The 57671-nt window shown below is 60.9% G+C and carries 52 protein-coding genes and 1 pseudogene (1 of these 53 running past the window's edge); 17 read left to right on the top strand and 36 right to left on the bottom strand.

Going from position 1 to position 57671, the window contains the following annotated elements; genetic code table 11:
- The first annotated feature begins 177 nt into the window (after positions 1-177).
- Positions 178-1080, top strand: a complete 903-nt coding sequence (locus IAG25_RS37410) for a YsnF/AvaK domain-containing protein (protein ID WP_187609333.1) — start codon at positions 178-180, stop codon at positions 1078-1080.
- Positions 1081-1562: 482 nt separating this feature from the next.
- Complete coding sequence (locus tag IAG25_RS37415) at positions 1563-2438, top strand: manganese catalase family protein (protein ID WP_187609334.1); 876 nt, start codon at positions 1563-1565, stop codon at positions 2436-2438.
- 197 nt (positions 2439-2635) lie between these two features.
- On the opposite strand, the gene IAG25_RS37420 is transcribed toward IAG25_RS37415, so the two are convergent.
- The 4 genes from IAG25_RS37420 to otsA form a co-directional block, all read right to left on the bottom strand.
- Positions 2636-3052, bottom strand: a complete 417-nt coding sequence (locus tag IAG25_RS37420; RefSeq protein ID WP_187609335.1) for a response regulator — start codon at positions 3050-3052, stop codon at positions 2636-2638.
- Between the two features lie 252 nt (positions 3053-3304).
- On the bottom strand, positions 3305-3553 hold the full coding sequence (locus IAG25_RS37425; RefSeq protein ID WP_187609336.1) for a hypothetical protein: 249 nt from the start codon (positions 3551-3553) through the stop codon (positions 3305-3307).
- A gap of 31 nt (positions 3554-3584) precedes the next feature.
- The gene (locus IAG25_RS37430; RefSeq protein WP_187609337.1) at positions 3585-3788 is read right to left on the bottom strand and encodes a DUF2934 domain-containing protein; all 204 of its coding nucleotides are present in this window, start codon (positions 3786-3788) and stop codon (positions 3585-3587) included.
- Positions 3789-3959: 171 nt separating this feature from the next.
- Positions 3960-5363: an alpha,alpha-trehalose-phosphate synthase (UDP-forming) gene (gene otsA, locus IAG25_RS37435; RefSeq protein WP_187609338.1), complete on the bottom strand. Its 1404-nt coding sequence runs from the start codon at positions 5361-5363 to the stop codon at positions 3960-3962.
- Positions 5364-5737: 374 nt separating this feature from the next.
- Between otsA and IAG25_RS37440 the strand changes: the two genes are divergently transcribed.
- Positions 5738-6874 (top strand): ATP-binding protein, encoded by a 1137-nt coding sequence (locus tag IAG25_RS37440; RefSeq protein ID WP_187609339.1) that lies wholly within the window; start codon positions 5738-5740, stop codon positions 6872-6874.
- Positions 6875-7792: 918 nt separating this feature from the next.
- On the opposite strand, the gene IAG25_RS37445 is transcribed toward IAG25_RS37440, so the two are convergent.
- The 3 genes from IAG25_RS37445 to IAG25_RS37455 all read right to left on the bottom strand — a co-directional run bounded on the left by IAG25_RS37445 (position 7793) and on the right by IAG25_RS37455 (position 11323).
- Positions 7793-9175 (bottom strand): MmgE/PrpD family protein, encoded by a 1383-nt coding sequence (locus IAG25_RS37445; RefSeq protein WP_187609340.1) that lies wholly within the window; start codon positions 9173-9175, stop codon positions 7793-7795.
- A 111-nt stretch (positions 9176-9286) separates the two neighbouring features.
- Positions 9287-10633, bottom strand: a complete 1347-nt coding sequence (locus IAG25_RS37450) for an MFS transporter (protein ID WP_187609341.1) — start codon at positions 10631-10633, stop codon at positions 9287-9289.
- A gap of 72 nt (positions 10634-10705) precedes the next feature.
- Positions 10706-11323 carry a CoA transferase gene (locus tag IAG25_RS37455; RefSeq protein WP_255504254.1) on the bottom strand — a complete coding sequence of 206 codons (618 nt, stop codon included), beginning with the start codon at positions 11321-11323 and terminating at the stop codon, positions 10706-10708.
- Here IAG25_RS37455 and istA point away from each other — a divergent pair.
- The 5 genes from istA to IAG25_RS37480 all read left to right on the top strand — a co-directional run bounded on the left by istA (position 11316) and on the right by IAG25_RS37480 (position 15971).
- Complete coding sequence (gene istA, locus IAG25_RS37460; protein WP_187609343.1) at positions 11316-12830, top strand: IS21 family transposase; 1515 nt, start codon at positions 11316-11318, stop codon at positions 12828-12830. The genes IAG25_RS37455 and istA overlap by 8 nt on opposite strands.
- Positions 12820-13629, top strand: a complete 810-nt coding sequence (gene istB / locus IAG25_RS37465) for an IS21-like element helper ATPase IstB (RefSeq protein WP_187609344.1) — start codon at positions 12820-12822, stop codon at positions 13627-13629. The genes istA and istB overlap by 11 nt, the downstream gene beginning before the upstream one ends.
- Before the next feature lie 109 nt (positions 13630-13738).
- Entirely contained in the window at positions 13739-14260 is a 522-nt protein-coding gene (locus tag IAG25_RS37470; RefSeq protein ID WP_187609345.1) for a hypothetical protein, read from the top strand.
- 20 nt (positions 14261-14280) lie between these two features.
- Entirely contained in the window at positions 14281-14829 is a 549-nt protein-coding gene (locus tag IAG25_RS37475; RefSeq protein WP_187609346.1) for a hypothetical protein, read from the top strand.
- Positions 14830-15272: 443 nt separating this feature from the next.
- A complete protein-coding gene (locus tag IAG25_RS37480; RefSeq protein ID WP_187609347.1) occupies positions 15273-15971 on the top strand; it encodes a transposase in 699 nt (232 codons plus the stop codon).
- A 97-nt stretch (positions 15972-16068) separates the two neighbouring features.
- On the opposite strand, the pseudogene IAG25_RS37485 reads toward IAG25_RS37480, so the two are convergent.
- Positions 16069-16290, bottom strand: a pseudogene (locus IAG25_RS37485) (divalent metal cation transporter); the annotation flags it as partial.
- Between the two features lie 8 nt (positions 16291-16298).
- Here IAG25_RS37485 and IAG25_RS42340 point away from each other — a divergent pair.
- The gene (locus IAG25_RS42340; RefSeq protein WP_187609348.1) at positions 16299-16556 is read left to right on the top strand and encodes a KUP/HAK/KT family potassium transporter; all 258 of its coding nucleotides are present in this window, start codon (positions 16299-16301) and stop codon (positions 16554-16556) included.
- 261 nt (positions 16557-16817) lie between these two features.
- On the opposite strand, the gene IAG25_RS37495 is transcribed toward IAG25_RS42340, so the two are convergent.
- The 4 genes from IAG25_RS37495 to IAG25_RS37510 all read right to left on the bottom strand — a co-directional run bounded on the left by IAG25_RS37495 (position 16818) and on the right by IAG25_RS37510 (position 21332).
- Complete coding sequence (locus IAG25_RS37495; protein ID WP_187609391.1) at positions 16818-17687, bottom strand: LysR family transcriptional regulator; 870 nt, start codon at positions 17685-17687, stop codon at positions 16818-16820.
- Positions 17688-18132: 445 nt separating this feature from the next.
- Complete coding sequence (locus tag IAG25_RS37500; protein WP_187609349.1) at positions 18133-18900, bottom strand: SDR family NAD(P)-dependent oxidoreductase; 768 nt, start codon at positions 18898-18900, stop codon at positions 18133-18135.
- A 185-nt stretch (positions 18901-19085) separates the two neighbouring features.
- Positions 19086-20000, bottom strand: a complete 915-nt coding sequence (locus IAG25_RS37505) for a LysR family transcriptional regulator (RefSeq protein ID WP_187609350.1) — start codon at positions 19998-20000, stop codon at positions 19086-19088.
- A 450-nt stretch (positions 20001-20450) separates the two neighbouring features.
- Positions 20451-21332 carry a hypothetical protein gene (locus IAG25_RS37510; RefSeq protein ID WP_309244010.1) on the bottom strand — a complete coding sequence of 294 codons (882 nt, stop codon included), beginning with the start codon at positions 21330-21332 and terminating at the stop codon, positions 20451-20453.
- A gap of 193 nt (positions 21333-21525) precedes the next feature.
- On the opposite strand from IAG25_RS37510, the gene IAG25_RS37515 reads away from it, so the two are divergent.
- Entirely contained in the window at positions 21526-22251 is a 726-nt protein-coding gene (locus tag IAG25_RS37515; RefSeq protein ID WP_187609352.1) for a Crp/Fnr family transcriptional regulator, read from the top strand.
- 739 nt (positions 22252-22990) lie between these two features.
- Positions 22991-23443, top strand: a complete 453-nt coding sequence (locus tag IAG25_RS37520; RefSeq protein ID WP_162068499.1) for a winged helix-turn-helix transcriptional regulator — start codon at positions 22991-22993, stop codon at positions 23441-23443.
- A gap of 76 nt (positions 23444-23519) precedes the next feature.
- On the opposite strand, the gene IAG25_RS37525 is transcribed toward IAG25_RS37520, so the two are convergent.
- Positions 23520-24251 (bottom strand): SDR family NAD(P)-dependent oxidoreductase, encoded by a 732-nt coding sequence (locus tag IAG25_RS37525; protein WP_187609353.1) that lies wholly within the window; start codon positions 24249-24251, stop codon positions 23520-23522.
- Positions 24252-24331: 80 nt separating this feature from the next.
- Entirely contained in the window at positions 24332-25528 is a 1197-nt protein-coding gene (locus IAG25_RS37530; protein WP_187609354.1) for an MFS transporter, read from the bottom strand.
- A 339-nt stretch (positions 25529-25867) separates the two neighbouring features.
- Here IAG25_RS37530 and IAG25_RS37535 point away from each other — a divergent pair, with 339 nt between their 5' ends.
- Positions 25868-26698: an enoyl-CoA hydratase/isomerase family protein gene (locus IAG25_RS37535; protein ID WP_162068501.1), complete on the top strand. Its 831-nt coding sequence runs from the start codon at positions 25868-25870 to the stop codon at positions 26696-26698.
- Positions 26699-26881: 183 nt separating this feature from the next.
- Here the strand turns inward: IAG25_RS37535 and IAG25_RS37540 are convergent, their stop codons facing one another.
- Both IAG25_RS37540 and IAG25_RS37545 read right to left on the bottom strand, forming a co-directional pair.
- Positions 26882-27655 carry an SDR family NAD(P)-dependent oxidoreductase gene (locus IAG25_RS37540; RefSeq protein ID WP_187609355.1) on the bottom strand — a complete coding sequence of 258 codons (774 nt, stop codon included), beginning with the start codon at positions 27653-27655 and terminating at the stop codon, positions 26882-26884.
- 183 nt (positions 27656-27838) lie between these two features.
- The gene (locus IAG25_RS37545) at positions 27839-28639 is read right to left on the bottom strand and encodes an SDR family NAD(P)-dependent oxidoreductase (protein ID WP_187609356.1); all 801 of its coding nucleotides are present in this window, start codon (positions 28637-28639) and stop codon (positions 27839-27841) included.
- A gap of 111 nt (positions 28640-28750) precedes the next feature.
- Here IAG25_RS37545 and IAG25_RS37550 point away from each other — a divergent pair, with 111 nt between their 5' ends.
- A complete protein-coding gene (locus tag IAG25_RS37550; RefSeq protein WP_187609357.1) occupies positions 28751-29308 on the top strand; it encodes a MarR family winged helix-turn-helix transcriptional regulator in 558 nt (185 codons plus the stop codon).
- A gap of 201 nt (positions 29309-29509) precedes the next feature.
- Here IAG25_RS37550 and IAG25_RS37555 read toward each other — a convergent pair whose 3' ends face one another.
- The 11 genes from IAG25_RS37555 to IAG25_RS37605 all read right to left on the bottom strand — a co-directional run bounded on the left by IAG25_RS37555 (position 29510) and on the right by IAG25_RS37605 (position 41732).
- Positions 29510-30277, bottom strand: a complete 768-nt coding sequence (locus IAG25_RS37555) for an MBL fold metallo-hydrolase (RefSeq protein WP_187609358.1) — start codon at positions 30275-30277, stop codon at positions 29510-29512.
- A gap of 359 nt (positions 30278-30636) precedes the next feature.
- Entirely contained in the window at positions 30637-31569 is a 933-nt protein-coding gene (locus IAG25_RS37560; RefSeq protein ID WP_187609359.1) for an amidohydrolase family protein, read from the bottom strand.
- A 2-nt stretch (positions 31570-31571) separates the two neighbouring features.
- Entirely contained in the window at positions 31572-32897 is a 1326-nt protein-coding gene (locus IAG25_RS37565) for an MFS transporter (protein ID WP_187609392.1), read from the bottom strand.
- A gap of 25 nt (positions 32898-32922) precedes the next feature.
- Complete coding sequence (locus IAG25_RS37570; RefSeq protein WP_187609360.1) at positions 32923-34152, bottom strand: MFS transporter; 1230 nt, start codon at positions 34150-34152, stop codon at positions 32923-32925.
- Positions 34149-35429 carry an MFS transporter gene (locus IAG25_RS37575; protein ID WP_187609393.1) on the bottom strand — a complete coding sequence of 427 codons (1281 nt, stop codon included), beginning with the start codon at positions 35427-35429 and terminating at the stop codon, positions 34149-34151. Before IAG25_RS37575 ends, IAG25_RS37570 begins: the two co-directional genes overlap by 4 nt.
- Entirely contained in the window at positions 35429-36472 is a 1044-nt protein-coding gene (locus IAG25_RS37580) for an amidohydrolase family protein (RefSeq protein WP_187609361.1), read from the bottom strand. Before IAG25_RS37580 ends, IAG25_RS37575 begins: the two co-directional genes overlap by 1 nt.
- Before the next feature lie 26 nt (positions 36473-36498).
- The gene (locus tag IAG25_RS37585) at positions 36499-37650 is read right to left on the bottom strand and encodes a porin (RefSeq protein WP_187609362.1); all 1152 of its coding nucleotides are present in this window, start codon (positions 37648-37650) and stop codon (positions 36499-36501) included.
- A gap of 52 nt (positions 37651-37702) precedes the next feature.
- Positions 37703-39034: an MFS transporter gene (locus IAG25_RS37590; RefSeq protein WP_255504255.1), complete on the bottom strand. Its 1332-nt coding sequence runs from the start codon at positions 39032-39034 to the stop codon at positions 37703-37705.
- A gap of 114 nt (positions 39035-39148) precedes the next feature.
- Positions 39149-40075 (bottom strand): SMP-30/gluconolactonase/LRE family protein, encoded by a 927-nt coding sequence (locus IAG25_RS37595; protein WP_187609364.1) that lies wholly within the window; start codon positions 40073-40075, stop codon positions 39149-39151.
- 20 nt (positions 40076-40095) lie between these two features.
- Positions 40096-41040, bottom strand: a complete 945-nt coding sequence (locus IAG25_RS37600) for an NAD(P)-dependent oxidoreductase (protein ID WP_187609365.1) — start codon at positions 41038-41040, stop codon at positions 40096-40098.
- Positions 41040-41732: an RraA family protein gene (locus IAG25_RS37605; protein ID WP_187609366.1), complete on the bottom strand. Its 693-nt coding sequence runs from the start codon at positions 41730-41732 to the stop codon at positions 41040-41042. Before IAG25_RS37605 ends, IAG25_RS37600 begins: the two co-directional genes overlap by 1 nt.
- Positions 41733-41933: 201 nt before the next feature.
- On the opposite strand from IAG25_RS37605, the gene IAG25_RS37610 reads away from it, so the two are divergent.
- Positions 41934-42647, top strand: a complete 714-nt coding sequence (locus IAG25_RS37610; RefSeq protein ID WP_187609367.1) for an IclR family transcriptional regulator — start codon at positions 41934-41936, stop codon at positions 42645-42647.
- A 1015-nt stretch (positions 42648-43662) separates the two neighbouring features.
- On the opposite strand, the gene IAG25_RS37615 is transcribed toward IAG25_RS37610, so the two are convergent.
- The 7 genes from IAG25_RS37615 to IAG25_RS37645 form a co-directional block, all read right to left on the bottom strand.
- On the bottom strand, positions 43663-43863 hold the full coding sequence (locus tag IAG25_RS37615) for a copper chaperone (RefSeq protein WP_187609368.1): 201 nt from the start codon (positions 43861-43863) through the stop codon (positions 43663-43665).
- 145 nt (positions 43864-44008) lie between these two features.
- Positions 44009-45562: a DHA2 family efflux MFS transporter permease subunit gene (locus tag IAG25_RS37620; RefSeq protein WP_187609369.1), complete on the bottom strand. Its 1554-nt coding sequence runs from the start codon at positions 45560-45562 to the stop codon at positions 44009-44011.
- A 58-nt stretch (positions 45563-45620) separates the two neighbouring features.
- Complete coding sequence (locus tag IAG25_RS37625; RefSeq protein ID WP_187609370.1) at positions 45621-46814, bottom strand: HlyD family secretion protein; 1194 nt, start codon at positions 46812-46814, stop codon at positions 45621-45623.
- Between the two features lie 27 nt (positions 46815-46841).
- A complete protein-coding gene (locus IAG25_RS37630) occupies positions 46842-48311 on the bottom strand; it encodes an efflux transporter outer membrane subunit (RefSeq protein ID WP_187609371.1) in 1470 nt (489 codons plus the stop codon).
- 58 nt (positions 48312-48369) lie between these two features.
- A complete protein-coding gene (locus IAG25_RS37635) occupies positions 48370-48807 on the bottom strand; it encodes a MarR family winged helix-turn-helix transcriptional regulator (protein ID WP_187609372.1) in 438 nt (145 codons plus the stop codon).
- Between the two features lie 80 nt (positions 48808-48887).
- Positions 48888-49583: a CBS domain-containing protein gene (locus tag IAG25_RS37640; RefSeq protein WP_187609394.1), complete on the bottom strand. Its 696-nt coding sequence runs from the start codon at positions 49581-49583 to the stop codon at positions 48888-48890.
- A gap of 156 nt (positions 49584-49739) precedes the next feature.
- On the bottom strand, positions 49740-50552 hold the full coding sequence (locus tag IAG25_RS37645) for an alpha/beta hydrolase (protein ID WP_255504256.1): 813 nt from the start codon (positions 50550-50552) through the stop codon (positions 49740-49742).
- Between the two features lie 403 nt (positions 50553-50955).
- On the opposite strand from IAG25_RS37645, the gene IAG25_RS37650 reads away from it, so the two are divergent.
- Positions 50956-54090, top strand: coding sequence for an acetoacetate--CoA ligase (locus IAG25_RS37650; protein ID WP_187609374.1), 3135 nt, complete (start codon positions 50956-50958; stop codon positions 54088-54090).
- A 57-nt stretch (positions 54091-54147) separates the two neighbouring features.
- Here IAG25_RS37650 and murJ read toward each other — a convergent pair whose 3' ends face one another.
- Positions 54148-55521: a murein biosynthesis integral membrane protein MurJ gene (murJ, locus tag IAG25_RS37655; protein ID WP_187609375.1), complete on the bottom strand. Its 1374-nt coding sequence runs from the start codon at positions 55519-55521 to the stop codon at positions 54148-54150.
- Positions 55522-55780: 259 nt separating this feature from the next.
- On the opposite strand from murJ, the gene IAG25_RS37660 reads away from it, so the two are divergent.
- A complete protein-coding gene (locus IAG25_RS37660; RefSeq protein WP_187609376.1) occupies positions 55781-56830 on the top strand; it encodes a glycosyl hydrolase family 28-related protein in 1050 nt (349 codons plus the stop codon).
- 87 nt (positions 56831-56917) lie between these two features.
- Positions 56918-57235: a hypothetical protein gene (locus tag IAG25_RS37665; RefSeq protein WP_187609377.1), complete on the top strand. Its 318-nt coding sequence runs from the start codon at positions 56918-56920 to the stop codon at positions 57233-57235.
- Positions 57236-57291: 56 nt separating this feature from the next.
- On the opposite strand, the gene IAG25_RS37670 is transcribed toward IAG25_RS37665, so the two are convergent.
- Positions 57292-57671, bottom strand: partial view of an OmpA family protein gene (locus tag IAG25_RS37670; RefSeq protein WP_187609378.1) — the 3' portion only. It continues 139 nt past the right edge of the window; only the last 380 of its 519 coding nucleotides appear in the window; its start codon lies off the right edge, out of view; the stop codon is at positions 57292-57294.

Consider the following 57671-nt stretch of genomic DNA (forward strand, 5'->3'; position numbering starts at 1 on the left):
TGGCTACACGCGCTTCGCAACCATGCGAACGGTGCTGTTTCTTATCGCTGGCAAACTCGACTTCTCCGCATTCAACTCGCATGCCCGCTGAGAGCCATTACCCACTTCGTTTTCAAAAGAGCCAGATTTTATTTCATGGCCGCACGTCAGGCTGCTCAATCTCATTCGGAGTTTCACATGACTCAAGTAATCGTAGGTGTATTCGACTCGTTTCAGGACGCCGAGACCGCTGTCTCCCGTCTGGTCGCGAGTGGCCTGAATCGTACCGACATGGAAGTGCATGCCGCTGATCAAGCCGGCGCGCCCGGTGACGTTGCTCTAGCCGACGCTCGACCGTCGACCGTAACGACCGAAGAAGTCGGCGTATTCGGCAAGATCGAGCACTTCTTCAGCAATATGTTCGGCGCCGACGATCGGCCAGAAGAAGTGGGCCATTATCAGGAAGCCGTCCGGCGCGGTGGCGCCTTGCTGACCGTTACGGTGGCCGATGAAGCGCACGTCGGGATGGTTCGTTCGACAATGCATGAGGCAGGGGCCGTAGATGTCGATGAGCGAGCCGCGCAGTGGAAAAGCAATGGTTACACAGGCTTCGACGCGACAGCCAAGGCTTACACCCCCGATGAAGTCATCGCAGATCGCAAAGCGTTTGCAGTGACGCGTGAATCGCTCGACGTAGGCAAGCGCGAAGTGGAAACCGGCGGCGTGCGGGTCTATTCCCGTTCCACGGAAACGCCTGTTTCCGAGAGCGTGAATCTGCGCGAAGCACACGCGACGATCGAGCGGCGGCCGGTCGATCGCATTGCGACGGCAGCGGATCTGAAGGAAGGCTCGGTAGAAATTCGTGAAACGGCTGAGCACGCCGTGGTGGCAAAAACCGCACACGTGATTGAAGAGGTCGTCGTGGGCCGCGAGGCAACGGAGCACACGGAAACCATCAACGAGACCCTGCGTGGCACGGATGTCGAGGTCGAGCGTGTTGGCGCGAGCGCAGCCGGTCTTGAGCCCGCGGAGTCGGAACTTCCGCGTGGCGTGCCAAGCGCGAATGAATCGATGATCAAGACGCCGACGAAATCTGCCTGAATCAAAGACAAGGCGATTGCCCGACAGCCTGGACGGCGCTCGCCTGCTCACAGGAGCATCCATGAAGAATCCCGGACGAAAAAGAATCCGTTTATGAGCATGTGGTTAAGCGGCGCGAACACGGTGATTGGCTCGGCGCGAGGTCGCGCGAACGCCGCAGCAAAGCGCGGTGTGGTCGATTTCTGGACCGCAGCGCTTACGCCCGCCAAACCCAAAAAGCGCAGGGTAAATCCATAACTGACCTCCGGTGCTCACATTTCATCGCGAGATGAAGTCACCTCTTCCCCACAAACCCCGTCAGCAACCTGAAGTAACCACGCCAAAGCGATATTCGCTTTGAGAACTGAGCGCCTTCATGAGGAGGCGTGCCGCGTCAATTCTGGCGCGGGACCGCTCGGCGAAAGTTCGTCACTCGCGAGAAACGTTCACCAAATGCGCAACGTCGCGCGTATGGCGAAAGCTCTTCTCCAAAGGAAAAAGTCATGTTCATTCATAACAAGCGCCTTCAATATACGGTGCGCGTCGCGGCGCCCAATCCCGGTCTTGCAAACCTTCTGCTGGAACAGTTCGGAGGACCGCAAGGCGAACTCGGCGCTGCGTGCCGTTACTTTACGCAGGCAGTGGGTGAGGACGATCCCGGCCGTAAGGATCTCCTGTTCGACATTGCAACCGAAGAATTGAGCCACCTGGAAATCATTGGTTCGATTATCGCAATGCTGAACAAGGGTGCAAAAGGCCAGTTGGCCGAAGCGGTCGAAAGCGAGGCAGAACTTTATCGCTCGATGACTGGCGGCGGCAACGATTCGCACACCACGTCCCTTCTTTATGGTGGAGGACCAGCGCTGATCAACTCGGCCGGCACGCCGTGGACGGCTGCGTACGTCGATACGATCGGCGAACCGACCGCCGATCTTCGTTCCAACATAGCGGCCGAAGCACGCGCCAAGATTGTTTATGAGCGGCTCATCAACGTAACCGACGATCCGGGCATTCGCGAAACGCTGGGCTTTCTAATGACGCGAGAGATCGCGCATCAAAAGTCATTCGAAAAAGCCCTTCATTCGATACAGCCGAACTTTCCGCAAGGCAAACTTCCCGGCTTCCCGGAATTCACCGGCGTCTACTACAAGATGTCGCAAGGCGAGGAGTCCGTAACGCGTGGCCCGTGGAATGAGGGACCGGATTGGACGTTCGTCGACGATCCCCGACCCGCTGTGGATGGCGGCGATGGATTGGCGACGGTAACGGTGACTTCGGCGGATGTGGAAACACTGCAAGCCATGGCGGCACGCACGGCTTCCGACGCTAGCAGCGACCCGGTCACGGGTGCTGAACTCGGGGCGGGTCAAGCTGCCTGACTCGTGGCATTGCGCATGGAAAGCTGGATAGGCGGCCCGCAAGGGCCGCGTCGGGTTGGCCGTCATACACATGCTGCATTCCATCCTTACCGAACCGTCCGACGACTCTGCTCAGTGGCGATCGGACGGCGCCACAGAGCCCTTTCTTGCCACGAGTGCTAATCTGCTACATCACTCGAATATATGCCCAGCAAGTATCACGTTGTACCGTCGGTCGGCCGAAAGTGCTTGAGCGACGGGTCAAGATGAAAGTCCAGCGTGCGCAGGAGCGCCTCGAACTGAACAGGCTTAGTGAAGTGATAATTGAAACCTGCCTGAATCGACGCTAACCGATCCGCGAGAGACGTCAAGGCCGTCAACGCGATCAGCAAGGGTTGCGTTTCCAAAACCATGGCTCGAACGTTTCGAGCTACGGTGCGCCCATCCATCAGTGGCATTTCGATATCGAGTAAGGCAATGTCTGGATGCCAGTGCTGAATAGCGGTCAAGGCAGATAATCCGTCAATGGCCGTGTGAACTTCGAAACCGTGCAGAATCAGCGCAGCCGCGCTCGCGTTAAGCACTACAGTGTTGTCATCAGCCAGGAGAAGCCGCGGTGCTGTCGGTTTGCGCATTGTCTTCTCGATGGTGTGCCCTACATCAAGCGCACGCGGCATTCCCGACGGACAGATTATTATTCCCTCCCAGATCGAACCGCTGTCGTACGTCGACAAGTTCAGACATTGGGATGAGCTTTCAGGGAAGTCAGGCGAAGTGCGGCCATGAGTTTTGCCCGTTCGACGTTGTCCCCGTGCAGGTCGAACTCAATGCCGACTGCATGCGTAGGCGATGATTGCTCGCTCGCGGAAAAGAGTGATTCGAAGAATTCAGGTGCTAATTTCCGAACCATCCCTCTTCCCATCGATGACGTCTTCGGCCAGCCGTGTGAGCCGGGTGAGCGCTTCCGCTTCCGAGAATACGGCGGTCCGCCAGGCAGGCGTGAACTGTCTGTCGTCGTCAGCGTCACCCACCTCATGCGTGATAACGAACGTTCCCGAGTAAGCGCCGCGAGCGTCAGGACCGATCACATCGACGCTGATGTTGCAATCCCTGTATGTTGAGTTTTGAACTGTCATCAGCCCTCCCTCCAGTGAGCCACCGCGACAATCACGGTGACGACGGCGCTGCTGGCGCGGCAGCGAATTCGTCCGAATCCTCGACGAGATCGGATTGAGTCGGCTTTTCGATAACGCCGAGTCGCAACTGGGCACGCTGCCAAAATTCGTCAGCCCGACCTTCCGGACACCCCGCTCCGGTCCAGAGTTGATATGCGCACGAGCGGATCTGGTCTTCGGTGATGCGAACGTCCATGTCTTGCCTCGCTGAGGTTAAGCCGACCCTGCGCGCGCACCCGTCATGGTGCCGTCACACGTTTCGAACATTCACAGGTCGACTCCTGATGATGCGCTTTTTTGCGGCGCGAAACTCAGCGCGATTTGATTGATATTTGAAAAGACCCGGCGACCCCGCGGATAGATTCGTTCAATTCTTCCCCGAAGCCATCTCCGTCTCGGCGAGCGCCTTCAAGAACGACTCGGACCACCAGCGAACATTCTCTTTGCGGACCCGGTCCGCGAGTGCGGCATGTCGATTGATGCGCTCATCGAGCGGCATGACCAATGCGCGCTGGATGGCGTCTGCTGTGCCCTGTGTGTCATAGGGGTTGACGAGCAGCGCTTCCGTCAGTTGCTCGGCCGCACCGGCGAAACGCGAAAGCACCAGCATGCCCGGGTCAGCCGGGTCCTGAGCAGCGATAAACTCCTTCGCCACCAGGTTCATGCCATCGCGCAACGGCGTCACCAGCGCCACACGGCTCGCGCGATAGAGTCCCGGCAGTCGTTTGCGAGCTACATTGCGATGAATGTACCTGACCGGCATCCAGTCCAATTCTCCAAAGTCACCGTTGATTGCGCCGCACAGGCTGTCCATTTCACGGCGAAGATCATCGTACGCCCCGACGTCCTCGCGGCTCGGCGACGCGATCTGAATCAGCGTAGCGCTGTCACGATTTTCCGGGTAGCGCTCCAACAATTGCCGGAAAGCGTGAATCCTTTGCGGTAATCCTTTCGAATAATCGAGTCGGTCAACGCCGAGAAGCAAGCGCCGCCGTGAGTATTCGTCACGCATGCGCGCAAACATCTCGCGCCCTTCCTTCGCCCTGGCAAGGCGTGCAAATTCCTCGACGTCGATGCCGATCGGAAAGGCCCCTACTTGTAACGTGCGATTGAAAGCACGGAGGTGATCCGGACCCACGCGGACGGCCCGAGCCTCGGATTCGACATAGTGCGAAAAGTGCGTGACATCGGAGTGCGCCTGGAAGCCGACGAGATCGTATGCGAAGAGCGACCGCATGAGCCACTCGTGCTCGGGGATCGCCGCCATGATCAGTGGGGGCGGCATCGGAATGTGAAGGAAAAAACCGATGCGATGGTTGCAGCCGGCCGCACGCAATTCTGCGGCCAGCGGGATCAGATGATAGTCATGCACCCACAGAATGTCATCGGGCTTCAACATCGTGAGCAGCTTGCGCGCGAACAACCGGTTCACGCGCCGGTAACCTTCAGCGAAGCGTGTGTCGAATTTCGCGAGATCCAGGCGATAGTGGCACACCGGCCAAAGCACACCGTTGGAGTATCCAACGTAATAGGTGTCGTGCTCGTCGCGGGTCAGATCGAGCGTTGCCAGTGTCACGTTGCCGCTTGTATGAATCTCAAGTCCATGCCGGTCGGCAGCCCCTCCCTCCGTGTCGTCGCTTAGTTTGCCACTCCAGCCGAACCATACTCCGCCAGTTTGTTCAAGACTTTCCCGCAGGGCGACGGCGAGGCCTCCTGCCGCAGATTTGCGAGGATCGGAAGTGCGGTTTGATACGACCACCAGACGGCTCATATCAGGCTCTGAGTTGGCAATTTGATCCACACTGGCACGGTAACATGATGCGTCGCGCTTTCAGTCGATAAGGCGTCGCTTATGCGACTTAATTCACCGCCCACCGTCTGTCCAGGCGCGCGAGACGGTCCATATCAAGGACATCCTAGGAGTTGGCTCACGGGAGACGACCAGCATCTGTGTGCAGGTCGATTAGACATGGGCGTCTTTTTTGCTTCGCACCATTTATGTCGCTTCTCCGTTATGCCGATTCGCGGTTGGTTTGACTGGCCGATGGGAATCAAATGTTCGAACGGGCATGGTTCGACTTCCAGGCGGAGGACAGCAGTTTCGGGAGTAGTTTGGCTTACGGCATGCATCGTGCAGGAGGCGCCATGCTTCATACGTTTCTAGCAAATAACCGCGATGAACTGATCGTGCGCTGCAGGTCCAAAGTGGCGCTGCGGCCGGCACGTGGTGCGTCCGCGCTTCAACTCGAAAACGGCGTTCCGCTGTTTCTTGAACAGCTGATTGAAACGCTGAAAATCGAGCAAACTGAACGCCCGTCAGAAAGCCTCATCGTGTCAGGCTCGCCAGGAGGTAATTCAGGCCGTTCGGAGATTGGGGAGGCAGCGGCCCGTCATGGACACGAATTGCTGACGTTGGGATACACGGTTGACCAGGTCGTCCATGATTATGGAGACCTTTGTCAGGCCATTACTGACCTCGCACATGAACGCGATGCCCCGTTTTCGATCGACGAGTTCCGCACGCTGAACCGCTGCCTGGACAACGCGATCGCCGATGCTGTCACCGAGTTCAGTTACCAGCGCGATTTCAAGATAGCTACTCAAAATGCACTTGATGAAGGCGAGCGCATGGGGTCTTTCGCCCATGAACTTCGCAACTTCCTGCACACGGCGACCCTTGCGTTTGCTGCTGCAAAAGCTGGAAATTTGCCCTTGTTTGGCGCTACGGGCGCCGTATTGGAGCGGAGCCTGACGGGCTTGGAGAAGCTCATTGAGCGTTCAATCGACGACGCCCGCGTTCCCGCAGGTGATAGTGCTAAATGGGCGCTGTTTTCAGTTTCTGACTTCATAAACGAAACAAAGCACGCGGCAAATCTGGCCGCACAGCTACGCGGGTGCAAATTTGTCGTGACGTCAGTCGATCCCCAGCTCGCTGTCAGCGGAAACCGTGACCTCCTTTATTCAGCGCTTGGCAATCTCATACAAAACGCCTTTAAATTTACCCAACCAAACTCCGAAGTAACACTGAGCGCGTATGCCATCGCCGACAAGATACTTATTGATGTGAAGGATCATGGCGGTGGTTTGCCGCCAGGCAAGGCAGAACAGATGTTTCTGCCATTCACCCAGTTCGGAGCCGATAAATCCGGGCTAGGGCTCGGATTGTCGATAGCACGTCGAAGCGTCGAACTGAATGACGGCATTCTGAGCGTGCGCGATGTTCCGGGCGTCGGATGCATATTTACGATCAGCCTTCCGCGACACACGTTGATGAAGAAATAGCCAATGTTGCGTCGGACATCACAGACTGAGCGTCGTTGGCGCCTCATGACCGAACAGAGCCCGACGTCAACATTCACGAACCCCCGAAGCACGCGATCAGTCAGTTGGGCCGAGCAACACGTCGATCGCTGCTTTCCGGCGATCTCCGCAACCCGATAGGCCCATCGTTCAGTGAAAGGGCCGATACTTTCGCGGCAAGCCGAATGGCGGCAAGGGGTCGGCAAGAGAAGAGGTCGCCCCTGCCAAGAAGTTCGTGGCAACAGTTCCGACCCAATTCGCGGTTTGCCGCTTTTCCACCATTTTCAAGCATTTTTGCATTGAAACAGTTGTCTCAGTCGCCCAGGCTTATTCCTTTTGTTTCTGACGCGAAGAATGTGGCGACAAAACTAATGAAGGCCAGAACTGCAATCTAGGTTGCGATAGGCCAATAGGCGTTCTCTACCCAGGTCAGAGCATCATCACGCTGTAAGGCAACTACACGGACGGCGGCAGCGTCGATTTCTGCTGACAAATTTTTCTAACGCGAAGGCGACCGAACAACCATGGTGAACGTCCTCTTCGACTGCCGGCGAGCGCCAGTACCCGCCCCCATTTCGTCGCCTTGGTCTTCGCGACAGCATTGCTCCGATTTTGATATGGCCTCTCTCGCAATCCGGATGGCCCTATCAAAGCTGTTCTCCGTAGCGACGTGTCTGTTGTCAATGCTCACGAGCCAATGATCATCGCGAAGGCACCAGCGGATCCTGCGCTCCTCAACGAGCAATGCGAACCATCGCCAAATCGAGGCGTCGTCTGCATTTGCCGCCGAGGCCGCCGCCGCTCTGATGTACCTCATATCATCCAAATTGGCCACTTGTCACCCGGTTAGATATTGGCTGCTGCTCGACATAGCGTGGTACGAATGCGGCCCCGTCACGTTCATCCGCGGAAACAACTAAAGACCGGTCCCATCACGTCGCACGACGTGACCTGCCACGCTCCATCGAGAAGATCCGACACTTCGCCATCCGATGCCGCTCCCGAAAATGCAGCAAGCCGGCGGACCTTCTCAGCAATTTCATCGCGCGATAGCGTGTTGCCCGGATCGCCCTTTGGTTCATCGACCCGCCCGGCGTAGTGTCGGCCATCGTGGGTAACGACAGTCACCTTGCCGATCCACCGGGCCGGATACGCGCGGTCCACTTCGTCGTCGAAAACCATTTCTACCTTGTCGCGAAACGCCGCCACTGACTCCGCGTCGAAGCTGCCTTCGAACTCGTTGACTCCGGCGTACCCATGCAACGCGACAAGTCCAAGCACGGTTCCCATATTGAACTTCGCCTGATGGACGGTGCGCGGCACAACCACCGCTCCGAGAACGTCGAGCGCGCCCTGATGCACATGCGCGGTGACACGCGCGATATCGGAAGCCAGCAATCGCTCGCGCCCGATAACCGCAAGCAGCGCATCGGCGGCAGGATGTGAATGGCGGCACGATGCGTGATATTTGAACGACGTTTCCGCCGTAGCCCACCGCTCGCCGAGCCGATCGACAAGCCGCGCCGGGTCGGCATCGCTCGACATACCCGCGGCCATGCCCTGCGCTCCCTCCAGGATACGTGTCGCCCCTCTGAATCCGTCAGCTGCGAGCTCGGCGGCCATCAGACCATTGGCGGCCGCCATTGCGGTATGAAGTTGTTTCGAATCGGCCGCGTCGCGCAGGAATTCCCACAAGCCACTAGCCTGTGTGCCGGCCGAACCGAACGCATCAAGCATCTGTTGCGGCGACAGGCCTAGCAGCCGGCCTGCCGTGGCCGCCGCCGCCACCGTTCCCGCAGTGCCCGTCGTATGGAACACCTTGTAGTGAGAGCGGCCGAGAAACTCGCCAACGCGGATGCCCGTTTCGTAGCCCGCAATCGCTGCCGTAATCAGGTCGCGCCCCGAAGCACCGCGAGCTTGCGCAAGTGCCAACGCAACGGGAAAAACGACGGTTGCCGGATGGAACACGGAGCCGTTATGCACGTCATCCTGCTCCGCAAAATGCGACGCGGCGCCATTCACCATCGCTGCGAAATAGGGCGTGGAGCGCGTGCGGTCGATCAGCACTTCGGCCACGCCACCCTCCTCCGTCCTGCCGCCCAAGGCTGCGCGTCGAGCGAAGGCGGCAATCGTTTCGACGGGACGCGCGCCTTTACCCGCCAGCGCGGAGCCAAGCCAATCCACGTAGAGGTTTACAGCGCGCTCTACCACGTGCGACGGGATCACGTCGAAGCGCAATTGAGCGGCAAAAGTCGCGAGGTCAAGACTAGGATGATCGGTCATGGTTGTAGAAACAGAGAAACAGAATCGATACGGGCGATAGATCGTGTTCGCTACGCGTTGCGCGTGATGTGCACGTCGTCGTAGTCAGATTTGCGGAGGATTGCCGTGGATTCAGGAAGCGTCGGTGCGCACAGGCTGGATCAGCCTCGCCGGAAACGCCACCAGCAATCCCGCGGAGGCGACTATCATCAGCAGTCCGACCGCACCCATCGCGACATCCAGGCTTCCAGTGAGACTCTTCACCCAACCGATAATTGCCGTGCTGAGAAACCCGCCGAGACACCCGAGACTGCTAATCAAGGCGATTCCGCCTGGAGCATTCGACCTGGAAAGATAACTGGTGGGAATCGCCCAGAATACGGGAATCGCGCCATACAATCCGGTGGCCGCGAGCGCCAGCAGCGCGATCGTCCAGCCGACGCTTCCGCCTGTGAATCCAAGCAGAATGAATCCCACCGCTGACGCCACAAGCGACACCGCAACGTGGTAACGCCGTTCGAGTCGATAGTCCGAATGCCGCCCAATCGCCCATAGACCCACCGTCGCGGCCACATAAGGAACGGCGGATAGCCATCCAATCGTGCGGAGATCATTCACTGCCAGCCCTTTGATGAGCGTGGGTACCCACAGGCTCATCGCGACCGTCGCGCACGTGATGGAGAAATACGCAAAGACCGCTGCATAGAACCGTGGATCGCGGAAGAGCATCCGCAACGACCCGCCCCCGGATTCCGACTTGCTGACATGCTCGGCTTGCACGTCGGCAAGCACGATCGCCTTTTCCGAATCCGATAGCCACTTCGCTTGCGCAACGCCGTTGGTCAGGAAGAAATACGCTGTGATCCCCAGCGCGATAGCGGGCAGCCCCTCATAAATGAACAATAGTTGCCATCCGCGCAAGCCATGCAATCCAGAAAGGTCGTGCATGATCCATCCAGCCAACGGGCCACCGATCCAGCCGGACACAGGAATGCCCATCAGGAAGATCGACATGATCCTGGCCCGATAACGTGAAGGAAACCAGTACGTCAAGTAGAGGATCACGCCAGGAAAGAACCCGGCCTCAGCGGCGCCCAACAGGCAGCGGGCAATGTACAGATGCGTCGGCGTGGTAATCAGGCACATCAGGACGGTCACCGTCCCCCACAGTGTCATGATGCGCAGCAGGGTCGCACGTGCGCCCACGCGCTGCAGATAGAGATTGCTGGGCACTTCGAACAGCACGTAGGCGAGGTAGAACAAGCCGCCGCCCAGACCATAGACGGCATCTGTAAAGCCAAGGTCCTGCATGAACTGCAATTTCGCAAAGCTCAGATTGACGCGATCCAGATAACTGACGATGTAGCACAGCAGCAGAAATGGCACGATCCTCCATGTGATCTTTCGATACGTCCGCGCCGCATCCTCTCGGGTAGGGGTAACCGCCGCGGCAGGTTCCCGCGCAACTGCAGTGTTCATGAAGTCTCCTTGATTTGATTTCGACTTCTGAGGACGTCGGTAGAAAGCCGCGCCCTATGCCATGCATTGGTTTTACTTCCAGATATGAGCAGGGCCGCCTTCTCTTAGAGCGTCTGCAATCTGATACGTGTGTTCACCGCATGTGGGGACTGGTCCGGCAGTCATAGATTTGCCGTCAAACCGTGGCGCAGGCGCAGCTTGCAGATAACCATCGCCCTCGAAATAGACGCCGCGCGCGATGTTGTGCGGATGAGCCGCAGCCTCTTGCGGACTTAGCACCGAGCCGAAGCAGGCATCAGTGCTTTCGAGCAGCAGGGTCCATTCAGCACGCGTTTTCGAAGCGAATACCTCAACGAGGTGTTGGCGCAGTGCCGGCCAGCGCGAGCGGTTCCATTGATCGGTAAATCGCGCGTCGCCGCTCAAACCGAGCTTGTTCAGCAGGACTTCGTAGAACTGTGGCTCGATCGCGCCCACTGTGATGTAGTTGCCGTCCGCACAACGGTACGTCGAGTAAAAATGCGAGCTGTCGTGGACACTGCCGCCTCGCTGATCGCTGATATAGCCCTTCCGATGTTGATGCGCGCGCAAAACTGACCCATTTCCGCTAGAAATTTGCATCGAAAATTGACCCACATGTTCAACTTCCTGCTTGGACGCCAAGCAGGAGAACGGAGTGATAACCGTGAGCATGTTAGCCAAGATTCGGCGGATGCATTTCCGCGACGGCGTCCCGCTGCGGGATATTGCGAGACAGACGGGGCTCTCAAGAAACACCATTCGACGCTGGCTGCGCGAGCCGTCGACCGGCGAGCCGAAGTATCCGAAACGCGTCAATAACAGCGTTGTTGACCCTTGGTCGGAGCAACTGCGGTTGTGGCTGCTCGCCGACACAAAACGTCCCAGACGAGAGAGACGTTCGGCGACTCAGATGTATGAGGATTTGCGCGCCTCCGGGTACGACGGCAGTTACGACCGCGTATCGGCGTTCGTTCGCAACTGGAAGAAGGAACGCGATGGCGGAGCACAGCGTGGCGCCTTTGTGCCGCTCGCCTTCGAATACGGTGAAGCGTTCCAGTTCGACTGGAGCTGCGAGTACGTCTTCATCGGCGGGCTCAGGCGACGAGTGGAGGTCGCCCACCTGAAGCTCGCCGCGAGTCGCGCGTTCTGGCTCGTTGCCTATCCGACCCAAAGTCACGAGATGTTGTTCGATGCCCATGCACGAGCATTTGTTGCTCTCGGTGGCGTCCCTCGGCGCGGCATATACGACAACATGAAGACTGCCGTCGACAAAGTCGGACCTGGCAAGGAGCGCGCTATCAATGCGCGGTTTCACGCTATGTGCGGCCATTACCTGTTCGAGCCGGAATTCTGCAACCGAGCCGCCGGCTGGGAGAAAGGCATCGTCGAGAAGAACGTTCAGGACCGGCGCCGACACATTTGGCACGATGCAATCGCGATTCGGTGGGAGTCGCTGGAAGTTCTGAACATATGGTTGGCCGAGCGATGCCAACAGGCGTGGAAGCAGTTGAAACATCCACAGTGGCCCGAACTAAGTGTCGAAGATGCGTTGGCAGACGAACGTCCACGGCTGATGCAGATGCCGAAGCCATTCGACGGCTACATCGAGAAGCCCGTGCGCGTGTCGCCCACGAGTCTGGTGCACCTCGACCGAAACAGTTACAGCGTGCCGACTGAATACGCGCATCAAATCGTGAGCCTGCGCTGCTATCCGACCTATATCAGCCTGGTCGCCGACGGCGTCGAGATTGCCCGCCACCCCCGCAGCTTCGACCGCTACCAGACCTTCTACGACTGGCGCCACTACATTGCCTTGGTGGAGCGTAAGCCCGGCGCGTTAAGAAACGGTGCGCCGTTCCTGACGATGCCAGAACCGATGCTTCGACTGCAGAGACACCTGTTGAAGCAGACCGGTGGCGACCGGGTGATGGTTCAGGTTCTCGCGGCGACGCCGGTCCATGGGCTGGAGGCCGTGTTGGTTGCGGTTGAGATAGCGCTCGAATCTGGGCGTCCGAGCGGTGACCATGTCCTGAACATCCTCGCGCGGCTAAAGAGCCCGACCGCTAGCCCAGGTGACGTAGTGAGAACAGCAATCACGCTCAAGGTTGAACCTGTTGCGGATGTTCACCGATATGAGCGGCTTCGCGTTCGCAACGAGGAGGATGGCCATGTCGAATGAAACCGCCGCATTACTGAAGTCGTTGAAGCTCCACGGTATGGCGCAAGCGTGGCCCGAACTGGTCGCGCAGGCGCGTCACAACGAATTTGAGCCGGAGAAGTTCATGCAGATGCTGCTGAAGGCGGAGACAGCTGAGCGTCAGGTGCGGTCAATCAACTATCAGATGGCCGCCGCACGCTTTCCTGCTCACCGCGACCTCGCGGGCTTCGACTTCGAGCAAGCGAGCGTCGATGAGGGCCTCGTTCGTGAACTCCACACCGTACGATTCTGCGAGTCGGCGCAGAACATCGTGTTCATCGGCGGGCCCGGCAGGGGGAAGACGCACCTTGCGACGTCAATCGGAATCGAAGCGATACAGCACCACGGCAAGCGGGTTCGGTTCTTTACCACCGTCGAGCTCGTGAACCAGCTCGAAGCTGAGAAGGCCGCAGGCAAACCCGGACAACTCGCGAATCGGCTGATGTATGTCGACGCCATTGTGCTGGACGAACTCGGCTATCTGCCATTCACCCAAACGGGGGGCGCACTGCTGTTTCATCTGTTCTCGAAGCTCTATGAGCGCACGAGCATTCTAGTCACGACTAACCTAAGCTTCACGGAATGGTCGAACGTCTTCGGCGACGCGAAGATGACAACTGCGCTGCTCGACCGCCTCACGCACCACTGCCACATAGTCGAAACAGGCAACGACTCCTGGCGCTTCAAAAACAGCACGGCGGGGCAGCCCGCTTCGCGGGCTGCAACCCGGAAAAGCTCACCCAAACGACAAAAAGAGGAGGAAATCGACGCACCAGAATGATGTTTCTGCACATCAGGGGTGGGTCAGTTTTAGATGCAAAAAGTGGGTCAATTTCCGGCGCAAATCAACACTTCAGCGCTTCGCCCGTGCGCTCGGCGCGGAGTTGCTGGTGACCTTCAGCCGGTCCGAGACGATTCTGGTCCAGACGCGGGTGACGCAGCCCTTGCCGCCCGAGAGCTTTCGCCTGTCGGGCGCGGTGCGGCGCAGCGGGGAGGAAGCGCAGCTTTCGCTGCTGCTGGAGGAGGCGGATAACGATCGCGTCTTGTGGGCCGATCAGTTGACCTTGCCCCCGCTGGACCAACGAGAGACGGCACTGGTGGCCCTCGCCGCCCGGCTGGAAACGCTGGTTATGGGAGAAGGATTGCGCCGCGCCCGGCAGAAACCGGCACACGCGCTCAGATCCTATGACTTCGTCCGGCTGGGCGCCGCGCTCTACGGCCGTGGCGGCGAGCAAGAGAAACGCGAGGCGGAACGGCACTTCCTGCGGGCTATTGCGATGGATTCCGGGATCGCGATCGCGCATGCCTTCGTCGCCATGATCCTAATGAATCGCCTGCACGTCACGCAGGGGCAGGACCGACCTCCGAACGCCGAAGGGCGCTGGATTCCGCGCGCCAGGCGGTCGAGTTGAAGCCACGGTCCGGCTTTTGTTTGGCTGCATTCGCCTATGCGCTGGCCCGTTCGAAGCAATGGGATACGGCGGTCGAGAATGCCCGGCTGGCGGTGCGGCTCAGTACCCTGTCCGCCATCGGCACACGCACGATGGCCGCGGTAGCGCTGCTGGTCAGCGGCGAGGCCGCCGAAGGGCTCCTGGCATTGCAGCCAGCGATCGCGCTCGACCCCTTCAGCGCGGCAGGACCGCGCTCCGCGCTCGGTACCATCCCGCTGCTAACGGGCCGTCGCGAAGAGGCCTCGGCCGAATTGCGACGCGCCGCCGCGCATCTGCCCGATTTTCCGCCTTGTTTGCGTTCCACGGTCGTCGCTGCCGCCGAACTGGGACGGATGGACGAAGCAAAGAAAGCGCTGGCGCGACTGCGCCGGATCGATCCGGACTGGCTCGGCAGCCTGAGAGAATTTCTGTCTTTCATGCGGGATCGGCAAGTCGTCGACCGCTTTCTGAGCGCCTTCGCGGCCTGCGGTGCAGAGATGGAATGCGCGGGCCCTTCGGTCGCGGCGGATGGCGACGCGAATCGAGGCTGAGCCTTCCGGGCACCGATCCGTCGCCCCCCTCCGTCGAGAACTCGGACCACCCATGGCAGGCATTTTTCTATCGCCTTTCTTGCTGGCGTCCAGCGGCGGTCGCACGTAGCCGAGTCACGAAGCGACCAGGCGCCGAGCGAGCAATCGGACGGGCCGAACGGTGTCGATCTTGTGATTGGCCGCCGGGTTTAGCGGCGGTGATCCATGTCCTGGACGTCCACTGCGTTTAGGCCGAAGGCTTCGGCCCATCCTCCGCGCATCCTGTTCTGCAACACTGGTTGCGCCGGCCAAATCAGCGAAAAGAGGCCAGAAAAAAGGTCTTTTCGCGACGCCAACATATGCAGGTGATCGATAGAATTTCGTCGTGTATCCACGTTACGCACCGTCACGCATCTGATATCTGTCAGATCGCTTTTCCACATCGGATTTCCGGTTCATCCAGCATGACACGGCTCGCACGCCACTACGTCCCGGCACAACCACAGCACGTTATCTTGCAGGGGTTCACCGGCCCCGCCTTCCTGGACGAAGGAGACTATCTGTACTTCCTCTCCTGCCTGGCAGACGCAGCGCGCGTCGCCGATCTGGCCGTGCACGCGTGGGTGCTGATGCCTGAGGCGGTACAGTTCCTCGTCACCCCTTCATATCAGTCGAGCGTGGCCATTACGATGCAGGCCGTCAGCCGTCGGTATGTCGAGACCTTCAACCGCCGCCATGGGCGCCGCGGTGCGGTATGGGGCGGCGGGTACGGCGCAGCAGTGATTGAGCCCGAGCGGTACTTCCTGCTCGCGAGCCAAGCTATCGATCATGCGCCGGTGCGTAGCCGACTTGTAGCCGACCCGGGAAGCTACCGGTGGTCGAGCTATACGCACCATATCGGGCTGCGTGTCGATAGCTTCATCAAGGACCATCCACTTTACGGCGCGCTCGGCAATACGCCGCTCGAGCGCTACCGGGCATACCAGGCTTTGGGCGCACAACCTCCTGACGAACGCGAGGTCGATAACCTAATGCAATCGACCCTGAAGGGCTGGGTGCTCGGCAGCGCCGCGTATTGCGAGTGGGCGGCGCAAACAGCCAACCGGCGTTTGATGCCACTGCTCCTGCGCGACCGGCCGCAGAAGGAACGACTGCGTACCTAGGAAAGTCATCTGCCCGCTTCAAGCAGGTCGCAGGGCCGAATGGGTTCGCGACCAACCCGGCCGCTGCGAACGTCGCCCTTTGAAGGTGGCGTTGAGCCTAGCCCGGCACACAGACCCCGACCGCCGCTATCGCCATGGCGAGCGTAGCGAGCCATCCGCCCCAGGACAGAATTCCTTTCACGGCGAACTCGCCCATTACGCGCCTACTGCACGCCATGAGCATCATGATCAACATGATTGGCACGGCAGTGACGCCATTGATAACCGCGCTCCAGTACAGCGCGCGGATCGGATCAAAGTGCATGAAAGCGATCACCATCCGGTGTCGTGTCGCTCCTGCTCGTCTTCCCCGCCCTGGTCCTGAACTATTTCGGTCAAGCAGCCCTGGTTCTGACCAAGCCTTCGGACACGGGCGACCAAACCAGGTTCTTTCTGAGAGCGCGGCAGCGACGAACGTGCTCAGCGGCGCCCAAACGCCGCCAAACTCCCGCAGCTCACGTTGACGGAGTCGTTCGGCGGGGTGATGCGGACCTCGGGCCGACCACCCTCGACCATCCGCACCTGAAATGCAGGAACCTAAGTTGAAGTAGGCACCTTACCGTGTGTGGCCGTTCAAAGGCTCGTCCAGAAAGGCTCTTTCAGGCGGCTGTTGCTTTGAAATCCCCGAGCTGTTGCTTTTCAACGATGCTCTTCAATGCCTCATGCCGACCCAGAGCGGTCCACCGGCACCAAGTCGTTGGACTGCGGCTTGCACGAGACCATCGGACTTCCCGAGGACGCCGGTGCAACGCGGGACCGACATCATGGGCGAGATCGGGGCGGCGTCAAATAAGCCATCATCGCGCACTACCCCTTCATCCGCTCCTCAAAATACCTCACCGCCCGCGCGCAGGGCGCGGGTAACGGCCATTCCGCGCGATGGATGAGCCATAAAGTCTCGACCACGGGCGACCCGCACTCCACCACTTCGATCTGGTGCTGCCGCGCGAACGCGGCCCGCGCATAGCGCGGAATGACCGTGAATCCCAGCCCGCGCGCCACGAATTCGAGGATGAGTGCGATCTGGTTGCTGAAACCGTTGCGCGGCAGGTCCGCGATGCTTGCGTTCTTCCGAAAGCGCCGGCTCAGCAAGCGATTCGCCATCGCCCGCCCATCCGGATGATCGATGAAACCGAGCGTTTCGAGATGGCTCCACGCACGCACTTTTGCACCCGCTGGCACGACAAGTTCCAGGGGCTCCTGCATGAATTTGCGCGCGGTGAGACGCGCATCATCGGGCTTGAGTGTGACGATGCCGAGGTCGTATCGATTGGTCAGCACCGCGTCGAGCACTTCAGGATCCGGCGCGAAACAATAGCGAATCTTCCATTGCGGATGCTGCGCCTGCCAATCCAGCATTAACGGAAACAACGCCAGTCCAATGCTTTCTGGTGTGATCAACCCGATCTCTCCGGCTTCTGCAGGACCGGACACGCGCGCATCGAGCCGCCGGCGTGCCTGTTCCATCGCTTCGCAATAGTCGAGCAACGCGCGCCCGGCAGGCGTCAGTTCGATGGCACGCGGTCGGCGTATCACCAGCAGACCGAGCGCATCTTCCAGATGGTGCAAATGTTGAGAGACGGCCGCCTGCGTCAGATCGAGCCGTTCCGCCGCGCGCGTGAAGTTGCCGAGTTCGGTCAGCGCAGCGAACGTGCGCAGCCATTGCGGATTGAGCATGATGAGTTGTAGCTGCACCTGGCCATTCGTCGGTAAGGGCTTCGTGTAAGGGCCGATCACCTCGGCGGCGAGGGTCTCCGATTGACCTTGGGCGGTCAACCACTGGCACTGACATCGAAGCGAAAGCGGTCGCACATGCGACGCGCAGCCGCTCCTGATGCTGTCCCCATCGGTTCCGCCAACTGTGTGCGATTCCCTCGAGCCGTTGTTGGGGTCCGTATGCCGAAAGAATTTTGATAGGATGGCCGACGAAGGTCTTTGCGACACTTGCCTGATAGGCGTCCAGCTCGCGCTGATCTCGGGTGACCTCACGTGTAAAAGCGAGGTATGTCGCCATGTCTGGCACTCCTAGTGAAATTTGTACTGGACGGCCCGTTGGTACGGTCTTGCAAACCCCGATATCACGGCGCCGCCGCAGTGTCAGCGAAATGCTTGGCAGCCCGGGTCAGGCAATCCATCCGCCGTCGACCGTCAGGCTCTCGCCGGTCGTATAGCCCGCTTCAGGGCTGGCTAGATAAGCCACGGCCGCCGCGATTTCTTCCGGTTTTCCGAAACGGCCAACGCTTGCGAGCTTCGTCATCGTTGCGTGGTCCTCCGTGCCGGGTTGCGGAGCGAGTTCTGTATCGATCGGGCCGGGCTGGACGGCATTCACGGTCACGCCGAATTTCCCGAGTTCACGCGATAACCCGCGCGTAAAGCCTCTGAGGGCGAATTTCGAGGCGATGTAGAGCGTCACGCCAGGCAAGGGCGCTGCTTCGCCGAAAGCCGAGCCCACGTTGATGATGCGCCCCCAGCCTGCAGCGACCATGCGCGCTGCCGCGTCTTTTGCCAGTTCGATCGGCGCGCGCACATTCAGGTTGAAGTGCGTGTCGTACGACGTGTCCGACGAATCGAGGAACGGCCCATATTCGACTGTGCCAGCGTTGTTGACGAGAATATCGAGCCGCCCTTCGAAGCGGCCGCCGAACGCACCATTCAGCGACCCAATGAGGCTCCTGACGCCTTCTGGCTGCGACAGATTGGCGCCGACAGCCTCAGCCTCGCCGCCGGCATCGCGGATTTCCTTGACGACGGCTTCGGCCCGCGCGGCACTCGATGCGTAGTGAACGATGACGGATGCACCGTCGCGCGCGAGACGCGCCGCAATAGCTGCGCCGATTCCACGCGAAGCGCCCGTCACGAGCGCGAGTTTGCCTTTCAGAGCTTGGGTCATGCTTTTCCTCAACAGTAGGTTTTGAAGCGGTCCTCCGGCTTGATGAGCCGGAAGGGACTGCTGCATCGGAGCCAATGTTTCGTGCATTGGTTGATGCGTATCCTCCGCTGAGGCGGAATCGCCCGGTAGCCGCGGGCGGGGAATAGCGCCTATTCCTGCTGCGAGGGGGCAAAGGTGCGCAGCGTCTAGCCGGTGAGGCCTGAGCCAGAGTTGCGCTCATTGAGAAGGTGCTCGACAAACGCAACGAAGGCACGCGCCTTCGTGGTTGCCATGCGACCGGACGGGAAAACCGCCCACAGGTCGATCGGCGGCAACGTCCAGTCAGTCAGGACGGCCTGAACCGTCCCGTTTGCGAGTTCGGGGGCGAACATCCATTCCGAAGCGACGGCAAAGCCCATGTGCCCGAGTACCGCCGTGCGCATGCCTTCAGCCGCGTTCACGCTTATCCGGCCGGACAAGGTCACGGTCGAGTCGGAGCCGTCACTGCGGCTGAACAACCACGATTCACCGCCGCCTCGCAGAGAGTAAACGACTGCCTGATGCCGGTTAAGGTCGACAGGTGTTTGAGGAACGCCGGCTTCGGCGAAATATGATGGTGTGCCGACGACGAACCGCCGCGCGCTGGAGATGCGACGCGCGGTCATGGTCGAATCGTCCAGCGTGCCCATACGCAATGCGACATCGACGCCCTCTCCAAGCAAATCGACGGACCGATCGTCAAGTACGATGTCGATGCTCAGATTGGGGTGCTGATCCAGGAAAGACTTGAGGGCTGGCAAGACATGCAGCCGGGCGAACGTAACGGCTGCGCCGATGCGCAATCGTCCCGACAAGCCCTCCGACGACTCGCGCACAGCCTGCTCGGCCTGATCGGCCTCATCGATGGCCCTCAGTGCGTGATCGTAGAAACGCTGACCGGCATCCGTCGGCGTGAGGCCACGTGTCGATCGCAACAGCAGACGGGCGCCTAGACGTTCCTCCAGCTGTGCGACCGCCTTTGAGACGGCTGGCTGGCCGAGCTTCAGGCGGCGTGCGGCGGCAGAAAACGAACCCGCATCGACAACTGTTACGAAGGTCTCCATCGCCACCATGCGGTCCATGCGCCTCCTCCTAGCAGATCGTTAGCGAAAATGCGCAGTGTAGCGAAACGACGACCTCCCCAGACAAAGCACGCGTTAGGTGGGACGCCGCACCTGACTTAGGCGATCAGATGCTGGGGGCCGCTTCTTTTTTCCTGACTCCGATGACTGCCTTCGAGTAGAGTGCGGCCCCTTGGCAGCTTGCTCTCAAGCGCGGCTGGGTGTCGCTGATTGGCCGGCAAGCGCACGCTCGCCGGCCTTGAAAGCCTTCAAGTCGTCCGCGTCGGTGACCGTTGTTCGCCAAAAACGGTCTCCTTGATATTGAGTCGCCGCAGTCTCTCGCTAGTTTGGGGCAAAGCTTCCTCTCCCCGAAGACCAACGGCCGATGGGCCACGAGAATCTCTGCCTCCGATATGCTTGCTCAACGTGTACACACCAGCTATGAGGCAAAGGAATTGGATCCTATTGTCCTTAAGCGTTTGTGACTCGCCTCCATACACCTTCCAGCATCGCCGGTGCCCATTGCTCGGCCGGGCACCGACTCCAAGTATCGGCAAGGAAAATCATCGATTCGTCACCGCTCGCCTGCCGAGCGTTCTCCAGCTCCAACAACAGCAGCGTACCCGCGGCGTAGGGGCAGCCACCCACCGTTCCATTCGATGTCGCTTGACGAAGGACCACGCCCGGAGCAAAAAGGCAGCGTTCGCTGGCCATCTCTGGCGTGAGTGTCTGCCGCACCGAGGTGTCGAGATAAAGACAGCGCATTTGATTCAGGCCTCTTATGACATTGTGTATTGCTACACTGACCGCATGGACGCCTGCAAGGTCTCCACCGACCATCGAAGCGAGCAACGCCTTGGCGCGCGTCACCTTGCCCGTCACTTTCCAAGCCAAATTGCGCAGCGCATTACCCGGCGCTAGCGACGCAGCAATCACTTCCGCAGCGGCCCAGGTATCCTCGTCAGCTTCGAACGTGGGGCTGAATAAGCGGCCGATGATCTGCTGCACGAGCGGCCCGACCGCGACATCGGGGTTCGACTCGCGAATCCACGCTGCCAATGGCTCCAAATCGGCGGGGGCCGCACGGATATTCGGTGCGGCCGTGTTGAGTTTCTTCCACAACGCGTCCTGTTGAATTTCTCGTCCGATTGCCTTTCTCGCGCTCATCGTTGGGAATCGGTGTCCATTGTAGGACAGCACCCCAAGTATGCGGCGGACCAACAGACTGTTGAGCAATGGCTTGCCAGAGCCAAAAACGCGGTCAAGCGTGTCGTCACGTGCGATTTGAAGGATGTCAGCAGGCTGATCCACCTTGATGACATCGACAAGACCCGGAATGTGTTTATGTTCCACGACTGTGTACCTCGAAGGAGTCATTCTTTCGGCTCGCGTGGGGCGGCAGGCCCAGGCATTTTCCATCGCTGCCACTTGCGCGCTCGAACAGGGCTGACGCCCGCGATGACCTTCCCGCGTCGTCAGATATGAGCCCCGATCATGCCGTCGAAACCGGCTAATATCTATCAGCTACCCGACAGATTTGCACTCTATGACTTCCGATGCGCAGCGCTATCGATCACAACTTGCAACAACACCGTGGTTCAAGGATTTGCCGATCGAGCTTCAGGACTATCTTGTCGCTCGCTCCGACCTGCTCCGATTAGAGAAGGGGCAACAGCTTTATCGGCGCGGCGAACAGTCGTTCGGCCTGTACGCAATTCTCGATGGTGCATTGTCGATTGGCACCGTCGGAGCGGATGGAAAAGAAGCGTTGCTCGCCGTCGTCGGGCCGACCGCCTGGATCGGCGAAGTCTCGATGTTCGATGGGCTGCCTCGCCCGCACGATGTGTCAGCAATGCGTAAGACTCTCGTGCTTCACGTACCCGGTCCCGCGTTGGAAAGCCTGCTGAGAGTTCATCCTGCTTACTGGCGGAATTTTGGCTTGTTGATGGCGCAAAAAATCCGGATCTCTTTTGAGACCAACGAAGCCATGATACTGTTGCCCGCCGCTCAGCGCCCAGCAAGTCGCTTATTGCTGATCGCTGGTGGCTACGGCGGGATTAATGCGGAACAGAGCAGGATAAAGCTCTCGCAAGATACCTTGGCTTCAATGGTCTCGCTTACTCGGCAGACGACGAACCAACTACTCAAGAACCTTGAGAGTCAGGGTATTGTCGATCTGAAATTCGGGGAAATCGTTATTCTTGATTCTGATCGCCTGCGCGCTGCCAGGGTCAATGATCCCGGCCCTTGTGGCGCAAATCCGGCTGCCTAGATCGTGGCTGCTTCAGTGCGCCACTTTGAACGACGAACGAGAAAGGCGAGTTGGAAGCCTGTGCAGCCAATTTGTCCGCAGACACCCCTACCAGTCATCTGCGGATCAATACTGAGGTTCGCCTCTTGGCCGAGCCCTGTCGGATGACCGACGTGAGAGCTTCGGCCTTTGCGGACGTTCGCTGATCGCGGCCGGGATGACCGTTCGACATTCAGCACTGGCCGTCGATACCACAGTCATGCCGAACTGCGGTTCGTCCCTCGACCGACAGGCGAAATCGACCCAATTCGGTCAATAGGCGCCACTGCGTTGAGCGACTGCTTATGTCGGGATATCAGCCATGCGCATCGTTGTGTCTTGGTCGCGACGAACCGCACGACGATGATCGCGGCGCCCGGCGCTGAAGACCACCCGCTTAGATTTCAGGCTCTTAGCAGATCGATTGCTTTCGTGAGATGTACACGCATACCTTGCCGCATTAGACGCGCGGGGTTGAATACCCCTTGGCTGCGATATGCAGCGCTCACTCCCATGGCCAAATACACACGTTCACCGGTCGCCCGAGGCCGTGAAACAGAACGATTTTCGCGGGCGCTACGAGTATCTGGTTGTGTAATGGGAAACTCCTGCCTCTCTTTTGGCGAAGCCTCGAACGAGCGCATCGGAAGCTCCTATGCGATTGGTTTCATTATTAAACCATATGTGCTATGCTGGGCAGGTTACGCAAAGGCAGTCAGCTATGAAACGCAAAAGCTTCGAAGGAAATCTTTGTGCGATTGCCAGGGCGCTCGACTCGATCGGCGACTGGTGGTCGTTACTCATCATCCGCGACGCAACCGCCGGCATCGGCCGGTTCAGTGAGTTCCAGCGCAGTCTTGGCATCCCCAAGAATATCCTGTCAGGTCGCCTGAAGTCGATGGTCGAGCAGGGCATCATGGAAATCGTGCCCGCGTCCGATGGCAGCGCATACCAGGAATATACGCTGACCGAAAAGGGCGAAGCACTATTGCCCGTTCTCGTGGCCCTTGGCCAATGGGGCGGCGAGTATCTTTACGAGTCTAAAGAACTGGGCTCGCTTCCGCTGGACGCGAAGAAGAAGCGCCCTCTCAAGAAACTCGAATTGCGCTCGGAAGACGGCCGCCTGCTACAACCGAAGGATGTGTTGGTGTCGCGCGTGATTACGATGAACTAGAAGCCGGCGATCATCGTATGACCTTAGCCTGAGCAGCACGACGAAGCCGTTGCGCAGGGCGCGCAACAGGCGCGCATCAGAAGCTCTCTTTGAATGGACGCAGATCGATTTCCTGAGTCCACGCAGTCGGATGTTGCAGATGCAGTTGCCAATACGTTTCCGCAATGGCGTCGATGTTCAGCAATCCATCCGGCCCTCGGTGGGCGACCGCATCGGGACGCTGGTTCTTCAACCGGGTTCCATTGATGCCGCCATCGATCACCACGTGCGCCACATGCAGGCCTTGCGGTCCAAACTCTCTCGCCATGCTCTGGCTGATCATGCGAAGCCCGGCCTTTGCTGCAGCGAAATGCGCATACCCTGGCCGGCCTCGCAGACTGGCCGAAGCGCCGGTAAAGATGAGCGTGCCTTCGCCTTTGGGCAGCAGCAGGTTTGCCGCCTCGCGGCCCACCAGAAACCCACCGAAACAACCCACACGCCAAAAGTCTTCGAACTGAGCAGCCGACACCTGTTGCAACGGAATGTGCTGGTTATTCCCCGCATTGAAGATGACAACGCTAGCGGGCGATCGCCCGGCACCGGGCGACGACGCCAACTGGAACAGCTGCAATACATCCGTTTCGCTGGTGGCGTCTACGACAACAGGCGTGCCATTGCCTCCGCTAAGACTCTTGACCACCCGCTCAAGCTTCTCGATCGTCCGACCGCCCACGAGGACGTGAAAGCCCCCGCGAGCGAAGCGGCGGGCCACTGCGGCACCTAAGCCCTCCTCCGATCCCACGCCCACCACAACTGCAGTCGGTTGCATGCTTCTCTCCTTTCACCCTCGTACGTTAACGCGCGCCCAGAACGGGGCGGTCGAACGGCAGCAATCTGTCAAACCAGGCACTACGTTGCGGTAACAGTCTGCTGGTTCATGCGGCCGATGATATAGACCATCAGCACCGCCAGGGCCAGAATCAGCGCCCCAAGCCACATCGAGCTATGCAGCCCCGCATGGTTAACTGCGATACCACCCGCCAGCGAGCCGAGCCCGATCGACAACTGAAACACACTCGTGTTCATCGCCTGCGCGGCTTCGGGCGCATGCAGCGTCGCGTTGTACAACCACAGCTGGGTGCCGACCGGCGCCATTCCCCACGACACCGCCCACACCAGCAACGCCAGGCCGGCAAACAACGGGCTGGCGGCAAACGCCGCGATAGCCGCCAGCGACAGCACGAAGATCCAGACTGTTGCGACTACGGTGTTGTGCAAATTACGACCAGCGAAGGCGCCCCCTACGAAGTTTCCAACGACTGTCGCAACGCCATAGGCAAACAGGAGAATGCTCACGATCGCGGTACTGAGGTGCGTGATTTGCTCCAGATAAGGGGTGACGAAGGTATAACCTGCGTATTGACCGGCCACAATAAAAATGACAGTCAGGAAGATTCCGCGAACCTTGGGATCCTTCAGCAAACCGAAGAAATCGCGCACGTTCACACCGTGCTTCATCTTGAGCGACGGCAGAAAGACAAGCTGCAACGCGAAGCAAACGATCGCGAGCACGCTGGCACCCATAAATCCGTCGCGCCAGTCAGCATGAGCACTGATGTACGAACCGGCCGGCACTGCGATGACCGAGCCGATCGATATGCCTGCGAACACGATTGACGAAGCCGCATGCACTTTTTCCGGTGGGACAAGCTTTGCCGCAGCAGTAATCGAGATCGCCCAAAATCCGCCGACCCCGATGCCCAGGATCACGCGTGCGATCAGCAAAGTTGCAAAGCTCTCTGCCTTCCATGACAGCACGCTGGAGATGATGAGCAGTGCCGTGAGCCCGAGCAGCACCCGCTTGCGATCGGCCCGGCCGATCGCAATGGCAGTGACCGGTGCGGCGATGAAGCCAAGAATTGCAGTCGCGGTAACGGCAAGGCCGGCTGTTCCTTCGGTTACGCCTAGGTCGCGACAAATGCCCGGCAACAAGCCGACGGGCAAAAACTCGGTGACGACCAGCGACAGTGCGCCGAGCGCGACCGCCAGCACACCGGGCCACGAATAGGTCGAATCACGACTGGGGTCTTTCTGTTGAGTGGGCATTGCGAATTTCCTGAACGCTTGCGATATGGGAGCGATGTCGAGCGCCACATCGATGGTTCCGCGCGAGCCCGACCTGAAACATGTCAGCGTGATGGTAGCCATTCTGGTTGTTTTATGCAACCAATATTCACGAGACATTCTGGACGGAAATAACGAACATGAGTGTTGCCAGATCTAGCCAGTTCAGCAAATAGTCCCAGGCAACAGCCATCGAGTCGCACATACATTCTGGTTGCATTAACAAACCAGAATTGATAAGCTACTTACGCGGTTTCATAACGAAACCAGATTTGGCGAATCCATCGCCGACGTTGCCCAACCCGAATCCTGGAGAACCTCATGGCTTCTACTCAGAACCGACTCACGATCAAGGCGGAAACCTCTGCCTACTGGCGCATCATCATAGAGAACCCTCCGATCAATCTTTACGATCCGGAAATGTTCGCGGAGCTGAATGTCTTGATGGACAAGATCGAAGCCGATCGCGAGTTGAAGGTCGTCGTGTTCGAAAGCGCCAACCCGGACTACTTCGTGGCGCACTACGATCTCGAACGCGGCGAAGTCGTCCCCGAACAACCGGGTGCCGCTGAATTCAGCGCATGGCCGAAGTTCGTCACGCGCCTCGCGCAATCACGCGTGGTCAGCGTGGCCAAGCTTCGCGGTCGTGCCCGCGGCCACGGCTCTGAACTGGCGCTGGCCTGCGACATGCGTTTCGCGTCGAAGGAAAAAGCCGTGCTCGCACAGGTCGAGGTCGGCGTTGCTGTGGTCCCGGGCGGCGGCGCGACAGAATGGCTTGCCGCGCTTGCTGGCCGGTCGCGCGCGCTGGAGATCATTTGCGGCGCTGACGATTTCGATGCCGACACCGCCGAAAAGTACGGCTGGGTGAATCGTTCGATCCCTGATGTGGAACTGGACGCCTTTGTCGACAATTTCGCGCGCCGCGTCGCTAGCTTCGAAAAGCGCGCCCTGGAACTCGCGAAGAAGCTCGTCAACGCGCGCGCGGGTGTTCCGACCGAGGCGGATCGCTGGTCGTCGAACCAGGCTTTTATTGGCACGACTTCGTGGCCGGAAACGCAAGCGTTAATTGGCAAGATGTATGAGAAGGGTTTGCAGCAGGATGGCGACTTTGAATTGCGCCTCGGTCACCACGTGGGTCACGTTGCGCGATAAACCGCGTCACGGTTCCGGATCAGTAAGGCGGCGCCGTCGTCGTGACGGCATTGCCTTGCTTTCCGGGCAGCAGCAAGCAGGCCCACGATGGGCCTGCATGGAGCAAGTTCAAACGTCTGGCGAGAGATCAGATCGATCTATCGCCTGCGCGGCGATCAGGTCGTATCCGAGGTACACCATTAATCAGGTTCGGTAGATCGGTGCCCCCTGAGGAGCGCCCGTCGCGCCACCATCCAGCACAATCTCCTGCGCGGTGATGTTGGACGATGCGCTCGACGCCAGAAAGAGCACTGCGTCGGCAACTTCATCCGGCTCACCAAGGCGGTTCAGCGGAATCTTCTGCGTGAGTTTTGCTTCGAGCGCACGCATTGCGTCCTGTGACGTTGCAACGACATCCCAGATGGGTGTGCGAGTCGCACCTGGCGTCACCTGATTCACCCGAATACCCTTCGGGGCCAATTCCGCCGCCATGACACGGGTGAGTGAACGAACAGCACCCTTGGTTGCCGCATAGGCAGACCAGCCCGGCACTCCTTGCACGGCATGCACCGACCCATTCAAGATCACCGACGCGCCTGTCTTGAGGTGCGGAATACACGCCTGCACGGTGAAGAAAACACTGGTCAGGTTCGTGGCAATCAAGGCCTGGAACACGGCTGGCGTCGTCCCGCCCAACGGCGTCATCCCTGCCGCACCGGCGTTCACGAATACGATGTCGACCGCACCTAAATCCTTTGCGATCTGATTAATGACAGGCTCGATGGCTGCCGCGTCGCTTACGTCGAGCTCGTACGTCGACAGATGCTCGCCCAGTTCGCTTCTCGCCTGTGCAAGCGTCGATGCATTCCTGCCGGTTATAGCGACCTTCGCACCCTCGGCAATAAACCGGCGAGCCGTAGCCAAGCCGATCCCGCTATTGCCACCGGTGATCAGGGCGACTTTTCCATGGAGCGTCATCGATATCCTCTTTTGCAGAAAGCCAGTTCGTCCCATCATCCACATGAATACGGGCAGCAGATATGGACAGGTGGACTGCCTGGTCTGGCGGCAACATGGTCTCGTAACGAGTCACTGCCATTCGCAATCTTTCGGCAGATCCTCGCGAATGCCTACGCGAACAGGATCTGCCGTCAGCATCCGTCAAGCCTTCTGATAACGCGGTGCAGGCGTGCCGGTCTGCGTCGCCGCGAACAACGCGGAACGCGCCGCATCGTACTTCGCCCACAGGCTTTCGTCGGCGACCGACGGCCAGGTGACCGCTTCTCCGTTGTCGAGACCGGCCAGCGCAGAGTCGACCATGTCTTCCGCGCTCATCACGGTCTCTGGTCGAAGCGCGGACAGCGGCACGCCGGATACGCCTTCCGACCAGATTTCAGTCGCGGTCGACGCGGGCAGCACAACCTGCACCTTCACGCCAGTCTTCGCCAGTTCATCCTGAAGACCGCGCGTAAAAGCCAGCACATAAGCCTTCGTACCGCTATAAACCGAGCTCACCGGCAACGAGTGGACAGCCAGCACCGAAGCGATGTTGATGATCACCCCGTCGTTGCGCGACAGAAATCCAGGCAGCACGGCGTGTGTGAGTCGCGTCAGCGACGTAATGTTCAGCGCCACCTGCGACGACGAATCGTTCAACGACGATTGCGCGAGCGGGCGCAGCCGTGCGAAGCCCGCATTGTTGACGAGCACATGCACGCTGGCATCGTTCGCAAGCACCGCTTCGACACTGGCGATGTCCGCGTCCTTCTCGAGGTCGGCGACAAGAACCTGAACTTTGGCGCCGTGCGTCTCGGACAGCTTGCTCGCCAACGCGGCGAGGCGGTCGGCGCGCCGCGCGACCAGGATGAGGTTGTAGCCGCGGGCGGCCAGGCGGTCAGCATAGACAGCGCCGATACCCGAGGATGCGCCGGTCACGACGGCGGTTTTCCTGGAAGTGGACATGCATTTCTCCGCTAAATTACGTTGAGGGCTCAATTACTTGATTGAGGGCTCAAGTTTATAACGGCATACTTGCTACTTGTCAACGGTGCTGTACTCAACCATCCTTACGTCATGGGAAAGAAACGTGATGAAACGGCTGCCTCGGTAGCCGGCGCGGGCCGGGCGCTACGCGAACAAAAGAGCACCTTCGAGGAGTTGGTGTGCACCAATACCGCTCTCAGGCGCGCCGCACGCCGCCTCAGCAATCTGTATGACGATGCGCTTGCGCCACTGGGCCTGAAGGCAACACAGGTGGGGCTGTTGGCCGACATCGAGCGGCTGGCGGCCGCAAACGACCGGCAATGGCCGACCTTGCAGGATCTCGCGGGCAAGCTCGCAATCCAGATCTCCGCAGTGACGCATGCACTGCGACCCCTGATCCGGGATGGTCTGGTGGAATTGCAGATGGACGAACAGGACAGACGGACCAAGCGCGCCATGTTGACGCACGTCGGAACGACCCGGCTGCACGAATCCATCGCCTATTGGGCGAAGGCGAACCAGCGCGTCGAAGAAGTATTGGGTCGCGATTCTGCTGCCAGCTTGCGTGCGCTCGCCGATCGTGTGGCTTCCGATGCATTCCTCGCCGCGTATCTCGCTGATCAGACTGAGATCGCCAGGCGCTCCTAGTCGCGCTCGTCCGCGAGCGACGCACGGGTCGAGGTTGCGTGCTACCAGTCCCAGATGGACAAGACGTCAATTTGAGCGGCTCCAGTGACCATACGGGCCTTAAAACGGTCATACGTTGCGGGCTGCCGAATGTCGCAAACTGGCCGAAAGGGATCTATTCCGATGGTTTATCGCCGTTCCACGCTTTATTTTTAATAAGGATCATTCGCGCTTCGCCAGATACGCGTCGATCAGGGCGACCAGTCGGTCCCGTCCGAAGCTTGCGTCGTGTCCCGCGTGAACGGTTTGCACGGGCAAATCGCGCAAACGCTTCATCGTACGCACATAGGTCGGGATATCGGCACCGCTGATCTCGTCCAGCAGCGGGCCATCGTAGATCGCATCGCCGGAAAACAATGTGCCGGTGCTCGGCTGCCAAAGTCCGATACTCCCCGGTGAATGACCTGGCAGATGTAGGACTTCGAAATGCCGGTTACCGAGATCGACAATATTTCCTTCCTTGACAATTTCCGTGACCGACGCAGCTCGCACGCGGTAGTCGGACATTTGGTAATCGGCATTTGGAACGGCGGTGATCAGATCGCCATCGAACGGATAGCCGAATGCGTGGTATCGACGAATCGCGGCATCGCCCAATACCGACGCTAGGAGCGTGCCGCGCTCGCGTGGCGAGCGCAGATTGTCGGCCTCGAGTTCGTGGACAAGCGTGTGCTCGAACTCGTGATGTCCGCCCACATGATCCGAGTGCGTATGTGTCGCGACTGCGGTCACGTTCTTCTGGAGCAGATGCCGGGCCGCGTCACGCAGACTGGCGATGCCCATTCCTGTGTCGATCATCAGGTCGCGGTCGCGGCCCCGCACATGCCAAATATTGCACCGCATCAGAGGCACGACATGAGGTTCCCAGAGCAGGGTTATTTCATCACTGATGCGTTTGAGTTCAAACCAACGGTCGGCAATTGGCAGCATGGTCGTAGAGAGTTAGGCCAAAGTAACGGACGCTGATCTACAGGCAGGAAATCTTGCTGCAGGTTCAAGGATCTCGTCGAGTTGGAGTATAGCTACCCGACGTAAGCGAAGCACCTTGTTCAACCGGCGGCTACCTGACGCCGAGCGACGCCGCACGACCCCAATTCGGCCGCTAGACGTCTGCCCTCATCAGCGTCTGAAAGCGGCGAGTTCCAGTCACTCGGATCGTTACGACGTCGAGCCGCATTCACGCGAGCTGTGCGTACTGAAGCTACCAGAACAAATCATTATTCGAATAACAGTGCACTCGCGCTATTCAGGAATTCGGGCAGCACGTCCTCACGAAACGCCGCTGCCTACTAGTCGAACCCATAAAGCCTCGCGGGGTTGTCTACAAAGATCTTCTGCTGCCAGTCCGATCTGCCGATCCACCCGGCGATAGTGTTGAGAAGACTTGCGTCGTCTGGCTTGGCGCCTTTCTCAGTCGGATGCGGCCAATCGGTGCCCCAGAGCACTCGCTCGGGTGCCATGCTGATTAGCGTTTTCGCGACAGGCGCAACATCCGCGTAAGCGGGCGCCCCGGTCTTCGTATCGACATAGGGGCCGGACAGAGTAATGAATGTGTTGCCTTTATCGATGAGGCGCTGCGCCGTGCGGAGCGCCTCCGACGTGAGACCGCCTGGCTCGGGAACATGCGCGATATGGTCGATCACCAGCGGACAAGGGAGCGCCGAAAGATGGCTTTCCAGCTCAGGCAGCCGGACGCCTTGCACAACGAGTTCTATATGCCACTTCATGGCCGCGATTCGCGCCGCGAGCGGCGCCAGCATATCGACCGTTGTTGCGCCGGGATAGCTGAGATTGAACCGTATCGCTCGAATGCCGCCCGCGTGAAGTTCGTGCAACTCCATGTCGCTTATCGACGTGTCTACGACCGCCACGCCGCGCGCGTTGCTTCCGAAGCGCTTGAGCGCATCCAGCGTGCAGCGATTGTCGGTTCCATAGGTCGACGGCGTCACAACGACATTTCGGTCAACGCCGAGACGAGCCTGCAGCAGACGATACTGCTCCACCGTTGCATTGTGCGGCCGCAGCGTCGTGCCGGGGGCACTAGGAAAACGATCGTCGTAGATATGCATATGACAATCGACGGCTCCGGCAGGCAGTCGGAACGAGGGCGGCCCAGACCCGCTGGACCATGTTTCGATCGCCTGGACATACGTCGGCAACGTCGACGCTGCCATCAGCGCCCCACCCATCTTGAGGAAACCTCGTCTGGTCGTTTTTTGCATGGTCAGACGGTCTTCGTCTTGCGTGCCAGATGTTTCGCCTGTCCATTGCGCGTCAGCATTAAGAGCGTTGCGACGCTGACGAGCGTGAGGACCGCGAGCGGCATCAGCGCCAACGCGTAGCTGCCCGTCGCTTCCTTGACCCATCCATACACATTGACCATCAGCCCGCCGCCGAGAAGGTTGGCGATCGCGTTGATGGTCGCGAGGCCCGCTGCAACCGCGCTGTTAGACAACATGTCCGTGGCAAGCGCCCAGAAAGGCCCCTTGAAGGAATAAGCACCCACGAGCACTGCGCACAGCATGAAAATCGTCGGCACGAGCGAGCCGCTCAGCGAGGTTGCAAACAGCCCGCCACCAATCAGAAGCATCGGCACGACAGTGTGCCAGCGACGTTCTCCCGAACGGTCGGAACGGCGACCCCAATAGACCATCAGGACAGATGCCACTGCGTAGGGAATCGAATTGATGAGACCCGTTTGCATGACTGACAGACCGAACGACTTCAGCAACTGAGGCTGCCATACCGACAACGTGCTGCCGGCAGCCGAAGCGCAGGTATCAACGAGCGCCAGACACAACACATAGCGATTGCGAAAGAGCTTCGTCAGCGGCATGTCGAGCACCTTCTTGGGTGCCTTGGTCTCACTGGCCAGCGCATCGACGAGCCACTGCCGTTCGTCGTCCTGGAGCCACTTCGCATCAGCAGGTTTGTTCGTCAGGACAAACAGGCAGACAACGCCGAGCAGCACCGTGGGAATGCCCTCGAGGATGAAGAGCCAGTGCCAGCCGCGCATCCCCCAAAACCCGTCCATCTGCAGCAGCGCCGCGGAAATGGGTGAGCCGATGAAGCTCGCGGCCGGGATCGCGACCATGAACGTGGCGACAATGCGCGCCCGATATGAAGCAGGAATCCAGTACGACAGATACAGCAACACTCCAGGAAAAAACCCTGCCTCCGCAGCACCGAGCAGGAAGCGAAGGATGTAGAACGTCGTCGCGTTATGTACCAGTGCTGTTGCCGCCGACACGATTCCCCACGTAATCATGATCCGGGCAATCCAGATTCGCGCGCCGTACTTTTGCAGCGCCATATTGCTCGGCACTTCGCAGAAGAAGTACGAGATGAAGAACAGGCTGCTGCCGAATCCGAACACCCTCGCCGACATGCCGAGGTCATGATTCATCTGCAACGACGCCATGCCGACGTTGCCGCGGTCGATGAACGCCAGCAGATAGCAGATCATCAGGAAGGGAATCAGCCGCCATACGACCTTCCGTATGGTGCGACGCTCAATGTCCGATTTCGCCATGACACCGGTAGCTTGCATGTTTGTCTCCACTCTATTTTGCGCCTCAGCGCTGTTCCTTGATTCGTTGCCATGCGACGATGGAAATGACACCTACTGCGAGCACCACGGCCATCGCCGCAAATGTGTGCCGCACACCCAGCGCTTCGGATACCGTCCCGACGAGCAGGTAACCGAAGGGCATCGTCCCGTTGTAGGCCATGCCATACATGCCCACGAGTCCGCCGCGCACGTGTTCCGGGCACTGTCGCTGGATCGTTGCGTTGGTCGAGGTCGCGGCGAACGTCAGGCTGAAGCCCAGGATAAAAAACGCCGGCATGGACGCAGCGGCGGCATCGGTCGTCGCGAGGACCATCAAAGCAGCAATGGCCGACCACGGTGCCCATGCGATGAACCGAGCCGATGCACGCGGCCCAAGCGCCGACGACAACAGCACCGCCGAACTCAGCGAGCCGGCGCCCGCGCACGCGAAGAACACGCCGGTGAAGCGCGCCGCATCGTGGAACGCTTTGTCCGCAAGCAGCGGAACCAGCGTTTGATAGCTCGCCGCGAACAAACCGATGCACGCGAGAATCGGCAGGTAGCGCGCTGAAAAAGCGTCGGACATGACATAGCCGACGGCGTCGCGCAGGCTGCTTTCAGCGCGAGACGGTGAGGCCTTATCGGACAGGCGGATCGAGCGCACGCAGGTTGCCATGAAGCAAAGCGCCACGGCGTAGATGGCGAACGATACGCGCGGTCCGAGCGTCGGATAGACGAAGCCCGCGATCGTCGGCCCGACCATCCGCCCGACGTTGTAGACCATGGTGTTCATCGCCACGGCGTTGGACGTGAGGGTTCCGTCTCGAAGGCTCGTCAGCAGCAGGACCTGGCGCGCGGGCACTTCTACGGCGCTCGAGACGCCGATCGCCAGCGCATGCGCGAGGATCAGCTTGACACCCAACACGCCCAGCGTCGACAAAGTAATCAGGCTGACGGTCAGAACGAGCGACACGGTCAACACGCAAAGCGTGACGCGCCTCGCGTTCTCTGAACGAATCCGCGAACCCGCAATCGGCGCGACGACCAACTGCGGTCCGTACAGGAGGAAGTTCAGCAGAGCAAGAATCGCCGCCGAACCCGACAGGTGATAAACGAGCAGATTCAACGTCACGTTCTGCGTCCAGCTGCCCAGAACAGATGCGACCTGCCCGCTGAGATATCGCCGCAGCGCCGGCTCGGTCAGCGCGGGAAAAAGCCGGCTGACGATGCCCGATGACCGTGCGGCAGTGTTCATGAAAGCGCCTTGCCCCGCGTCTCAGGCGCGAAGAAGACGACGATGGCCGCCGCGATGAACGCGACGATCGTCGTCGACAGCCCGAGAACGAAGCCGCCCGATGTCGACGCCAACGTGCCGATGACCAATGGTGCGATGAAGCCGCCGAGCCGCCCGCCGTTGTACGCGAGCCCCATGAAGAACCCTCTCGACGCCGTATTCCCGATAATCTCCGCGAGAAATGGCCCCGCACCCGCGAAGATGCCGTTCACGCTGAAGCCGGTGAAGAAGATCGCCACCATCAGAACCAGTGCGCTCGACGACATGATGTAGCCGAACACCGCCGCCGCGCCGACGAGCAGGTACGCCATGAACATCGGCCGGCGGCCGAGACGGTCTACGAAGGCCGAGAACAATAGAAAACCGCTGATTGCGCCGAACTGAAGGGCGAAAACGAACTTGAGGCTATGTACGAAATCCAGGTGCTTCACCGCGACGAGAAACGTCGGCGTCCAGGTGAACACGCCCCAGTAGAGGTACTGGAGAAAGAAGATGAACGTGAACGCCGTCACGAGACCACGAACGTTGAGCGCTTCGTCGGCCGGTGCTTTTCGCATCACGGGTTGAGCATTCGCGCGTTTGCGTTCAAGCCAGATCGCCGACTCGGGCGTCTTGCGTGCGACAAAGAAGAGGATGAAAAACGGTAGCGCGCCGATCAAAAACAACACTCGCCAGCCGTTGCCGCCCAAGCCGTCATTGACGCTTGCGACGATGCTCGAAATCGTGATGGCGAGAATCGCGCCAATCGGCAAGCCCATCTGCATGAGCGCACCGCCCTTGCCCCGACGGCTCGCGTGCCAGGTTTCGGCAATCAGTGCCGCGCCGGCAGTCCACGTTCCGCCCATCCCCAACGCGCCGAAAAAGCGGATGGTGGCGAACCAGTGTTCGTTCGGTGCGAACGCGAGCAGCCCCGAAAATAGCGAATAAATGCCGATGCACAACATGGCCGTGCGCACGCGCCCGAGCCTGTCCGACACATAGCCGAACAGAATCCCGCCGATGATCTGCCCCGCCGCTGTGATGCTCGTGAACAGCCCGAGCTGAGCTTTTGAGAGTCCGAACTGTAGGGCGAGCGTCGGCAGAAGAAGCGACAGCAGGAACGAGTCGTAGCTCTCGAATGTCCATCCGAGTCCCGCAAGGGAAAGCGACCGCCATTCGACGCGGGTGATGTCCTTGTAGCGCTTTGCCTCGACCTCGTTATCGGGTCGAACCTGCGCAAGGTTCGCGCTTGTCTTCATCATTTGTCTCCGTGAAGTGACAGTCGGTAAGTCGCCGCCGCTGTTTTGCTAAAGAGCGCTTCCTTCTCTTGCAGCGTCATCGAACCAGCTAGTCTCTTAAAGGCGTTCCACACGATGCCGTAGCTGAACATGCCCTTATCAACGGGAAAGTTGCTCTCGAACATGCAGTGCTCGACGCCGAACAATTCGATGCACGTATCGAAGTACGGTCGCCACGCGGCGGCGAGATCCTCGGAAGAAGGCGGTAAGTCGTGGCGCGCGAAATCGAAGCCGAATACGCTCATGCCCGCGCCGCCGAGCTTGATACGTGTATTCGGCAGAGTCGCCAGACGTGCAAGGCCGCGTTTCCAGTCGGCGAATACCGGCTCACGCTTGCCTTCGTGCGGCCCCACGCCGACCGGTCCTCCAAAGTGATCGATGACGACCGTCACATCCGCTGCAGCGCGAGCCAGCTCGTACAACTCCCCCAACTGCGTGTGATACACCCACGCGTCGAGCGATAGACCGAACCGGGCCAACGTCTTCACACCGCGCTGGAAAGCTGAATCGAGCATCAGATCGCGCGGTGGCGTAACCGGGCTCGAACTCACCTCGGGGCTTTCATGCCACGCCAGCGGATTGCGAATGCCTCGTAACCGCCCGCCCGAAACCTCCAGCATCGTTTCGAGCACGTTCTCGAGCGTGTCGCCGAGCGTGAGATCCGCACCGCCAACGATGGCCTCGCAACCGCGCGTCGGCCCATACCCTCCACTTGCGAACATCGCCGCGATGCCGCTCGCGAATTCGATCTCGCCGACGGGTTTCATCGACTCGGGACCGTCGTGGCGCAGCATCGAACGACACTGCACGTAGACGGTCGATACGACTCGATGACCGCATCGCACATCCTTGCCGAACTCGTCGGTCAGGTATCGCCCTGTCTGACGATCCCAAAGATGGTGATGCGCATCGACGATAAGCAACTCGGGCTCGAGGATCGGCTCCTCGCGCAACGCAAGCCATTTTTCGCGGACAGGCAAGTGGGGGGCGTGGACTATTTGCACGGCGGCTTCTCGTCAGGATCGCGTGGTCAGAACTTCTGACGAAGACCGACGGTGACGCCGGTCTGGTTATGGCCCGCTGCGACCGTGCCGTAGCCGTTCACGCCGAGCGCCGAATTGTCCTTGTTGTGCGCGTAGGCGACGGTCGCGTACAGGTCCGTACGTTTCGACAGGAAGTAGTCCGCGTTAAGAACGGCGAGCCACGGATCCGCGCCCGTCGAATGAACGTCGTGGTAGTAGCCGGCAGCAGTCAGCTGGAACGACGGCGTGATCAGGTACTGCGCACCGAGCCAGTAGAGATTTGCGGCATTGGCATCCGAGCCGTTGGCGACTGCGATCGGATTCGTCGGCAGGAATGCATTCGACGCACGCAGATAGCGATAGCCGGCATAGGCTGTCACGGGCCCGAAGTTGTAGCTCGCAGCGGCCAGCGCGCGGCGTTCGGTGCTCGTGTTGGTCGCGACCGTGTTGCTGTTGCGTTGCTCGTAGACGGCAGTCGCGGCAACCGGGCCGCTGGCATACGTCAGGGCGCCGCTGAAGAACCGGCCGGTGATGAGCGCGCCGGGCACTTCGGCGCCGTATCCTGTGTCATAGCGCGTGCTGTACATCGCCTGGGCTGTCACTGGGCCAAACTTTCCCGTGTACTTAACGGAATTGTCGATGCGCGCGGCCAGCGCATAGTCGAGCGAAAGCGCGGAGTAGCGGGACGACACGCCCATCGGGTCGAACACGATCGACTGTTCATAGATAAGGGCGTTCTGCCGACCCAACGTCAGTTGCTGGCCCTTGTAGGAAAGTCCGACCCACGCCTGACGGCCGAAAAGCCGGCTGGTCGTCGTCGGATTCGCGCCGAGGCCGCGCGTCGATTGCGCGGTCGTGCCGTCGTTGATGTTGAAACCGTTCTCCAACTGGAAGATGGCCTTCACGCCGCCGCCCAGATCCTCGACGCCTTTCAGGCCCCAGCGTGAGCCGGACAGATTGCCCGACACTTCCCTGACCTGCGATCCTCCCGCCGTCGTGTTGTTGAGGAATTCGACGCCGACATCGGCAATGCCATAAAGCGTCACGCTGCTTTGCGCATGCGCCAGGTTGGATCCGAATACCAGACTTGCCGCTGCGACGGCGCCAAGCGAGAAGCTAGTGTTGAGGTTGGCTTTCTTGGGAGCCTTCTTCAAAGACATGGTGTCTCCAGACAGTGGGTAATAGATTTTGTTTGTTCGACGCGCGCGACTTCTAATGCGTCGCCGATGCCTCGCCTGCATTGGCGCCGGGATCGCCAAGCCATGCGATGGTCGCCGCACCGACGAGCATCACTGCCGCAATGGCGAACAACGGAACGGTGAAACCGCCTGACATCTGTTTGAGTGCACCGATCATCGACGGGCCGACGAAGCCGCCGAGATTGCCGACCGATACGATCAACGCGAGACCTCCCGCCGCCGCCCGGCCCGTAAGAAAGCCCGACGGAATCGCCCAGTAGGTGGCTTGAAACGACAGGATTCCGCTCACGGTGAAGCACAGGCACAGCAGCTTGAGAACGGCGCCATCAACGTATGTGCTCAGGCAAAGGGCCGCTGCTGCAACCACCAGCGCGCCTGCAACGTAGGGAATTCGGTTCGCCGCTCGGGCAGCGATTTTTGCCCACAGCAGCATGACCACGGCTCCGGCGACGTACGGAATCGCGGTCAGCCAGCCGACGACCGAATGCTCGACGCCCAGCTGCTTGATGATCTGCGGCATCCACAGACCGACGCCGATCGACCCGACGATGCCGCAGAAGTTGATGAACGCAAGCACGAACACGCGCCAGTTGGTCATCGCGTCGCGCAGCTTGTTGCCGTGCTTGGCACCAATGTCGCGTTGCTCCGCCGACAACCTCCGGGCAAGCGCGGCCTTCTCGTCGTCGGAAAGCCATTTGGCCTTCTCCGGCCGGTCAGCCAGCACAAACAGACACGCGATGCCGAGAAGGACAGCGGGCAAGCCTTCGATCAGCAGCAGCCATTGCCAGCTGTGCAGCCCATGAAGGCTACCCAGTTGCAGCAGCGCGCCGGAAATAGGCGAGCCGATGATATTGGCCACCGGAATACCGACGAGAAAGGCTGCCGTCACTTTGGCGCGCCACTTTCCCGGGAACCAGTGCGTGAAATACAGATAGATGCCGGGTGTAAAGCCGGCTTCGGCCAGCCCGAGGAGAAAGCGTGCCGCTGCGAAGCTCTTCGGACCGACGACGAAGGCCGTCGCCATCGACAGGATTCCCCACGAAATCATGATGCGGGCGATCCAGATGCGCGCACCGACCTTCTGCATGATGAGATTGCTGGGGATCTCGAACAGGAAATACCCGATGAAGAACATGCCCGCGCCGAACCCGAACTGCTCAGCCGTCAAGCCGAGGTCTTTGTTCATGGTCAACGCCGCAAACCCGACGTTCGTTCTGTCGAGGTAGCTGATGACGTAGCACGCAAAGATAAAAGGCAATATCCGCCGGAAGACTTTCGCCAGGGTGCGCTCGCTCGCGGCGTACTCCTCGCTGCTGATGCTCTGGACCGGCTTCGTTTCGGTCATCGGCGAAGTCTGTGCGCCGTTCACACTTTGCGATATGTTCATGTGTGCTCCTCCATCGCGCTCTTTTCGGCGCGACGTGTTTCTGTCGTGGCTTGGATGAGTCGAGCGCGCGGACTAGCTTGGCTTTGCTCGCTTGGGCAGTGGGCCGGCGACCGTCATGTCGGCTCGCAGAATCGTTCCGGATACCGATTCGGTCATGAAAAGCGTCTTCATGTCGGCGCCGCCGTAACACAGATTCGTGAGCGAAGCGCCCTCCGGGCTCGTCAGAATCTCGACCGGTTCGGCGCGATGATTCAGCACCCACACGCGGCCAAGCCCAGGATTGGCGACCAGGATCCGTCCGTCGAGATCGACGGTCAGTCCGTCAGGACCGCTCGGTCCGTACGACGTAAAGAACTGGCCGACCTTGCTCACGGAGCCATCGGCCTGAAGCGGAACGCGCCAGACGCAATTGCCACGCGTCATGCCGACGAACAGAACTTTTTCGTCGGGCGACAGCACCAGTCCGTTGGGACTCGGGCAGTTGCCGAGCAGCACGTCCAGCTTGCCGCCCGCCGAAAGCCGATAAACGCGGCCGGTCGGATCGTGCAGCCCTGTCTGTCCCTGATCGGTGAAGTAGAGATTTCCGGCGGAATCGAAGGTCAGGTCGTTCACGCCCCGGAAGCGCTCCGTATTGCGCCGCTCGAGGTAGGGGCGAACCTCTCCGCGCGCGATGTCGAGCAGCATCAGCCCATTGCGATAGTCCGTGATAAGCAGATGGGCATCGTCGAAACGCTTCATTCCGTTTGGCTCACCGTCGTACTTCGCGACGAGTTCCCACTCGCCCGCCAGCGAAATCCTGAAGATGCGACCGTGCGGGATATCGGTCACGAACAGAAAACCGGCCGGATCCCAGACGGGCCCTTCGAGGAAGGAGTCCGTGGACACGCCGCCTCGGTTCGCGCGCGCCCATTCCGTTTGAACGTCCGGCTGACGGAACTTCTGCGGCATGCGCGTGAAGACTTCGGCGATGCGGACTTCGGGCGATGTGAGATAGAACATGCTTAACCTCTCTTACCGAATCAGGCCACGTTGCGCGCGTTTTCCGCGACCACGGCCAGGACATTCGCTGCCGCGCCCTTGCCCATGTTCACGTACGCGGCATCGCTCACTCCGCCGATGTGCGGTGAAAGGATGACGTTGGAAACGGACTGGAACGGGTGCGTCGTCATCGGCTCGACGGCGAAGCTGTCGAGCCCTGCTGCGCGCAATTGACCGCTTGCGAGCGCTTCGATCAAGGCTTCTTCATCGATGAGACCGCCACGCGCGGTGTTGACGAGAATCGCCCCGCGCTTGAACCGGGTCAGCACTTCACGATTGAGCATTGCGCGGTTCTCTGCGGTGAGCGGGCAATGCAGCGAAACGATGTCCGACGTGGAATAGATATCTTCGAGCGACACGAGCTTGACGCCCTCGGGTGTCTCCTTCGCGAACGGGTCAAACGCTTGAACCTGCATGCCGAAAGCGAGACCCGCCTTCGCGACGCGACGGCCGATGGCACCCAGTCCGACAAGTCCGAGCGTGCGTCCTTCGAGTTCGAAGGACTTGTGTGTCGACTTGTCCCAGTGACCCGCGCGCATGCGCACATCGAGTTGAGGAACCGATTTCGCGCATGCCAGGATCAGCGCCCACGCGTGCTCGGCCACGGCCGCGGCGTTGGCTCCGGCAGCGGCGCGAACTGCAATGCCGCGTGCCGCTGCGGCTTCCTGGTCGATCACGTCGATGCCGCTGCCGTGCTTGGAGATGACTTGCAGGTTCTCGGCCGCGTCCATGATGCGGGCATTGACCTTCCCGTACCGAACGATGATGGCAACCGGCTTGTACTGTGCACACAGCGTGACGACGTCGTCTTCCGTCGGCTGCTTGCCGGCGAACACGAGTTCAAAATCGTCGAGCATCTCCAGCGCTTGAGGAGCGAGGTCCGCTGCCGTCACCAGCAGCACGGGCTTGGCAGAATTCGCGGCCATTACAGCACCTCGCCTTCCGCGAGCATGCCCGCCGCGCGGAGTTCCTTCTCGAGCCAGCCGGCACGCGTGTCGCCGTTGCGGATCGCCGCGATACGGGCGGTTTCGGCGTCGAGCTTCTTTTGCGCGAGTTCGACGATGCGCGCAACGTCGTCCTTCGGAATCACGACGACGCCATCAGCGTCGCCGACAATGAGATCGCCCGGATTGACGCTGGCGCCCGCCACCGAAATCGGAAAGTTGACGCGGCCTGCGACGCTTTTGGTCGGTCCGCACGGATTGAGGCCGGCCGAGAATACCGGAAACTCGCCTTGCGCGAGTTCGTGTGAGTCGCGCACGGCGGCGTCGATGACGAAGCCCGCGATACCTGTGGCGTGGGCCTGAGTCGCCATGATCTCTCCGATCAGGGCGCAGCTGACGTCGCCCTTTCCATCCACCACGATCACGTCGCCTGGCTTGGCCACGGCGAGCGCTGCATGGATGGCCAGGTTATCGCCCGGCCGCACTTCGACGGTGACGGCGGGTCCCGCTACCTTCATCGTCGGCGCGAGCGGCTTCACGCGGCCGTTGAGCGTTCCGCGGCGGCCCGCCACGTCGGCGAGAATGGCTGCTTGGAACTTGCCAGCGGCCTCCACGAGTTCGGGGCTCACGCGCTCGACACTGCGGTCGATGGAAGAGTTGGACGTCGTGCTCATTTTGGAAATCACCCTTGGTTGATGTTTTATCTGGTACAACTGTGGTGTACAGAATGAAATTATATTAATCACGGCTTCGACGCGACGCCATCGGAGTTAACCCTTTTACTGTGTGCAACACAGTTGTACTATGTACACCTTCGCCGATAATGTTTTACTGTGTAAAATGCGGCGACGAGACAAGCGACGGGGAGAACAAACGTGGGAAACGAAGGTGTGGCAGCGGTTGAAAAGGCGCTTTCGCTGCTCGATTGCTTCAAACCAGGTGTGGAGTCGCTTTCATTGGCCGCGCTCGCGCAAGCGTCGGGCATGCACAAGACGACTGTTTATCGGCTGATGAACTCGCTCGAACGGATGGGGTATGTCGTTCGGTCCGAAGCAGGATCCTATTCTCTCGGTCATCGGGTTCTGTATCTTGGAAAGCTGTACGAGCAGTCTTTCCACCTCTCCACGATCGTCGAACCGATCCTGCACTCCCTTGCCGTCTCGACGAAGGAAAGCGCGTCGTATTACGTCATCGACAAGACGCAGCGCCTTTGCCTTTTCCGAGTGGAGCCGTCTGAAGGTCTGAGAGAGACCAGGCTTGCGGGAACATCCTTGCCTCTGGATGACACGGCGATCAGCCAGGTGCTGAGATACTGGGGACTTGGCGAGCCGCTTTACGAGAAAGCTCCTTCTTTGCCGCTCTTCACTTCAGGCGCGCGAGATGAACATACCGCCGCGTTCGCCACTCCGATTTTTGGAGCATCGGACAAGTTCATGGCCGCCCTCACGCTCTCCGGACCAGCGTCGAGACTTAACGCCGCTCACAAGTCCGGCGAGTTGACCGCGCTGCAACTCAACGCGGCCTCAGACCTGTCGCGAAAGCTCGGAGCAAGTATCGCGTTCTGCGAGTTCACTTACGCCATCCGCTAAACCGGCGAGGCCCGACAACGCGGCCATGTACTTATCGAGGCGTGTAGATACTGTGGCAGAACGGATGGCTCGCGCCGAGTGCTCGCGAAAGGTTTCGAGACGTTCATTTTGTTGGCGAAGCTGTCTCCGCTTACTCCGCAGGAGATAGAGCTTGCCAAGTCGCTCAATGGAAAGCATCGGCGACGAGTAATCCTTCTTACCGACCGGGAACTGGAGCCGTATCATTTCTACGACCGTACAAGAAAACAATTCAAGGTTGCCGGGCATGGGATTGACGCAGCGGATCTTGCATTGGCTACCGAGTCGATTTATTTCAACCCACAGCCAGCATAGTTGCATAGCATATGCTTCACCTGTCGAAGACTAGCCAACCGCATTCTGAGCGCTACCGTCGAGTGTGAAATTCGTCAACTGCACGATGCTGCTTGACGACTACTCGCTTCCGTGCAAAGTCGCCCTTTCGCTCCGGGATGCGAGGTCATGCCGAACCATAAAACAGAGAGTCGCAGATGTAGGCCCCGCGTTTCCGGAGCGGTGAAGGTGCCAGACGCCATCTGCTTGAAAGGTAGCATCTAATGCATCCGCGACGCGGCCGGTTATTCACCGTGGCGTTGGTCTTGCGGTCGACGGCTTCGGCCGAGAGGTTTCAGCCCACCGGTCATAGCCGGCGACCGTTGCGCGCCGAACCAGCCAACCTGCCCATCGCGGCGCGGACTAGCGATTGCCTTTTCAGGGTCGTCAAGACCTGTCGGCCGTCTCCGGAAGCCGACATTCGACTGCACCGCATCGCGAATGACAGCAATGCTGCGCGCTGCAGCCCCACGGCAGTTGAACGCCGAACGTCGGCTAAGGCCGATGAACTGCCATCCCCCGCCCTCGCGACTTCCGTTTCCTCCTCCGCCTCGTTTCCGAAGCGCGAACGTCCAAGATCGCTTGCCGGCAAACATCGCCGTCGGCCGACTAGAGCCTCTCCACAACCCTTCTCTCCAAAACCCCGCATAGAGCCTTCCCCCCCCTACCCCTCAACAATCCTAACGTCATACTCCTCATCAACAAAAGCAACGATAAACTCCTCAGGCATCAGCCACGAATCGACGCTAACCAGTTTCCCATCGATATCGACATGAACTTTCGCGTCCACATCGACAGTCTTCATCGCATGCTCCAGCGTGGCGACATCTTCCGAGTGAATTTCCTGTTTGACCGAGAATTTCATTTCGCACTACTCCGGTAGTTAAAGAATCGATGCAACCATCCGCATCGCGGATCTACAAACCCAATCTAGGCGCATTCACCCGAGATTTGCACACCCGCACAAGACGAACAGTCTTGCGCCACAAGCACAAATCCCGCGCCGCAGCTCAGTGCCCCCCAGCCCCCGCCGCACCCGCACCCGCGCCCTTGCCCGGCTTCGTCAGCCAGATGAGCGGCACGATCGCGATGAAAATCACCGCGGACAGCCAGAAGATATCGTTGAGGCCGAGCATCGCGGCCTGCGTCGTCAACGAGCGCTCGAAGAACGCCAGCGCCTGCGCAGGACTGCCGCCGAGCGTGCTCTGCACCGAACCGATCGCATCGACGAACGTGGGGTTATGCACGCTCGCCTGCTCCACGAGCTGCGAGTGATGCAGGATGGTCCGGTCATTCCAGCCCGTGCTCGCGAGCGATGTGCCGACCGCGCCAGCGAACACGCGCACGAAGTTCGACAAGCCCGCCGCCGCCGGAATCTTCGAGGGCGGCAGGCCCGACAGGATGATGGCCGTCAGCGGCACGAAGAAGAGCGCGGTCGGAATCCCTTGCAGCAGCGTCGGCACGACGAGCGTGAACGTATCCACGCCGGTCGTGTAGTGCGAGCGCATGAAAAACACCGCGGCAAAACCGAGAAACGCGAGCGTGGCGAGCACGCGGGCGTCGGATCGCGGCATCAGCTTGCCCATCACCGGCGCGAGTATCACGGCGAAGATGCCGAGCGGCGCGGTAACGAGACCGGCATCGACGGAACGGTAGTTCAGATACTCCTGCATCCATTGCGGCAGCAGCACGAGGTTCGAGAAGAACACCGCATACGCAACGGAAATCGCGACCGTCCCGCCCAGAAAGTTGCGTCCCATGAAAAGCTTGATGTCGATCACCGGGTTTTTCTCCGTCAGCTCCCAGATCAGAAAGAACACGAAGCTGATGAGCGCGAACACGCCCAGCGCGACGATCACCGGCGAATTGAACCAGTCGAGGTCCTTGCCCTTGTCGAGCATGATCTGCAGCGACGCCACCCACGCGATCAGCGAAATCAGTCCGACCTTGTCGATCGGCACGCGCTTCGCCGGCGTTTCGCGCTCGCGATAGATCGCCCATGTCACGCCCGCCGCGAACAGCCCGACCGGAATGTTGATGTAGAAGATCCACGACCACGAATAGCTATCGGTGATCCAGCCGCCGAGCGCCGGGCCCGCGATCGGGCCCACGGTCGCGGTCATCGCCCAGAGCGAGAGCGCGGTCGAGCTTTTCTCCTTCGGATAGGAGCCGAGCAGAATGGCCTGCGACAGCGGAATCAGCGGGCCGGCCACCGCGCCTTGCAGAATGCGCGCCGCGAGCAGCACGGGCAGATTCGGCGCGATGCCGCACAACCACGACGACACGACGAACAGCAGGATCGCCCAGACGAACAGCTTGATCTGGCCGACGCGCTGCGTGAGCCAGCCCGTGAGCGGAATCGAGATGGCGTTCGCGGCGGCGAACAGCGTGATGACCCACGTGCCTTCATCGACCGAGACGCCCAGATTGCCCGCGATCGTCGGAATCGCGACGTTGGCGATCGACGAGTCGAGCACGTTCATGAAGGTCGCGAGCGCAACGGCAAGTGTCGCGAGGACGAGCTTGCCGCCTTGCAGCGGCGCAGGTTGCGTGGTCGGGTTCATGGCTTTACCTGATTTGTTGATGACTGACCTGTCAGATATTCAGACGAAAAAATGCGGGTCAACGTGACGTCACGTTTTCCGCGATGATCCTTTCGATCTCCGCGTTCGCCTCGTCGCCGTAGTGGCTGAAGACATCGGTTCGATACGAAGTCGTCGATGCCGCGCCGAGCTGCGTGCCGGACTGGTCGCGCGTCTCCACGTCCGTCTGCATCGACAAACCGATGCGCAGCGGATGCGCGTCCAGATCGCGCTGGTCGAGCCGGATGCGCACCGGCAGACGCTGCACGACCTTGATCCAGTTGCCGGTCGCGTTCTGCGCGGGCAGCACCGCGAAAGCCGCGCCCGTGCCCGCCGAAAATCCTTCGACATGACCGTGGTACTTCACCTTCGAGCCGTACGCATCGGCGGTCAGCGTGACCGGCTGGCCGATGCGCATATGAGCGAGCTGCACTTCCTTGAAATTGGCATCGACCCAGACGCCGTCGAGCGGGACGATCGCCATGAGCGGCGTGCCCGGCGCGACGCGCTGGCCGACCTGCACCGAGCGGCGCGCGACGTAGCCTGTCACCGGCGCGGGCAGCGTGTTGCGCGCGTTGTCGAGCCACGCGTCGCGCACCTTCGCGGCGGCGGCCTGCACGTTCGGATGCCGTTCGATCGACGTGCGATCGGTCAGCGCGTGATTCGACTCGGCCTGCTGCCGGCCCGCGTCGAGCGCAGCCTGCGCGGCGCTCACGGCGTCGCGCGCGTGGGCGATGTCCTCGCCCGAGACCGCGCCGGTTTCGGCGATCGCCATGCGGCGCTTCAGGTCCGACTGCGCGCGCGTCAGATCGGACTGGCGCTGCGCGACCGTCGCCGCGTAGTACGCGTTGTTGACGTACAGGCTGCTCACTTGCCGCACCGTTTGCGCGAGATTCGCCTCGGCATTGGCGAGCGCGACCTTCGCGTCGGCGGCGTCGAGCGTGACGACGGGATCGCCCTGATGGACGATCTGCGTGTCGTCGGCGTTCACGGCGATCACCGTGCCGCTCACTTCGGGCGTCAGTTGCACGAGATTGCCGCTGACGTAGGCATCGTCGGTCGATTCGAAGAAACGGCCCGTCGTGTAGTAATAGCCGCCCCAGCCCGCGCCGCCGATCGCGATCGCCGCCGCGAGCAGCGAGAGCAGCAGCTTGCGCTTGCTGCGCGGTTGGGTCGTCGTGTCGGCCGGCGATTGATTCGCGTCCGTGCGTTCGGTGGTGATGGTGTCGCTCATGTCAGTGCTCCGTTCCGTGTTGGCCGATCAGCGTGCGGCGAGCGCATCGGCTGATGTATCCGTGTAGCCGCCGCCCAGCGCGGCCGCGAGCGCGATCTGCTGATCGCGCCGGTCCATCTTCAGATTCGCGACCGCGCGTTCGGACGCGAGCGCGTTGGTCTCGGCGTTCAGCACGGTCAACTGGTTCGCGAGGCCCGCGCGGTATTGCGTGAGCGCCAGTCGCTGCGCGCTGTGCGCGGCGTCCTGCGCGACGTTGGCATCGACGAGTTGCGCATCGGTCGAGCGAATCTGCGAGAGGTTCGTGGCGACATCGTTCAGCGCGGTGACGAGTGTCTGGTCATAGGTCGCGACCGCGTAGTCGAAGCCGGCGTAGCGGTCCTTGAGTTGCGCTCGCAGCGCGCCGCCGTCGAAAATCGGCAGATGGATCGCCGGACCCGCGGACACGGTGCGGCTCGCCGCCGTCAGCAGCCGGCCGAAGCCGAACGCGTCGAGTCCGAGCGACGCGCTCAGGTTGATGTCGGGGTAGAACTCCGCCTTCGCTTCCTTGATGTCGTGCGTCATCGCGTCGACACGCCAGCGCGCCGCGACGATATCCGGTCGGCGGCTCACGAGATCGGCGGGAAGATTGCCGGGCAGACGCACTTCATCGCCGATGCCGAGTTGCGGACGCGCGATCGACAAGCCACGGTCCGGACCTTTGCCGAGCAGCGCGGCGAGCTGATAACGCGTCGCGACGATGCGGCCATCCAGCGCGGACAGCGCCGAACGGCTCGACGCGAGATCGGCTTCGGCGGTCTTGCGTTCGACTTCGGTATCGAGCCCATTGGCGATGCGGCCCGCGGTGATGCGCACGATCTTGTCGCGCTCGTCGACCTCGCTCTGCGCGATGTCGTGCAGCGCATAGAGCCGCGCGAGCTGGTTGTACGTGCGCGCGATGGACGTGTCGAGCGCGAGCCGCACGGCTTCCGCGTCGGCGCGGCTCGCCTGCACTTGCGACACGGCGGATTTGAGCGCCTCGCGGTTCTTGCCCCACAGATCGAGATCGTAGGAAGCGGACAGCAGCCCCTTGTTCTCCGACTGCCACGACCCGGCGTACGGCGGCGGCACGAGCGCGTTCTCGGAAAATCGCTGGCGTGTGTAGGAGTAGGACGCATCGACGCGCGGCATCGTCCCCGCCTTCGCGGTTTCGCTATACGCCGACGCCGCCGCGATACGGGCGCGCGCCTGTTCGAGCGTCGGGCTGCCGGCGAGGGCTTCGTCGAGCAGCGCGCGCAGTTGCGCATCGCCGAACTGATCGGCCCAGTCGGACGCCGGCCAGCGGCCCTCGTCGGCGGGCAGGCTCTGCTGCGTCGCGTAGTCCTGCGGCTGCGCCGGTTCCTTGTCGCTATGGATGCCTGCGTAGTTCGCACACGCCGAAAGCACCGCGGCGACCATCAACGTGACGCCGGTCCGCGCGAACCGCGAACCGAACGTGCTGCGATTTTCTTGCTTTTTCATTTTCTGACCTGTCAGATAAATGGACGAAAAAAATGCGCGGACGCCGTGCGCCGCGCGCTCAGTCTTCGAGAAACTTGTTCAGCAGCCGGCGGAATTCCTGGAACTCGCTTTTGGTGAACTTCCTGAGGCGCTTGTTCAGCACGACCGGCGCGATATGCGGCAACTCCGCCGCGACTTTCTCGCCTGCCTTCGTCAGCGTGAGATTCACGACGCGGCGATCTTCCAGACTGCGCGTGCGCTGCAGAAAGTCCCGGGCTTCGAGTTTGTCGAGCATGCGGGTCATGAGGCCGGTGTCGATGCCGAGCAGCTTCGACAGTTCGAACGGCGTCTGCGTCTTGCCGCCGCGCATGGACATGAGAATGCCCATTTGCTGCGTGGTGATGCCGAGATCTTTCAGCGCGGCGTCGAGTTCCGCGGCCAGCAGGTTGCGCGCCTTGTTGACCGCGAAACCGACGCTCTGCGTCAGTGTGAAGCTTTCGGGAGTGTAATGGTCCATGCCTGTTCTCCAGTGCGGCGAACTGCCATGGAACGTAACTTTACTGCAAAGTCAGATTTTGTCAACGTCTATTTCTTCACTTAGAGACCCGGCATGATCGGATAGGGAATCGTGTGATCTTCGACGCGCTTCACGCCCGGAATGCTTTCCGACGCGATCCGCATGGCGTCGAGCTGATCTCTCGACCACACCGTGCCCCACAAATGCACGACGCCATCGCGCACGACGATATTGCGCCCCGGAAACGCCCAGCCGCGTCCCGCGAGGTCGCCCATCAGCATCGCGCGGATTTCCGCATCGCTTGCCAGCGCGTCCGGCGCGGCTTCGATGGCGAGCGACGACGCCAGCGCCTGCACCAGATTCGAACGGCTGACGATGCCGACGAGACGGCCCTCGCGCAACACCGGCACGCGCTTGATGTGATGGCTTTCGAGGATCGCGGCGATATCGGCGAGCGACGTCTCCTCTGTCACGCAGATCGGCTCGCGGCTCATGATTTCGCCGACCGTCGGCGCATGCGACCTGATGTAGTCGGCCGCGCCGCCGTCGGAGCCGAGCGTGTCGAGCCACCACGAGCGGCGCTTGCGCTTCTCGGTGCCGATCTCTTCCCGATGCAGCAGATCGCCCTCGCTGACCATGCCGACGACCTGCCCCTCCTGATCGACGACGGGCGCAGCGCTGATGCGATGCTCCACGAGCAACCGCGCCAGTTCATGCACTCTGGTTTCGGGCGTGACGGAAACGACGGGGGAAGTCATTACATCGCGTGCTTGCATCATGTGCTCCGGAAGTCGATTGACGAGGCCGTATCGGCATGCGCGCTTCTGCTCGCGCAAGTCCGGAATCACTTTAAGGATCGCCGTACTTTCAACCGTTGACCTGCATCAAGCATTTCGCTGGAGCACACCTGCGGCCGACGGACGCGGCCCGGCTCAATGCGCGTCGATGAACGCGGTGACATCGGCGAGAACGGGCGAATCCTTGCGCCGTTTCGCCGAAAAAGACTTGACGACCGTATCGTGGCCGTAGCCCGCGTATTTCTTCAGCACGACGGCATCGTGATGCGCGCGCAACGCCTCGGCGAAGCGATCGCTGTTGCGCGGATCGACATCGGTATCCGCCGTGCCCGCGGCGAGCAGCATCGGCGGTTCCTTTCCCGAAACGAACGCGATGGGCAACGCCCCCGCGCGCAATGCCGCCGGAAAGATCTCGTCCATGTGCGGGTCGCTCGTCGGGATGGCGGCGTACGGCCCCGCGAGTCCGATCATCCCCGCAAGCGACGTGTTCGCGATGCCCTGCGCGGCCAGATAGCGCGGATCGGTCGCGAGCAAGGCGGCCATATGCGCGCCCGACGAATGACCCATCAGGAAGATGCGCCGGGGATCGCCGCCGAACTCGTGCGCGTGATCGCGCGTCCAGCGCACGGCTGATGCGGCGTCATCGAGAAAGCCCGGAAAAACCGCCTCCGGATAGATGCGGTAATCCGGCGCGACCGTCACGATGCCGTGCGCGGCGAGCGCCTCGCCGACGTCGCGCGAGTCCGATCGATGCCCGCTCTGCCAGCCCCCGCCGTAGAAGTACACGACGACGGGCAGATTCGCGCGATCGCGTGATTCGGGCGCGTAGACGTCGAGCCGCTCGCGCGGCTCCTTGCCATAGGCGATGCCGTCGGCGCGCTCGGTGCCGTGCTCGAACGCGCGCGTCGCGACCACGCCGCCCACGCATGCTGCCAGCGCGAGCGCCATGAATTTTCTTCTTGCCGGGAAATGCATATTGCCGTCTGTTCTCCAACTTTCCAACTGCCATTAGACGCCGTGCAATTGCGAATGTCCGTACGCAAGATATCGAAAGCTTTTTGCAAGCATATAGTTCGTTCTCCAATCTGTTGCATGGCGTGATGCACGGCATCAAGTGTCATTCATACCGATTCCTGACACGTGCCTGCAACCAGCCGACGACTTTTGTATCTCTCCGCACATTACGACACGATCTGGCTGGATACGCTTCATCGTCGATGACACCGGTCCGCCCGGAATCGGACCTCATATATCGAGAGCGCCCAAGGCGCCGCGCACAACTCAAAGAGTCAAGAAAAATAAGGCAAGCCGTCGGGACTCGGTATTGCCATAACCGCTGAGGGAGCTTCACATGGATCGTTCGGAACCGCCCAACGAGGCGAGAGCACGCCTGCCGATTTTCGACCAGGAACCCGTTCGCACCGCACAGTCTCAGATGACTGCGTTCACCGCGGCGCTGCAGGCACACACGGGCCGGCCATTCACACACTACGACGAACTGCACGACTTCTCGGTCCGGGACTATCGCGTCTTCTGGAAGTGTTTCATGCAATGGACGCAGGGACTGAAGTGGTCGGGCGAAGCGGAGCCCGTGTGCGTCGGCGATATATGCGAGCAAGCGCGTTTCTTCCCCAACGTAACACTGAACTATGCGGAGAATCTGCTCGACTTCGCCGTCGCCCCCGCCGATGCGCCCGCGCTCACCGCCTGCCATGCCGACGGACGCCGCGTGCATCTGACGCGCGGCGAGTTGCGCGCGCGCGTCGCCCGCCTCGCCGATGCGCTCACGCAGTTGGGCCTGCGCGAAGGCGACCGCGTCGCGGGCGTGATGCGCAACGACGCCGATGCGATCGTCACCGCGCTTGCCGTGACCGCGATCGGCGCGACGCTGTCGACCGCCGCGCCCGAGATGGGCATCGAGACGCTGCTCGACCGCTTCACGCAACTGGAGCCGCGTTTCCTGTTCGCGCATACGGCCGCACAGCCGTTCGACACCGGCACGCCGCTCGCGCAAAAAATGGCCTTGCTCGCCGACGCGCTGCCGACGCTCGCGGGCATCGTCAGTCTCGACGGCGATCCTTCGGCCCTGCGCGCCGCGCCGCCCGTCAACTCGCTCGACGCATTGCTCGCGGCCGGCGATCCGCGCCGCGTCGAATGGAAGCGCTTCAACTTCAATCATCCGCTCTTCGTGATGTTCTCGTCGGGCACGACCGGCAAGCCGAAGTGCATCGTGCACGGCACGGGCGGCAGTCTGATCGAGCATCTGAAGGAGCATCGGCTGCACTGCGATCTGGGTCCGGGCGAGCGCATGTACTTTCACACCAGTTGCGCGTGGATGATGTGGAACTGGCAGTTGTCGGCGCTTGCATCGGGCGTCGAAATCGTGACCTACGACGGGCCGATCGCATCGGTCGATACGTTGTGGCGGATCGTCGCCGAAGAGCGCGTGAACGTGTTCGGCACGAGCCCCGCGTATCTGAAGATGTGCGAGGACGCCGGTCTCGTGCCAGCGCGTGAGTTCGATTTGAGCGCCCTTCGCTCGATGATGTCGACCGGCGCGATCCTCTTCGACGCGCAGTTCGAATGGGTCCGCAACAACGTGAAGCCGCTGCGGCTGCAATCCATTTCCGGCGGCACCGATATCCTCGGCTGCTTCGTGCTCGGCAATCCGAATCTTCCCGTGTATGCGGGCGAAGCGCAGTGCAAGAGTCTCGCGTTCGATGTCCAGGCGTGGCGCGATGGCGCGCGTGCGCAAGGCGTCGGGGAACTGGTGTGCGTGAATCCGTTCCCGTCGCGGCCGCTCGGGTTTCTCAACGATCCGGACGGCGAGCGCTTTCACAAGGCGTATTTCAGCGCGAATCCCGGCGTATGGACGCATGGCGACCAGATCGAGTTTCCGCCGGAAGGCACCGCGCGCCTGCACGGACGCAGCGATGGCGTGCTCGTCGTGCGCGGCATCAATGTCGGGCCGGGCGAGATCTACGGCGTGCTGAACGACATTCCCGAGATACGCGAGGGCATCGTCGTTCAGCAGCGCATGCGCGACGCCGCCAGCGCCGATGGTCCGGGCAATCCCATCGGCGAGCGTCTCGTGCTGCTCGTCACGCTGAAGCCGGGCGCGCGGCTCAACGGGACGCTGATCGCGCGGATTCGCCGCGATCTCGTGCGCCGCACGTCCGCTGCGCACGTGCCGGACGTGATCGCGGCCGTCGACGACCTGCCGGTCACGCATAGCGGCAAGCTCACGGAAGCCGCGGTGCGCAACGCGGTCAACGGACTCGACGTGACCAACGCCGCCGCGCTGCGCAATCCGGCCTCGCTCGATGCGATCCGCACGCACCCGGCCCTGCAGCCTCGCTCCGCCGATTCGCCGCAGACCTACGCCACGCGTGAAGAACTGGAACGGCTGCTGCGCACCAAATGGGAGCAGTTGTTCGCCTTCGCGCCGATCGGCCGCGACGACAATTTCTTCGAGCTCGGCGGACATTCGCTGCTTGCGGCGCGGCTGCTCGCTGAATTGCAGCCGGTCATCGGCCGCCCGATTCCGCTTGCGACGATGCTGCGCGCGCCGACCATCGCCAAACTCGCCGACGTGATCGAAAACGGCGCGCTGCCGCAGACATCGGAAGTGCTGGTGCCGATGCGCGAAGGCGACGGCGCGCCGCTCTTCTTCGTGCACAGCGTGACGGGCTCGGTGCTCGAATGCACGCGACTCATCGGGAGCCTGCGCAGGCCGCGCCCGGTGTACGGTCTGCAAGCGGTCGGGCTCGACGGTGAAACGCCGCCGCAACGCCGCGTCGAGGAAATGGCGAAAACCTACGTCGACGAGATTCGCAAGGTTCAGCCAAGCGGGCCGTATGCGCTCGCCGGCTTCTCCTTCGGCGGACTGATCGCGCTCGAAATCGCGCAGCAATTGTTCGGCGCGGGCGAGCGCACGGAATTCGTGTGTCTGCTCGACACCTACGTGCAGGAACGCTGGCTGCCGTGGTTCGCGTTGCTCGAATTCAGGCGCGATTATGCGAGCCGGCTGTTGAAGACGCTCTCCGGCATGTCCCCGAAAGCGCGCATCGGTTTCGCGGCGGCCAAGTTCCACGCCGCCGTGAACAAGGTGGCGATGCGGCTCGGCCGTGTGCCGCAGGCGCAGGCGGCACCGGCCGCCGCCGATCCCATGCCGCCGGTTTTGAGGCGCATGCGCGATACGTGCCGCACCGCGATGAACAACTATCGGCCGAAGCCGTACGCGGGCGGGCGGATCGTCTATGTGCGCGCGGCCTTGCGCGACGAGGACCGGGGCGATCCGCTGCCGCTGTATCGCAAGATCGCACGCGGCGGGCTGACAGTCGCGGAAGTGCCGGGCAATCACGCGGGCGTGATCGAAGAGCCGGGCGTCTACGCCGCCGCCGCCGCGCTCGACAGAGAGTACGGCGTGGAAGACGAGTCGGAAGTGCAGCGCCGCGGTCACAGCGTCATGGTCCGGCGCGCGTAGAAGTGCTGGCAGGATCGTCGGCCGCTCGCCGATATGGAGCGGCCGACGATCCCGCGATCAGTCGTGACCTTGCTCGCTCTTGCCGACATAAGGCGGCGCGAAGCGGGTCCAGAAGAGATAGCAGGCCAGCACACTGGCCGCGCCCACTCCGGTGCCGAGCGGCACGCCCAGCGGACCGTAGAAGCGAATCAGAACCGCATTGGCGGCCAGCTTGGTCGCGAAGCCCAGCACGGAAATGACCGTGATCGCCCTGTAGCGCGCTTCGCTCGCGAACAACTGGATCAGCACGCACATCCCGAACGAGAAAGGTATCTGCGAGAGCCCGAAGCGGAACAGGCTCGTGACCGCGATCGTGTCCTCGCTCGTGAACGCGCCCTTCTGAAAGAACAGCTTGATCGCATACGGCGCGAAGATATAGGCGATCGCGGCGCCGACCGATCCCACGGCCAGCATCACGAACGACCATTTGATGGCCGTGCTGCGCGCCCGCGCATGATCGCCCCGATGCAGGATTTCCGAAAGGATCGGCAAGGTTGCCCGGCTGATCGCGATCGCGCCCATGCTCACGAGCAGCGAGAGGAGGCGGTTCGCGTAGCCGAGCGTCGCGATGGCGCCATCGCCCATATGCGCCATGAAATACTGATCGACGGGAAGCCACAGATTCGCGACCACCGAGCCGATCAACAGCATGCCCATCGAGCGCGTCATGCCCGGCCACTCCTTCGCCCGCAGCGACAGACGCGGACGCGCGGGCACGGCATCGGCTCTCTTCGCGAGTATCCGGAGCCACGCCGCCTGGATCACGATGCCGATCGTCGTGCCCACGATGAGCGGCATGGTCGACGTGTTGTCGCGCGCGCTCAGCACGAAAACGAGCAACGCGATCGCCGGCACGCATTCGAGCAGCGTGTTGATGTGCTTTTCGGAGGCCTGGAGCCGGGCGGCCGAGATGCAGATCGTGAAGGCCAGCACGCCGACCGGCGTCATCCCGACGACCATCTGACGGCACATCTCGCGGGTCGATTCGGCGAGGCTTCCCGAGAAGAAGCCCACCATGTGAGGCCAGAAAAAATAGAGCAGCAACGAAAACACGATGCCGATGGCGAGTCCCGCCCCTTCGAGTTCGCCGAGAAGCTGGTTCTGCCGGGCCTTGTCGTTTCTGAGCGCGACGAGCGCGGGAACGAGCAGCACGCTCAACTGGTTCGTGATCGTCGCGGGCAGCCAGGTGACGAGCGTGAGTGCGAGCTGATAGGCATCGACGGTGCCGCTGATGCCGTATCGGTAGGCGATCGCCATTTCCTTCGATGCGCCGATGAACTTCCCGGCGAGCACGAATAACAGCAGGACGAAAGCGCTCCTCGCGATGCGCTTGTGATCCTGATGAACGCCAAGCAGACGCTCCCTTAGCGATTGCACTGTTGCGGTCAGCACGCTTCCTCCGGCAAATGAACCCGATCCGCGCAGGACCGGCTGGCCGCTTGCGCACCGAGGGAGCGTGCATCAAACGTGACGGGCGGACTGTTCGCCACGCCACCGGCGCGCGATGATGCGGTTTGGCGCAAGCATCTCGCACGCTCGCCTGGTGTGCTACCGGGCAGAAGTCGGCAGCCATAACGTGCGAGAGTTGCGGCTGCGCGACGGCTTACCGAGGCCTCGCCATCGAGAAATCCAAAGCGTGCATGGGATGTCAATGAAGAAATCGATCGTGGTTGGCGTGATATTGATTGTCGTTTCCTTGCTCGTGATCAACACACCCGGCGTAACCAGACACTTTCAGACGGTCTACGCTGCCTGGGACGATGGCCGTCTCCTGGATCGCCTTACATTGCATAACCTCATGCGCTGGTGGCGGCAGTTCAGAGACGAACGCGATAGCGGCGCCCATCGCGCGAGCCTCACCAGTTCGCCGGTCCCGGCGACAGCGAGTTGCCCGGACACTTCCTTCACGCCGCCCAAACTGGTCGATCCGCGCAGCCCGAAGGCGTTCGGCGCCACTGGCAACGGCAAGACCGACGACACCAAAGCATTTCAGGCCGCGATCGATGCCGGCGACGTGCTCGTGCCCGCGGGCACCTATGTGCTGAATCACACGGTGGTCATCACGGCCAGTAACCGCCATATCCAGTGCGAGCCCGGCGCCACGCTCAAGAAGACGGTCCGCGAGGACAGCAACATGTTCAACTTCGAGGGTCCGTCGACGGGGAATAGTCTCGTCGGCTGTAACTTCGTGGGCGCGAATCCGACCCGCATCCGTGACTGGGACAGCCCCGGACATTACGATATTCCGGTGCAGACCAACGGCGCGGTTGACAACTTCACGCTCGCGGGCAACAGCTTCCGAGATTTCTTCGGCCAGTCGATGTTCCAGACCGAAGGGCAAGGCGGCGGGACCGGCGCTGTTCTCGTGTTCAACTCGTTCGCCAACTGCCCGCTCTACGGCATCGCGCTGGTTGGCTCGGTCAAGGGACGCATTGCCTACAATCTGGCCGATAACTGCCGCATGGGCCCCGAGAACAACGACGCCACGCAGGACACCGGCGGCAACGTCCTCGAATGCAACCGCATGATCAACGGCGGCAATATCACGGGCGGGTCCAATGGCGAGGGCGGCGTCGACTATAGCGGGAACGTCGTCCGTCATAACATCCTCGACGGCGGCTATATGCAGGTCAGCCCGCCCGAGCGCGGCAAGGCGGCAAGGTACATCGACAACACCTGCAACGACTGCGGGACTGAATGAGCGCTCATTCTTCGCTCATTGTCGACGCCCACAATCCTTCTCAACCGATGCGTGATCATGCCGCACCGCGTTTCCAGGAGAAGGATCATGAAAAAAATCGGTTATGTCGCCGTCGCTACGCTGCTTGGTGTCGGACTGGTGGGTAGCGCTCAGGCGCATGTGTTCGTCGGCATGAGTGTGGGGATGCCGGTTATGCCTGTCGCGCCTGTCGTGGCGGTTGCTCCGTACGCGCCCGTGATTCCGGTGGCGCCCTTTGCGCCGGTTGCGCCGGTTCCGGTCTATGCGCCGCCAGTCGCTTATTACGCGCCGCCCGCTCCGGTGTATGCGCCGTCTGTCGCGGTGGGTTATTGGGGCGGGCGTCCGGGATGGGGATATCGGCATTACGCGGCTGGATACTGGAGGTAGTCGGCCGATTTTCAGCCGACCTCCGACGGCGCTCGCCGATCAGCGAGTGACTTGCGTCAGTTCCGCTTTGCCGGCTTGCCCATGATCGCGTCGAGCGATTCGCCGATCACCACGATTTCCGTGCGGCGGTTTTTCGCCTGGCCTTCGGGGGTGGCGTTGCTTGCTGCGGGGCGGTCGTAGGCGAAACCCTTCGTGGTGACGCGCGAGGATGCGATGCCTCGCTCTTCCAGCGCGCCCGCGACAGTCTGCGCACGCGATTCGGAGAGCGCCTGGTTGTACTCGTGCGTACCGGTATCGTCGGTGTGACCCTCGACGATCACGGACTTCTTGCTGCGCTTGAGCAACACGACCGCGCGCTGGATGGCGGGTCCGGAATCGCCGCGCAGACCGGATTTGTCGAAGTCGAACAGCACGCGGTCGGGCAGACGCACTTGCA

The organism is Caballeronia sp. EK (assembly GCF_014384845.1).
In the GTDB taxonomy this organism is placed as follows: domain Bacteria; phylum Pseudomonadota; class Gammaproteobacteria; order Burkholderiales; family Burkholderiaceae; genus Caballeronia; species Caballeronia jiangsuensis.

Coding starts and splice junctions, on each gene's coding strand:
- IAG25_RS37410 (WP_187609333.1), top strand. CDS start 178: ATGACTCAAGTAATCGTAGGTGTATTCGACTCGTTTCAGGACGCCGAG.
- IAG25_RS37415 (WP_187609334.1), top strand. CDS start 1,563: ATGTTCATTCATAACAAGCGCCTTCAATATACGGTGCGCGTCGCGGCG.
- IAG25_RS37420 (WP_187609335.1), bottom strand. CDS start 3,052: ATGCGCAAACCGACAGCACCGCGGCTTCTCCTGGCTGATGACAACACT.
- IAG25_RS37425 (WP_187609336.1), bottom strand. CDS start 3,553: ATGACAGTTCAAAACTCAACATACAGGGATTGCAACATCAGCGTCGAT.
- IAG25_RS37430 (WP_187609337.1), bottom strand. CDS start 3,788: ATGGACGTTCGCATCACCGAAGACCAGATCCGCTCGTGCGCATATCAA.
- otsA (WP_187609338.1), bottom strand. CDS start 5,363: ATGAGCCGTCTGGTGGTCGTATCAAACCGCACTTCCGATCCTCGCAAA.
- IAG25_RS37440 (WP_187609339.1), top strand. CDS start 5,738: ATGCTTCATACGTTTCTAGCAAATAACCGCGATGAACTGATCGTGCGC.
- IAG25_RS37445 (WP_187609340.1), bottom strand. CDS start 9,175: ATGACCGATCATCCTAGTCTTGACCTCGCGACTTTTGCCGCTCAATTG.
- IAG25_RS37450 (WP_187609341.1), bottom strand. CDS start 10,633: ATGAACACTGCAGTTGCGCGGGAACCTGCCGCGGCGGTTACCCCTACC.
- IAG25_RS37455 (WP_255504254.1), bottom strand. CDS start 11,323: ATGCTCACGGTTATCACTCCGTTCTCCTGCTTGGCGTCCAAGCAGGAA.
- istB (WP_187609344.1), top strand. CDS start 12,820: ATGTCGAATGAAACCGCCGCATTACTGAAGTCGTTGAAGCTCCACGGT.
- IAG25_RS37480 (WP_187609347.1), top strand. CDS start 15,273: ATGACACGGCTCGCACGCCACTACGTCCCGGCACAACCACAGCACGTT.
- IAG25_RS37495 (WP_187609391.1), bottom strand. CDS start 17,687: ATGCTCAATCCGCAATGGCTGCGCACGTTCGCTGCGCTGACCGAACTC.
- IAG25_RS37500 (WP_187609349.1), bottom strand. CDS start 18,900: ATGACCCAAGCTCTGAAAGGCAAACTCGCGCTCGTGACGGGCGCTTCG.
- IAG25_RS37505 (WP_187609350.1), bottom strand. CDS start 20,000: ATGGACCGCATGGTGGCGATGGAGACCTTCGTAACAGTTGTCGATGCG.
- IAG25_RS37515 (WP_187609352.1), top strand. CDS start 21,526: ATGACTTCCGATGCGCAGCGCTATCGATCACAACTTGCAACAACACCG.
- IAG25_RS37520 (WP_162068499.1), top strand. CDS start 22,991: ATGAAACGCAAAAGCTTCGAAGGAAATCTTTGTGCGATTGCCAGGGCG.
- IAG25_RS37525 (WP_187609353.1), bottom strand. CDS start 24,251: ATGCAACCGACTGCAGTTGTGGTGGGCGTGGGATCGGAGGAGGGCTTA.
- IAG25_RS37530 (WP_187609354.1), bottom strand. CDS start 25,528: ATGCCCACTCAACAGAAAGACCCCAGTCGTGATTCGACCTATTCGTGG.
- IAG25_RS37535 (WP_162068501.1), top strand. CDS start 25,868: ATGGCTTCTACTCAGAACCGACTCACGATCAAGGCGGAAACCTCTGCC.
- IAG25_RS37540 (WP_187609355.1), bottom strand. CDS start 27,655: ATGACGCTCCATGGAAAAGTCGCCCTGATCACCGGTGGCAATAGCGGG.
- IAG25_RS37545 (WP_187609356.1), bottom strand. CDS start 28,639: ATGTCCACTTCCAGGAAAACCGCCGTCGTGACCGGCGCATCCTCGGGT.
- IAG25_RS37550 (WP_187609357.1), top strand. CDS start 28,751: ATGGGAAAGAAACGTGATGAAACGGCTGCCTCGGTAGCCGGCGCGGGC.
- IAG25_RS37555 (WP_187609358.1), bottom strand. CDS start 30,277: ATGCTGCCAATTGCCGACCGTTGGTTTGAACTCAAACGCATCAGTGAT.
- IAG25_RS37560 (WP_187609359.1), bottom strand. CDS start 31,569: ATGCAAAAAACGACCAGACGAGGTTTCCTCAAGATGGGTGGGGCGCTG.
- IAG25_RS37565 (WP_187609392.1), bottom strand. CDS start 32,897: ATGCAAGCTACCGGTGTCATGGCGAAATCGGACATTGAGCGTCGCACC.
- IAG25_RS37570 (WP_187609360.1), bottom strand. CDS start 34,152: ATGAACACTGCCGCACGGTCATCGGGCATCGTCAGCCGGCTTTTTCCC.
- IAG25_RS37575 (WP_187609393.1), bottom strand. CDS start 35,429: ATGAAGACAAGCGCGAACCTTGCGCAGGTTCGACCCGATAACGAGGTC.
- IAG25_RS37585 (WP_187609362.1), bottom strand. CDS start 37,650: ATGTCTTTGAAGAAGGCTCCCAAGAAAGCCAACCTCAACACTAGCTTC.
- IAG25_RS37590 (WP_255504255.1), bottom strand. CDS start 39,034: ATGACCGAAACGAAGCCGGTCCAGAGCATCAGCAGCGAGGAGTACGCC.
- IAG25_RS37595 (WP_187609364.1), bottom strand. CDS start 40,075: ATGTTCTATCTCACATCGCCCGAAGTCCGCATCGCCGAAGTCTTCACG.
- IAG25_RS37600 (WP_187609365.1), bottom strand. CDS start 41,040: ATGGCCGCGAATTCTGCCAAGCCCGTGCTGCTGGTGACGGCAGCGGAC.
- IAG25_RS37605 (WP_187609366.1), bottom strand. CDS start 41,732: ATGAGCACGACGTCCAACTCTTCCATCGACCGCAGTGTCGAGCGCGTG.
- IAG25_RS37615 (WP_187609368.1), bottom strand. CDS start 43,863: ATGAAATTCTCGGTCAAACAGGAAATTCACTCGGAAGATGTCGCCACG.
- IAG25_RS37620 (WP_187609369.1), bottom strand. CDS start 45,562: ATGAACCCGACCACGCAACCTGCGCCGCTGCAAGGCGGCAAGCTCGTC.
- IAG25_RS37625 (WP_187609370.1), bottom strand. CDS start 46,814: ATGAGCGACACCATCACCACCGAACGCACGGACGCGAATCAATCGCCG.
- IAG25_RS37630 (WP_187609371.1), bottom strand. CDS start 48,311: ATGAAAAAGCAAGAAAATCGCAGCACGTTCGGTTCGCGGTTCGCGCGG.
- IAG25_RS37635 (WP_187609372.1), bottom strand. CDS start 48,807: ATGGACCATTACACTCCCGAAAGCTTCACACTGACGCAGAGCGTCGGT.
- IAG25_RS37640 (WP_187609394.1), bottom strand. CDS start 49,583: ATGCAAGCACGCGATGTAATGACTTCCCCCGTCGTTTCCGTCACGCCC.
- IAG25_RS37645 (WP_255504256.1), bottom strand. CDS start 50,552: ATGGCGCTCGCGCTGGCAGCATGCGTGGGCGGCGTGGTCGCGACGCGC.
- IAG25_RS37650 (WP_187609374.1), top strand. CDS start 50,956: ATGGATCGTTCGGAACCGCCCAACGAGGCGAGAGCACGCCTGCCGATT.
- IAG25_RS37660 (WP_187609376.1), top strand. CDS start 55,781: ATGAAGAAATCGATCGTGGTTGGCGTGATATTGATTGTCGTTTCCTTG.
- IAG25_RS37665 (WP_187609377.1), top strand. CDS start 56,918: ATGAAAAAAATCGGTTATGTCGCCGTCGCTACGCTGCTTGGTGTCGGA.